48 protein-coding genes are annotated in these 46,143 nt (G+C 43.9%); 21 read left to right on the forward strand and 27 right to left on the reverse strand.

All coding sequences use genetic code 11. From position 1 onward, the window contains the following. On the forward strand, positions 1 to 353 hold a 353-nt coding region (locus PLH26_RS02135), incomplete at its 5' end, for an aminotransferase class I/II-fold pyridoxal phosphate-dependent enzyme (protein ID WP_324584330.1). Between the two features lie 217 nt (positions 354 to 570). After that, entirely contained in the window at positions 571 to 1,023 is a 453-nt protein-coding gene (gene tnpA, locus PLH26_RS02140) for an IS200/IS605 family transposase (RefSeq protein WP_324584331.1), read from the forward strand. 376 nt (positions 1,024 to 1,399) lie between these two features. Here tnpA and PLH26_RS02145 read toward each other — a convergent pair whose 3' ends face one another. The 3 genes from PLH26_RS02145 to bcp all read right to left on the reverse strand — a co-directional run bounded on the left by PLH26_RS02145 (position 1,400) and on the right by bcp (position 2,495). Next, positions 1,400 to 1,624 (reverse strand): glycoside hydrolase family 16 protein, encoded by a 225-nt coding sequence (locus PLH26_RS02145; protein WP_324584332.1) that lies wholly within the window; start codon positions 1,622 to 1,624, stop codon positions 1,400 to 1,402. Positions 1,625 to 1,718: 94 nt separating this feature from the next. Continuing rightward, a complete protein-coding gene (locus PLH26_RS02150; protein WP_324584333.1) occupies positions 1,719 to 2,027 on the reverse strand; it encodes an eCIS core domain-containing protein in 309 nt (102 codons plus the stop codon). Continuing rightward, complete coding sequence (bcp, locus tag PLH26_RS02155) at positions 2,028 to 2,495, reverse strand: thioredoxin-dependent thiol peroxidase (protein WP_324584334.1); 468 nt, start codon at positions 2,493 to 2,495, stop codon at positions 2,028 to 2,030. A 304-nt stretch (positions 2,496 to 2,799) separates the two neighbouring features. On the opposite strand from bcp, the gene PLH26_RS02160 reads away from it, so the two are divergent. After that, positions 2,800 to 3,627, forward strand: coding sequence for a universal stress protein (locus PLH26_RS02160; RefSeq protein WP_324584335.1), 828 nt, complete (start codon positions 2,800 to 2,802; stop codon positions 3,625 to 3,627). A 236-nt stretch (positions 3,628 to 3,863) separates the two neighbouring features. Here the strand turns inward: PLH26_RS02160 and PLH26_RS02165 are convergent, their stop codons facing one another. Continuing rightward, the gene (locus PLH26_RS02165; protein ID WP_324584336.1) at positions 3,864 to 5,711 is read right to left on the reverse strand and encodes a 2-oxoacid:acceptor oxidoreductase subunit alpha; all 1,848 of its coding nucleotides are present in this window, start codon (positions 5,709 to 5,711) and stop codon (positions 3,864 to 3,866) included. A 156-nt stretch (positions 5,712 to 5,867) separates the two neighbouring features. On the opposite strand from PLH26_RS02165, the gene PLH26_RS02170 reads away from it, so the two are divergent. The 5 genes from PLH26_RS02170 to mtgA all read left to right on the forward strand — a co-directional run bounded on the left by PLH26_RS02170 (position 5,868) and on the right by mtgA (position 10,881). Beyond that, complete coding sequence (locus tag PLH26_RS02170; RefSeq protein WP_324584337.1) at positions 5,868 to 7,070, forward strand: glycosyltransferase family 2 protein; 1,203 nt, start codon at positions 5,868 to 5,870, stop codon at positions 7,068 to 7,070. Between the two features lie 113 nt (positions 7,071 to 7,183). Beyond that, positions 7,184 to 8,710 carry a GH3 family acyl-acid amido synthetase gene (locus PLH26_RS02175; RefSeq protein WP_324584338.1) on the forward strand — a complete coding sequence of 509 codons (1,527 nt, stop codon included), beginning with the start codon at positions 7,184 to 7,186 and terminating at the stop codon, positions 8,708 to 8,710. Between the two features lie 97 nt (positions 8,711 to 8,807). Next, a complete protein-coding gene (locus tag PLH26_RS02180; RefSeq protein WP_324584339.1) occupies positions 8,808 to 9,449 on the forward strand; it encodes a LysE family translocator in 642 nt (213 codons plus the stop codon). A 68-nt stretch (positions 9,450 to 9,517) separates the two neighbouring features. After that, entirely contained in the window at positions 9,518 to 10,072 is a 555-nt protein-coding gene (locus tag PLH26_RS02185) for a hypothetical protein (RefSeq protein ID WP_324584340.1), read from the forward strand. 53 nt (positions 10,073 to 10,125) lie between these two features. After that, entirely contained in the window at positions 10,126 to 10,881 is a 756-nt protein-coding gene (gene mtgA, locus PLH26_RS02190) for a monofunctional biosynthetic peptidoglycan transglycosylase (RefSeq protein WP_324584341.1), read from the forward strand. Here the strand turns inward: mtgA and PLH26_RS02195 are convergent. The 4 genes from PLH26_RS02195 to PLH26_RS02210 all read right to left on the reverse strand — a co-directional run bounded on the left by PLH26_RS02195 (position 10,834) and on the right by PLH26_RS02210 (position 13,885). Then, a complete protein-coding gene (locus PLH26_RS02195; RefSeq protein WP_324584342.1) occupies positions 10,834 to 11,883 on the reverse strand; it encodes a 3-oxoacyl-ACP synthase III family protein in 1,050 nt (349 codons plus the stop codon). The two genes, mtgA and PLH26_RS02195, sit on opposite strands and share 48 nt — an antisense overlap. 80 nt (positions 11,884 to 11,963) lie before the next feature. Beyond that, entirely contained in the window at positions 11,964 to 12,611 is a 648-nt protein-coding gene (locus PLH26_RS02200) for a DUF2911 domain-containing protein (RefSeq protein ID WP_324584343.1), read from the reverse strand. Positions 12,612 to 12,628: 17 nt separating this feature from the next. Next, positions 12,629 to 13,189 carry a DUF2911 domain-containing protein gene (locus tag PLH26_RS02205; RefSeq protein WP_324584344.1) on the reverse strand — a complete coding sequence of 187 codons (561 nt, stop codon included), beginning with the start codon at positions 13,187 to 13,189 and terminating at the stop codon, positions 12,629 to 12,631. A 63-nt stretch (positions 13,190 to 13,252) separates the two neighbouring features. Beyond that, on the reverse strand, positions 13,253 to 13,885 hold the full coding sequence (locus PLH26_RS02210) for an acyl carrier protein phosphodiesterase (RefSeq protein ID WP_324584345.1): 633 nt from the start codon (positions 13,883 to 13,885) through the stop codon (positions 13,253 to 13,255). 209 nt (positions 13,886 to 14,094) lie between these two features. On the opposite strand from PLH26_RS02210, the gene PLH26_RS02215 reads away from it, so the two are divergent. Continuing rightward, positions 14,095 to 14,982 (forward strand): cupin-like domain-containing protein, encoded by an 888-nt coding sequence (locus PLH26_RS02215; RefSeq protein ID WP_324584346.1) that lies wholly within the window; start codon positions 14,095 to 14,097, stop codon positions 14,980 to 14,982. Positions 14,983 to 15,568: 586 nt separating this feature from the next. Here the strand turns inward: PLH26_RS02215 and PLH26_RS02220 are convergent. From PLH26_RS02220 to PLH26_RS02230, 3 genes are all read right to left on the reverse strand, one after another. Beyond that, positions 15,569 to 16,606, reverse strand: coding sequence for a 2-oxoacid:ferredoxin oxidoreductase subunit beta (locus tag PLH26_RS02220; protein WP_324584347.1), 1,038 nt, complete (start codon positions 16,604 to 16,606; stop codon positions 15,569 to 15,571). 153 nt (positions 16,607 to 16,759) lie between these two features. Beyond that, on the reverse strand, positions 16,760 to 17,467 hold the full coding sequence (locus PLH26_RS02225) for a DUF4197 domain-containing protein (protein ID WP_324584348.1): 708 nt from the start codon (positions 17,465 to 17,467) through the stop codon (positions 16,760 to 16,762). A gap of 42 nt (positions 17,468 to 17,509) precedes the next feature. After that, positions 17,510 to 18,820 (reverse strand): pyridoxal phosphate-dependent aminotransferase, encoded by a 1,311-nt coding sequence (locus PLH26_RS02230; protein ID WP_324584349.1) that lies wholly within the window; start codon positions 18,818 to 18,820, stop codon positions 17,510 to 17,512. Between the two features lie 239 nt (positions 18,821 to 19,059). Here PLH26_RS02230 and PLH26_RS02235 point away from each other — a divergent pair, with 239 nt between their 5' ends. Then, positions 19,060 to 19,641, forward strand: coding sequence for an adenylate kinase (locus PLH26_RS02235; RefSeq protein ID WP_324584350.1), 582 nt, complete (start codon positions 19,060 to 19,062; stop codon positions 19,639 to 19,641). A gap of 88 nt (positions 19,642 to 19,729) precedes the next feature. Here PLH26_RS02235 and PLH26_RS02240 read toward each other — a convergent pair whose 3' ends face one another. Beyond that, positions 19,730 to 20,188 (reverse strand): hypothetical protein, encoded by a 459-nt coding sequence (locus tag PLH26_RS02240; protein ID WP_324584351.1) that lies wholly within the window; start codon positions 20,186 to 20,188, stop codon positions 19,730 to 19,732. Positions 20,189 to 20,285: 97 nt separating this feature from the next. Here PLH26_RS02240 and PLH26_RS02245 point away from each other — a divergent pair, with 97 nt between their 5' ends. Next, complete coding sequence (locus PLH26_RS02245; protein ID WP_324584352.1) at positions 20,286 to 21,068, forward strand: enoyl-CoA hydratase/isomerase family protein; 783 nt, start codon at positions 20,286 to 20,288, stop codon at positions 21,066 to 21,068. 210 nt (positions 21,069 to 21,278) lie between these two features. Here PLH26_RS02245 and PLH26_RS02250 read toward each other — a convergent pair whose 3' ends face one another. From PLH26_RS02250 to PLH26_RS02260, 3 genes are all read right to left on the reverse strand, one after another. Further along, positions 21,279 to 22,592 (reverse strand): gluconate:H+ symporter, encoded by a 1,314-nt coding sequence (locus tag PLH26_RS02250; protein WP_324584353.1) that lies wholly within the window; start codon positions 22,590 to 22,592, stop codon positions 21,279 to 21,281. 207 nt (positions 22,593 to 22,799) lie between these two features. Then, the gene (locus PLH26_RS02255) at positions 22,800 to 23,267 is read right to left on the reverse strand and encodes a DUF983 domain-containing protein (protein ID WP_324584354.1); all 468 of its coding nucleotides are present in this window, start codon (positions 23,265 to 23,267) and stop codon (positions 22,800 to 22,802) included. Positions 23,268 to 23,343: 76 nt separating this feature from the next. Continuing rightward, positions 23,344 to 24,627, reverse strand: coding sequence for a UDP-N-acetylmuramoyl-tripeptide--D-alanyl-D-alanine ligase (locus PLH26_RS02260; protein ID WP_324584355.1), 1,284 nt, complete (start codon positions 24,625 to 24,627; stop codon positions 23,344 to 23,346). 113 nt (positions 24,628 to 24,740) lie between these two features. Between PLH26_RS02260 and PLH26_RS02265 the strand changes: the two genes are divergently transcribed. Beyond that, positions 24,741 to 25,637, forward strand: coding sequence for an aldo/keto reductase (locus tag PLH26_RS02265; protein WP_324584356.1), 897 nt, complete (start codon positions 24,741 to 24,743; stop codon positions 25,635 to 25,637). A gap of 2 nt (positions 25,638 to 25,639) precedes the next feature. On the opposite strand, the gene PLH26_RS02270 is transcribed toward PLH26_RS02265, so the two are convergent. Further along, positions 25,640 to 25,891 carry a hypothetical protein gene (locus PLH26_RS02270; protein WP_324584357.1) on the reverse strand — a complete coding sequence of 84 codons (252 nt, stop codon included), beginning with the start codon at positions 25,889 to 25,891 and terminating at the stop codon, positions 25,640 to 25,642. Between the two features lie 176 nt (positions 25,892 to 26,067). Next, positions 26,068 to 27,513, reverse strand: coding sequence for an RtcB family protein (locus tag PLH26_RS02275; RefSeq protein WP_324584358.1), 1,446 nt, complete (start codon positions 27,511 to 27,513; stop codon positions 26,068 to 26,070). Positions 27,514 to 28,114: 601 nt separating this feature from the next. Between PLH26_RS02275 and PLH26_RS02280 the strand changes: the two genes are divergently transcribed. Beyond that, entirely contained in the window at positions 28,115 to 30,550 is a 2,436-nt protein-coding gene (locus tag PLH26_RS02280) for a DEAD/DEAH box helicase (protein ID WP_324584359.1), read from the forward strand. A gap of 24 nt (positions 30,551 to 30,574) precedes the next feature. Here PLH26_RS02280 and PLH26_RS02285 read toward each other — a convergent pair whose 3' ends face one another. Both PLH26_RS02285 and PLH26_RS02290 read right to left on the reverse strand, forming a co-directional pair. Further along, complete coding sequence (locus PLH26_RS02285) at positions 30,575 to 31,411, reverse strand: hypothetical protein (RefSeq protein ID WP_324584360.1); 837 nt, start codon at positions 31,409 to 31,411, stop codon at positions 30,575 to 30,577. A gap of 93 nt (positions 31,412 to 31,504) precedes the next feature. Further along, positions 31,505 to 32,278 carry a response regulator gene (locus PLH26_RS02290; protein ID WP_324584361.1) on the reverse strand — a complete coding sequence of 258 codons (774 nt, stop codon included), beginning with the start codon at positions 32,276 to 32,278 and terminating at the stop codon, positions 31,505 to 31,507. 549 nt (positions 32,279 to 32,827) lie between these two features. Here PLH26_RS02290 and rpoN point away from each other — a divergent pair. Together rpoN and PLH26_RS02300 are read left to right on the forward strand one after the other, a co-directional pair. Further along, a complete protein-coding gene (rpoN, locus tag PLH26_RS02295; protein WP_502876358.1) occupies positions 32,828 to 34,246 on the forward strand; it encodes an RNA polymerase factor sigma-54 in 1,419 nt (472 codons plus the stop codon). Continuing rightward, entirely contained in the window at positions 34,243 to 34,902 is a 660-nt protein-coding gene (locus PLH26_RS02300) for a hypothetical protein (protein WP_324584363.1), read from the forward strand. The genes rpoN and PLH26_RS02300 overlap by 4 nt, the downstream gene beginning before the upstream one ends. 35 nt (positions 34,903 to 34,937) lie before the next feature. Here PLH26_RS02300 and PLH26_RS02305 read toward each other — a convergent pair whose 3' ends face one another. The 4 genes from PLH26_RS02305 to PLH26_RS02320 all read right to left on the reverse strand — a co-directional run bounded on the left by PLH26_RS02305 (position 34,938) and on the right by PLH26_RS02320 (position 37,510). Next, positions 34,938 to 35,231: a hypothetical protein gene (locus PLH26_RS02305; protein ID WP_324584364.1), complete on the reverse strand. Its 294-nt coding sequence runs from the start codon at positions 35,229 to 35,231 to the stop codon at positions 34,938 to 34,940. A 168-nt stretch (positions 35,232 to 35,399) separates the two neighbouring features. After that, positions 35,400 to 36,422 carry a Holliday junction branch migration DNA helicase RuvB gene (gene ruvB / locus PLH26_RS02310; protein ID WP_324584365.1) on the reverse strand — a complete coding sequence of 341 codons (1,023 nt, stop codon included), beginning with the start codon at positions 36,420 to 36,422 and terminating at the stop codon, positions 35,400 to 35,402. 18 nt (positions 36,423 to 36,440) lie between these two features. Next, the gene (locus tag PLH26_RS02315) at positions 36,441 to 36,857 is read right to left on the reverse strand and encodes a Fur family transcriptional regulator (protein ID WP_324584366.1); all 417 of its coding nucleotides are present in this window, start codon (positions 36,855 to 36,857) and stop codon (positions 36,441 to 36,443) included. Positions 36,858 to 36,892: 35 nt separating this feature from the next. Continuing rightward, entirely contained in the window at positions 36,893 to 37,510 is a 618-nt protein-coding gene (locus tag PLH26_RS02320) for an SCO family protein (protein WP_324584367.1), read from the reverse strand. A 156-nt stretch (positions 37,511 to 37,666) separates the two neighbouring features. Between PLH26_RS02320 and PLH26_RS02325 the strand changes: the two genes are divergently transcribed. The 3 genes from PLH26_RS02325 to PLH26_RS02335 all read left to right on the forward strand — a co-directional run bounded on the left by PLH26_RS02325 (position 37,667) and on the right by PLH26_RS02335 (position 40,363). Then, positions 37,667 to 38,059 (forward strand): MerC domain-containing protein, encoded by a 393-nt coding sequence (locus tag PLH26_RS02325; protein ID WP_324584368.1) that lies wholly within the window; start codon positions 37,667 to 37,669, stop codon positions 38,057 to 38,059. Positions 38,060 to 38,139: 80 nt separating this feature from the next. Continuing rightward, on the forward strand, positions 38,140 to 38,991 hold the full coding sequence (locus tag PLH26_RS02330) for a sugar phosphate isomerase/epimerase family protein (protein WP_324584369.1): 852 nt from the start codon (positions 38,140 to 38,142) through the stop codon (positions 38,989 to 38,991). A 40-nt stretch (positions 38,992 to 39,031) separates the two neighbouring features. Continuing rightward, positions 39,032 to 40,363, forward strand: coding sequence for a Gfo/Idh/MocA family protein (locus tag PLH26_RS02335; RefSeq protein ID WP_324584370.1), 1,332 nt, complete (start codon positions 39,032 to 39,034; stop codon positions 40,361 to 40,363). 93 nt (positions 40,364 to 40,456) lie between these two features. Here PLH26_RS02335 and rbp read toward each other — a convergent pair whose 3' ends face one another. Next, complete coding sequence (gene rbp, locus PLH26_RS02340; protein WP_324584371.1) at positions 40,457 to 40,765, reverse strand: RNA-binding regulator; 309 nt, start codon at positions 40,763 to 40,765, stop codon at positions 40,457 to 40,459. A 246-nt stretch (positions 40,766 to 41,011) separates the two neighbouring features. On the opposite strand from rbp, the gene PLH26_RS02345 reads away from it, so the two are divergent. The 3 genes from PLH26_RS02345 (at position 41,012) to PLH26_RS02355 (ending at position 43,645) form a co-directional block, all read left to right on the forward strand. Further along, a complete protein-coding gene (locus PLH26_RS02345; RefSeq protein WP_324584372.1) occupies positions 41,012 to 41,686 on the forward strand; it encodes a DsbA family protein in 675 nt (224 codons plus the stop codon). A 47-nt stretch (positions 41,687 to 41,733) separates the two neighbouring features. After that, positions 41,734 to 42,540 carry a hypothetical protein gene (locus tag PLH26_RS02350; protein ID WP_324584373.1) on the forward strand — a complete coding sequence of 269 codons (807 nt, stop codon included), beginning with the start codon at positions 41,734 to 41,736 and terminating at the stop codon, positions 42,538 to 42,540. A 172-nt stretch (positions 42,541 to 42,712) separates the two neighbouring features. Then, entirely contained in the window at positions 42,713 to 43,645 is a 933-nt protein-coding gene (locus PLH26_RS02355) for an EamA family transporter (RefSeq protein WP_324584374.1), read from the forward strand. 40 nt (positions 43,646 to 43,685) lie between these two features. On the opposite strand, the gene PLH26_RS02360 is transcribed toward PLH26_RS02355, so the two are convergent. From PLH26_RS02360 to blaOXA, 3 genes are all read right to left on the reverse strand, one after another. Further along, positions 43,686 to 44,300 carry a tetratricopeptide repeat protein gene (locus PLH26_RS02360; protein ID WP_324584375.1) on the reverse strand — a complete coding sequence of 205 codons (615 nt, stop codon included), beginning with the start codon at positions 44,298 to 44,300 and terminating at the stop codon, positions 43,686 to 43,688. Position 44,301: 1 nt separating this feature from the next. Then, complete coding sequence (locus tag PLH26_RS02365) at positions 44,302 to 45,297, reverse strand: VWA domain-containing protein (RefSeq protein ID WP_324584376.1); 996 nt, start codon at positions 45,295 to 45,297, stop codon at positions 44,302 to 44,304. A 108-nt stretch (positions 45,298 to 45,405) separates the two neighbouring features. After that, on the reverse strand, positions 45,406 to 46,143 hold a 738-nt coding region (gene blaOXA / locus PLH26_RS02370; protein WP_324584377.1), incomplete at its 5' end, for a class D beta-lactamase.

Raw genomic sequence — 46,143 nt, forward strand, 5'->3', positions numbered from 1 at the left:
CGGATACGCCCAAGCAGGTAGCGCTTGCTTCCTTTTTAAAGCAAAAAGACCAGTATGAATTACTGGGCGCTTTCATACAGCAGAAGAGAGATTATTTTTTACGATTGATGAAGGACACCAGATTTGAGATGCACAACTCTTACGGCAGCTATTTTATTTTAGGCAGCTATGGCCATTTCAGCGATGAAACGGAAAAAGATCTGGCTGTTCGAATTACGAAAGATCACGGCGTAGCCACCATACCCGTTTCCGCATTTTACCAAACACCCACCGACAATAAAGTGCTGCGTTTTTGTTTTTGTAAAAAAGAAGAGACGCTGGAAAAAGCGGCGGAAAAGCTGAGAAGGCTGTAATATCGGAGAGGTTGATCCGGGGTTCCGTGAAACAGCTCGGCAAATAACAAATAAAGGGCTGCGTCCGACGATCCGGGGATATCGCCCTTTCAGGGCTGCGGAATTAATCGAAGCATCAAAGTATCCTGCTATCTACTATTGTATTACCGGTAATAATTAATTATATTGGTAGCAGAGATTTCAGACATATTATTTTATCATCGCTAACTTATGGAATATGGGACAGTCACTTGTAAAAAATTACGTTCATCTCGTGTTCAGCACCAAGTACCGGCAGCCGCTTATTTATCCTCCGTATGAAGATGAGCTTCACAGTTACCTCGGGGGCATCTGTAAAAGCCTGGACTGTCAGCCGATAAAAGTCGGGGGTTATACAGATCATGTTCATATTCTTTGCAGGCTGTCAAAAAAAATTGCTTTAATGAAGTTGCTGGAAGAAGTAAAATCACATTCCTCAAAATGGATAAAGACAAAGGACCGGTCGCTAAGTAACTTTTACTGGCAGAGCGGATATGGTGCGTTTTCTGTTAACCCCGCAGAGGCAGACACCGTTATAGCCTATATCGCTAATCAGCATGCCCATCATAGTAAGAAAAACTTCCAGGAGGAATACATAGAATACCTCAATTACTATGAAGTAGATTATGATGAAAGGTATGTGTGGGATTAGTTTTAAGGCTGCACCCCACGACCGGGGGAGATTGATCGGGTAGAAACGAGGGGCTACGCCCCAGGATCCGGAGATATCGCCCTTTCAGGGCTGGTCCGGGTTTAGTTTATATTACAGGCCTATTACTTTTATAGCGATAGACTATACCGCGAAACGGATATCGTTCGGAGAATACACGAAGCTATACCCTTCGAATCGAAGATCTTGCCGGGAATACTGGGAGGCCGCAGCCCCGAAGGGGCGGTATCTCTAAGGAAAGGCAACGTTGTAGGCAAGCCCTGGAGGGGCGTAATATACAGGCAGAGGTAATTACTTTCTTTCCCACACCCTCACATAATCTACCTCCATTCTTTTAGGAAATGCAGTGTGCCGGGGATCACCACCGTTCTGTCCGCCAATTGGAATTGTCTTTACCGCGACAAAGGATGTTTGCTAAAAGTATGCCGCTGTAATACTCCATAATGTCTGTTTCGCCGTTCTCCGGCCACTGTTTTTGTATACCCAGTGTCCACCAGGCAGGCCACATACCCGGATCAGTATCTATACGGGCCCGCATTTCAAAACGGCCATACTGCCAGTTTTGTTTTCCCCTGGTGATCAAACAGGAGGAGGTATATTGTTGAGGTGTGCGGGGTTACATAGAGAAACGAACCGAGCGGATGTATCGTGGCAGAACGGTTTGAACTTTGCGCTCCCTATCCCGTGTCATGTTCCGCCATGCGGGCCTCAATTTCATATTTGTTATTGCGGTACCCTTTTTTTATGGCTTCAATGGTATAGCGGGCTATAAAGGGAATGAATCCGTACCGGCTGAATTGCTCAACGTGCTTCAATTCGTGTTTTACCCAGCGGGTATCGTGCAAAAACTCCTGGGCGGTAGCATTGTACAGGTGAATGGTTTTGCCTAAAGTAAAAGCCACATTATCCACCCCCAGCCACCGGGCAGCGAGCTTCGCTTTCCAGGAACGTTCTCTTATTTTTATATTACTGGTATCTATTTGCATTTATAACTGTTCCCATGCCTTAATAATTTCTTCTGCATGTTGTTTATTCCTGGGACGTAGAAAAATTTTCCTGACCACTCCTTTTTCATCAATAATAAACGTGGTCCTGTGCAATCCCATGTACTTTCTGCCATACAGCTGCTTTTGACCCCAGACCCCGTACTTATCAATAACTTTATGGTTTGGGTCGGCCAGCAAATCAAACGGAAGTGAGTATTTTTCTTCAAATTTCTTATGTGATTTTTCGTCATTGGGACTTACACCCAGTATTTCAAACCCCTTTTGTTTCAATAAAGAAAAATTGTCCCTTAAATTACAGGCTTGTACCGTACAGGCAGGCGTATCATCTTCCGGGTAAAAATACAATACCAGCTTTTTCCCTTTATAGTCCGATAAAGCAATTTTTTCTCCTTTTTGATTCCTGCCGGAAAAGGCGGGAGCTTTATCACCTTCTTTTATTGTAATCATATGAATGTGAAAATATGGGAAATGTGGGAAATGTGAAAATTATAGAGTGGGGGAAATGCTGCTGCAGCACCACAAAAAAATCTGCAGCTGGCGCGGGGGCTGCAAATAAAAATTCAATTCATGTTATTGTTTTAGGCATAAAGGACAATATACCAAACAAACAATAACAACATTACAGCATCCGTTTACAGGGGTTGATAAGGGCTACCTGATAACAATCAACTTATCTTCTCACACAAGTCAGCGGTTGGAAACTGGTATTTCGTATCTTCAAAACCACATTTATCAATAAAACTACATATTCATGAAAAAGATCATTGCCCCGGTAGATTTTTCCGAGCCTGCTGTAAATGCGGCGAAGTACGCCGTTCAGTTAGCGGCAGACCTGCCAGACAGCACTGTTACATTGTACTATGTGTACGAAACAATAATTGCGGGCTCCGATGGCACGCCTTTGCTGATTGACCCGGATGCAAGGAAAAATGTAGCGATCATGGCATTGAACAACCTCAGGAACGAACTCAAAAGCATTTCAACAGTGCCCATTGATGTGGTAGCTGAAGAAGGCCGCCTGGCGCCCTGTCTCGAAAAATATGTAAAGCAGCAGGGAGCCGACCTTATTGTAATGGGTATTACCGGCAGCAGCAAGATCGAACAGTTGATTATCGGCAGCAATACGCTGAATGTGATCAGCAAGGACATTTGTCCGGTGTTTATTATACCAGGGAATGCATCCTATAAAAAAATCGAAAGGGCCATTTTTACTTCCGATCTCAAAAATGTGGAATCAACCACTCCCTTACGGCCGCTAAAGAAAGCTTTGGATATGCTTAAACCGGAATTGTATGTGGTGCATGTAACCACAACCCATGCGGCAGTACCCGAAGCGGAACTGGAAGAAAAAAGGAAATTGGAACCACTGCTGAAGGGTTATAACCCACATTTCTTTTTTGTACTGGAAGAAGATTTTACACCGGCGGTAGATAAGTTTGCAGAGGAGTATAGCGCGGATATTATCATTACTGTTCCACGTAAACACAGCTTCCTGTCGGGTCTTTTCAAAAGCAGCAATACAAAAAAGCTGGCTTACCACAGCAGTGTACCTATACTGGCTTTGCATTCGTGGGAATAAGACTTAAAAGCAGTAAGGAGCAGCGGGGGAAATCCGAAGCCGGAAGTTTGAAATCCGAAGGAATGCATTAAACAAAAAGCCATAGGCTACAGGCCAACTATGAGCAACTCATGGCCCTTAGCTGATGGCTGAAAGCCCCGGCACAGTGTGAGGAGAGAGAAGTAGATGAAGTAGTATTCATTCTGGTAATAACTCACCTGAAGGCTGATCGTTCTCCATATACAAACCGCTGTTGCTTAATTCAGCATTTTCTTCATTGCCTCTGTTAATTCGCTTTTGGTAATAGGTATACCCATGATTTTATTATAGGCTTTAGCATCTACCAGGTACTTGTCGCGGATAATTTTTATGAGCTGTCCGTTGTTGATCTCGGGAATAAGCACCTGGTCGAAGCTTTTAATGATATCCCCAAGATTACGGGGGAAAGGCCTCAGGTAACGGATATGCGCATGGGAAACTTCATGCCCCTGCAGCTGCAGCTCCGCAACGGCGCTTTTTATAACCCCGTAGGTAGAGCCCCAGCCAAGCACCAGCAATTTCCCCTTTTCCGCACCACTGTCTAATTGTTGCTCAGGGATATCATCGGCTATCTTGTCTACCTTCTCTTCCCTGATCTTTACCATCAACTGGTGATTTTCGGGGTCGTAGCTTACATTTCCGGTAATATTTTGCTTTTCAATTCCGCCAATACGGTGCTCAAGCCCGGGTGTTCCCGGTACTGCCCATGAACGAACCAGCTTTTCGTCGCGCAGATAAGGATGGTATTTTTCTTCGCCATGCCCCAGCTCTCTTTTGAAATGAACGGGCACTTCAGGCAGGTCGCTGCTTTGAGGAAAGCGCCAGGGTTCGGCTCCGTTGGCAATATAACCGTCGCTCAAAAAAATAATGGGGGTCATGTGTTGCACCGCAATGCGGCAGGCTTCATATACTGCATCAAAACAATCATGCGGTGAAGAAGCGGCAACCACGGGCATAGGACATTCCCCGTTCCTTCCATAATAGGCCTGCAATAAATCGCTTTGCTCTGTTTTGGTCGGCAAGCCGGTAGAAGGCCCGCCGCGTTGAACATCTACGATAACCAACGGAATTTCAAGCATAACAGCCAGTCCCATTGCCTCTGTTTTTAAGGCCATCCCCGGGCCGGAAGTGGTAGTAATCCCCAGACTGCCTCCGTAGGCCGCACCAATGGCAGCGGAGATCCCTGCAATTTCATCTTCGGCCTGGAAAGTACGTATGCCAAATGACTTGTGGCGGCTTAGCTCATGTAAGATATCCGAAGCCGGCGTAATGGGATAGGATCCCAGGAACATAGGCAGCCTGCTTTTTTGGGAAAAGGCGATCAGCCCGTAAGTGAGCGCCTGGTTGCCCATAATAGAGCGGTAAGTGCCGCTTTCCATACGCGCTTTAGCTACTGCATAAGTAGTACCAAAAGTCTCAGTGGTATCGCCATAATTATACCCGGCCCTGAGCGCTTTTACATTGCTCTCAAAAATTTCAGGTTTCTTCCCAAATTTTTCCCTTATAAACTGAATGGTACTATCCATGCTGCGGTTGTACATCCAGTATAAGAAACCCAGTACGAACATATTTTTCGCCCTATCTTTTTCCTTTGTACCCATGGTGATATCCTTCAAAGCCTCCCTGGTCATTTTGGTAACATCCATTTTGATAACCTCATAGCTGCCAAGGCTCTCGTCTTCCAGGGGATTGATACCATCAGGATAATTGGCCAGCCGGAGGTTTTTTACATCGAACCCGTCTGTGTTGGCAATTATTCTTCCGCCCTTTTTCAGCGACTTCAAATTTACTTTCAATGCTGCGGCATTCATGGCCACCAGCACATCGCATTCATCGCCGGGCGTATACACCATATCACTTGAAAACCGCAACTGGTACCCGCTTACACCGGGCAATGTGCCCTGGGGAGCACGTATCTCGGCCGGGAAATCCGGAAAAGTGGCCAGGTCTATACCTAAAAGTGCGGTGTTATTGGTGAACTGGCTCCCGGTAAGCTGCATACCATCACCGCTGTCTCCTGCAAATTTGATTACTATTTCCTGTAAAACTTCTGTCTTCGTAGCCATTGTTCTTATTTAATTGAAACTTTGCAAAGTTAGTTCAACGTGCATTTGCGCGAGCAAAAATTTAAGTCATGAGTTTGTCTGAATATGCGGCTCACGGATAAGATTTTGCGGACTTCTTTAAAATTTCTTAATTCGTTGCTTTAATCTGATATTGTTGTGCTTTCTGTAATTATTGTTAACTACAATGTAAAATTTTTCCTGGAACAATGTCTTTATGCTGTATACAAGGCAGGGAGGGGCATTGCAATGGAAGTAATTGTAGTTGACAATCATTCTGCCGATGGCAGCCGTGATTACCTGGAAAAAGCTTTCGCAGAGGTTCAGTTTTACTGGCTCAGCGAAAACCTGGGTTTCGCAAAAGCCTGTAACCTGGGCTTAATGCACGCCAGGGGATCATATATTTTATTTTTAAATCCGGATACCATTGTCGGCGAAGATTGCTTTGAACGTTGTATTGATTTCTTGAGAGCACATCCTCAGGCCGGCGCCCTGGGTGTGCGGATGATTGACGAATCGGGTCGTTTTTTAAAAGAAAGCAAAAGAGCTTTCCCTTCACCCGCAGCTTCTTTTTTTAAGCTTACGGGGCTTGCCCGTTTGTTTCCCCGTTCCCCACGCCTTGCAAAATATTATCTTGGCAATTTAAGCGATGACCAAACCCATGAAGTGGATGTGCTGGCCGGCGCTTTTATGATGATAAAGAAAGCTGTACTCAATATTACCGGCGGCTTTGACGAAGCTTTTTTTATGTATGGTGAAGACATTGATCTGAGTTACCGTATTCAAAAGCAGGGATACAAAAATTATTATTATCCCGGAGTGACCATACTTCATTTTAAAGGAAAAAGCACTCCCCGAAAAAATATGCACTATGTGCAAATGTTTTACCGGGCCATGCGCATTTTCGCTGATAAGCATTACGGAAAACGCAAATCCGGTTTATACAATACCTGCATACAAACAGCCATAGGGTTAAGCGCAGCTACTGCAAATTTGCTTTACTGGGCAAGAAATAATGCAAATGCCGTGAAAAAGCAGTTTAATAAGGAAACTTCAATACAGGTGCTTGTTATAGGCGGAGAAGAAAATTATAAAGATGTACGGGCATTGATACAAAATATAAATAACGGGGAGGCCCTGCAAATTGATCTTTTGCCGGTGAAGCAGAATGCCGCAGCGCATCCGGATATAGCAGGCATATTAAAAAATGCCAATATCAAAAACATTATCATGTGTGAGGGGAGATACAGCTTCGGGGAAATAATAAGATTAACGGAGGAACTTGGCAATGCGGGAATACGGGTAGGAATAAATGCTGCCGGCAGCAGAGGCATAGCCGGAGAGTTGTTTATGCGCAGGTAAGGGTATTACGGGATGAAAATAGCGGCGCACAAAAGCTGCAGAATTTAGGCACATACAAACTAGTGTCATACATTTGCCCGTTAGCTAAATATCGTTTAACCCATATCTACTCAATGGGGCTTATTGAAATACCGATTCCTAAAACAATTGCAAGAACACTGAAATTGCATGCGGGGCCGCAACAGCGGCAGCAGAGCCGTGTTTTGAAAAAATTATTAAAAAAGGCAAGATATACAGAGTTTGGTCAGGCCTATCATTTTGATGAAATATTGCTGCACAAATACCCGGAGAAAATGTTTCAGCAACGTGTGCCTCTTTTTGATTATGACAGCATCTACGACCAGTGGTGGCACCGCACATTAGAAGGTATCCCCGACGTATGCTGGCCGGGGAAGATTGAATTCTTTGCCCTCAGTTCAGGCACTTCGGGATCTGCCAGTAAATATATACCTGTTACCAACGATCTGATGCGTGGAAATCGTATCGTAATGATCAAGCAAATGCTTACCCTGCGCAATTATGAAAATATCCCGGTACGGTCTATCCGCAAAGGCTGGCTTATGCTGGGGGGAAGCACAGACCTGCAAAAAGGCCCGGGTTATTATTCAGGCGACCTGAGTGGCATTACAGCAAAAAAAGTTCCCTTTTGGTTTACTCCTTTTTATAAGCCCGGTAAAAAGATTGCGCGTACCAAAGACTGGAAAACCAAACTGGACGAGGTCGTTGAGCAGGCCCCTCATTGGGATATAGGATTTGTAGTAGGTGTGCCGGCATGGATCCAGATGTGCATGGAGATGATCATAGACAGGTACAACCTCAAAAACATACATGAAATATGGCCCAATCTTGCTTTTTATGTTCATGGTGGTGTAGCCTTTAATCCTTATAAAAAAGGGTTTGAAAAATTGCTTGGTAAACCGCTTACCTATATAGAAACATATCTTGCTTCGGAAGGGTTTATCGCTTACCAGGACAGGCAGAACGGGAAGGGCATGAAGCTGAGCACCAATGAGCATATCTTTCTTGAGTTTGTTCCCTTTAACAATCAAAATTTCGACCCCGAAGGAAATATAAAGACAAATGCACAGGCGCTGCTCCTGGATGAAGTGGAAGAAGAAAAGGACTACGCTATTTTACTGAGCACTTCTGCGGGTGCGTGGAGATATCTTATTGGAGACACCGTGAGGTTTACAGATAAAAAAAGGTCGGAAATAATCATTACCGGAAGAACCAGGCATTTCCTGAACCTGGTGGGAGAGCACCTGAGTGTTGATAACATGAATAAAGCCATTCAACTGGCAGGACAGCAAATGAATATTTCCATTCCTGAGTTTACTGTGGCAGGCATTCCTTATGAGTCATTTTTTGCGCATCACTGGTATGTTGCCTGTGATGATGCCGTAGATGCAGAGGGGCTGCGTGCAGCGATAGACAATAACCTGAAAGAATTGAACGATGATTATGCTGTGGAAAGAAAAAGCGCATTGAAAGAGGTATTGCTGACTATTTTATCTGAAAATACCTTTATGGAGTTTATGCAGCAAAAGGGCAAGTTGGGCGGGCAACATAAATTTCCCAGGGTTATGAAGGGGAAAATGCTGGAAGAATGGCAACGATTTATTACTTCTGCTTTTATATAAACGATGCTCCGGTTTTCGTTAACGGTTTTTTACAGAAACAGTTAACCCTGGTTTCTTACATTTATACCTTCAAATTGGTGAATTTAAAAGGTAAATCATGATTGAGGCCCTCTTGAAAGGACTGGCTTTGGGATTAGTTTTAGCCTTATCAGTAGGCCCGGTGATCTTTACTATAATCAAACAAAGTATTTACAATGGACATGAAGGCGGTTTTAGTTTCGTGGCAGGGGTGTGGATAAGTGACATCGTTCTGGTAATCCTGTGCAATGCGTTTACCGAACTGGTAAAGGAACTACTGGAATACAAAAAGCTGATCGGCTATACGGGCAGCTCGTTTTTGATGGCCATGGGCATATATTATCTTTTTTTTAAAAAGATCAGGATCAGGGCAAACGGCGGCGGACTGGAAGTTAAATTGGCCAGGAAGGATCATACCCACATCTTTCTTTCCGGATTCCTGATCAACAGCCTCAATCCAAGTGTTATCATTTTTTGGCTGGTAAATGCCACTGCATTTGCGGTTACTCATACGCTTCAGCAACGCATCGTGATTTTTACCACATGCATATTGTTCAACATGCTGGCAGATGCTGCCAAAGTGCTGCTGGCTGGAAGTTTGCGTAAAAGGCTAACCGTGCAAAATGTTTCACTGATCACAAAAATTTCCGGAGGTATTTTAATCGGGTTCGCTTTTGCGCTTATATATGGAATAGTTTTTTGGAGCGATAAAGTGCATTGAGTGTTGCAGGTTTACAGGTTACAGGTTATTGGGGTGAAAGCCCCTGCTACAAACCATAAATTTATTTCATGTGCAAATTTCTATTGCTGCCGGCGTGTTTTTTCTTCTCTCTTTCTTCCTTCTCACAGCAAAGTGATTTTTTATCCTTCAGGAAAAGAGATCGTACGATCAAAACTTTTTTTAAAGGAATGCCTATTGAATTTGTTCATCTCAACGGGTCGGCTGTAAACGGGATAATCGAAAAGATTTACAACGACACCATATATATTGTACAGTACGATGTTAGAATGTTTCCCACCATGTGGGGAACAAGGGTGCGGGATACCATTGGTTATTATGACCTGCGGTTTCACTATAGAGAAATTGCTGCCATTCCCAAACCGCCAAAAGCATTTGAATTTGTACGCAATGGCACGTTGTTTATGCTAAGTGGCGGGGGTTATGCCTTCCTGCATACTTTTAACGGGCTTACACAAAAAAGAAAGATATATCCTTCAACACTGGTCATTTCTGGCGGTGTGGCAGCATTGGGTTTTACCATGCGCAAGCTGAGGAAATATTATTATCCTGTGGGGAAAAAATATAAAATGGAATATATAAAAATGTCGCCGTTGCAGAAATAACGTGTAAGGCTACTGCAATTGTTTTATTTTGCAGCCTTATTATTTTGCATAATGTGAAAAATTTCTTTGTCCGCGTTTGGCGTTTTTGTAAAAGGCTGTTCCTGATCCTTTTCATTTTACAACTTGTATACATCATTATTTTGAAATGGATCAATCCCCCCATAACGCTTACCCAACTTGGGAGCTTCCTGAGCGGCAACGGGCTTACGAGAGATTATGTTGCTGCCGATAAAATATCTCCGTATGCAGGCTTGGCCGTTATTGCTTCGGAAGACCAGCTTTTTCCTGATCACAACGGGTTTGACTGGAAAAGCATTCAAAAAGCGATTGAAAAGAAGCAGAAAAAAAAGAACAGGATCGTGGGCGCATCCACCATTAGTCAGCAGGTAGCCAAAAATGTTTTTTTATGGCAAGACCGCAGCTGGTTCCGTAAAGGGATGGAAATGTATTTCACCTTTATGATTGAATGGGTTTGGGGAAAAGAACGTATACTCGAAGTTTATCTTAATGTTATTGAAATGGGTAAGGGCATATTTGGCATTGAAGCTGCGGCGCAGCACTATTTTAAAAAATCCGCCGCCAGGCTTGGCCGTAGTGAAGCAGCCATGATCGCATCAGCATTGCCCAACCCTGTTCGGTATACAATAAAGCCATTATCACGCTTTGTATCGGTTCGCTATCCCTGGGTGCTGCTGCAAATGAAAAACCTGGATGGCGATGCAGATATAATAAAAGTTTTACCCGGCAAAAAAACAAAGAAATCACCATCTCAGCAGAGCGCTGCCCCAGGTAAACCCGCTTCCAAATGAGGCCAGACAAACCAGGTCGCCTTTTTTTATTTTCCCTTTTTCCCAGGCTTCGCACCAGGCTATGGGAATAGACGCGGCAGTTGTGTTGCCATACTGCTGGATATTATTGTACACCTGGTCGTCTCTCAATCCCAGTTTTTGCTGAACAAACTGGCTGATACGCAAATTGGCCTGGTGCGGGATCAGCATATCAATATCAGCAGGTGTGAGCTGGTTGGCCGTTAGCGCTTCCATAACTACTTCGGGTATTTTTACAACAGCTTTTTTAAAAACGGATGGTCCGTCCATAAACGGAAAATTTTGTGCATTATCAATCATGTTATGGCTCATGAACATGTTTGCTATTTCAGCATCATCAAAATCCGCCAGTTGCTTTTCTGTCCAGTAATTGGCGTGCGTACCCGGATTATACATGGCCAGCAGTTCGGCATTTTCTCCATCGCTGTGCAGGTGTGTGCTTAATATTCCCTGCTCATTATTTTGTGCAGGTTGCAATACTACCGCGCCCGCACCGTCGCCAAAAATAACGGATACGTTTCGTCCGCGCGTGCTGAAATCCAGGCCAAAAGAATGTTTTTCACTACCTATCACCAGGATGTTTTTATACATACCCGATTTAATGAACTGGTCGCCCACACTCAGCGCATATATAAAACCGCTGCATTGATTGCGTACATCCAGCGCCCCTGTTTCTTTCATTTTCAGTGCCCGCTGAACCAATACGCCGCAGCCCGGGAAATAGTAATCGGGACTCAGTGTAGCAAAAATAATAAAGTCAATATCCTGTGCCGAAGTACCTGCCCTTTCCATTGCCCTTTTTGCGGCCTCCACCCCCATCGTTGCGGTTGTTTCACCGGTGCGTTTTGCATATCTTCTTTCTTTGATGCCGGTGCGTTCCTGTATCCAGGCATCGTTTGTATCCATATATTTTTTCAGATCATCATTGGAAACAACCTGTTCGGGTACATACATTCCTATTCCGGCAATTTTTGTGCGCAACATAGCAGGTATTTTAACGGTGAAAATATCAGACATCAATGGCACGACGAAGATATAGAAAGAAATGAGGGATGTGTATGGTATTATTTTGCCGGCAATTGAACCGGCAAAGAGGCTTTGGTATCATCCCATCCAATCCACAACAGAGCACCGTCAGCTGTTTTCTCGGTTTCCATTGTAAAAGCTTCTATGGCGGGGTTTGCATGAGATACAGGCACTGTGAATTTAAAAATATCTTTCTGATCATCTATTTTCAATCCCCAACTGTACAGATCACTGTTAAGGATAAGCGTCCATTCTGCAGGCTGAGGTATACAGTACAGCATATATCTTCCTTTAGGGATCTTTGTTTCCTGGATGATAACATCCTCAAAGAATTCTATTTCTGTGGCTTCATTCGCACCTAAACGCCAGTGCTCACCATACTTAACCACCGTTCCAAAAACTTTCCTGCCGTTTTTCTGCGGCCTGCTGTACAATATTCTCAATACGGGGCCCGTAGTTATTTTGCCCAGCATCTTGAGCTTGGGATATTCCGGAGGGAAGTATATGATATCCAACGGTGATTTATCCAGCATATAAAAGTTGCTGCCATTTTCCTGGCGGGGTACGGATACGATAGTGGTATCTGCTGCTTTTTTTTGAGATGAGGTGTGAAAATCACAGGCGCAAAGCATCAGGTATAGTAAGGCAGTACCTATGCTGTAAAATTTGCAGGAGGGGTGAGCCATATATGAAGCATGATCTTTTATAGTGTAACGGGCAGTGATACTTTTACATCTTCCCAGGACATCAGCAGATTGGCGCCTGCATCTGTTTTCTTAAACATCATGGTAAAAGATTCAACAGGTTCGGTATTTTTTTCTGTTTTAATATCTGTACGCAAAACATCTTTTTTTTCATCATATGCAAACGAGCCCCACACATCATTGTCTTTGTTGATGATCACTGTCCATTTCTCTTTGTAAGGAATAGCATACATTGTATACCTTCCTTTTTTGATTTTAGTACTGGCGATTTTTACATCCTTAAAAAGATCCAGTTCTGTAGCTTCATTTGCTCCAAGCCGCCACACCGTTCCATATTCTACCAATTCACCGAACACTTTCCGGTTTTTTTTCTGGGGCCGGCTGTAAATGATCTTTATGACAGGCGTTTGCGGAGCCGATTTCCTGATCTTAAGAATAGGGTAGTCAACAGGAAGGTAGATCATATCCATCGGGGAATTGTCTAAAGGCGGCCAATTTTCCTGTGCAGCAGTAGAAATTACAAGCATGAGCCCAAGAGCAAAAGCAAATATTTTTTTCATACGAACAAATGTACAGGTTTGCATGATCATGAAAAAGATAATAATAACCGGTTGACCGCTTTTTCAGGCAGAAAGAAGTGATTGAAAATGCAACCATGCCATTTTTTTTACATCCGGTAAAAAAACATCATAGCATTCACGCAGCTCGCTGTAATGATCTTCAAAAACATCAAAGGCCTTTTTACTTTCTGTTAAATAGGCAGCCCGGTGCACCAGGCCTCCGAAACTATTTTGAATGCCCCACCTGTAGCGGTAGTTGTACAGCCAGTTCTGCTTTTTCATATAGGGAAGCATATTGTTGAAACCTTCCGGCAGATAAGCACTATACTGATCAAGCACTTCATAGGTTTGCTGCGAAAACCCCATTAGCTCGTTACTGCTGAACTCATTGTTGTCATTGGCCAAAAAGTGATCATACACCACATCAACAAAAGCGCCAGAATATAACCGGTAGTGCGGCCTGAAAAATTGTTTTGCGAACATAGTAGCCTCATGTGAATCTGTAAAATTATCAATACTACGGTGGAGCATGATCCCCTTTTTGATGAGACCGGGATAATCATCTTTTTTTTTACCCTTTACAAAATCACTGATCATATTGCCCACTAATATTTGCGGATGCCGGAAAGATAAAAAAGCGTGAGCCAGGTAATTCATAAAACGATATACGGGATTTACAGAATCATTCGTGATCATTGGTGCGATTCATGGAGAGGTATCCAATACATTTACAAAATGTCCGGAATCGTTTTTAGGAAGTCTTTGATGATTCTAAAATTTCCTGCTTCTAAATATAAGATAATGCGGGCAGATGCCGGTTATCTTTATATTTTTCAGATTATCAACCTTTTAACACCTTGCATGCATGGAAGGATTATTTTTGCCGGTACTTAAATATAGCCTATATGCTGTTACAGCCTGTTGAAACAGTAGACACCATTACGCCAGATGTTTTTAAAAAGCAGTATTATGAAGCGGGGAAGCCTGTAGTAATAAAAAGCATGTCCGGGAACTGGCCCGCATATTATAAATGGACATGGGATTATTTTAAGGAAATAGTGGGTGATAAGCGGGTAGGCATTTTTAATAACAATAAAAGTGATGCCTTTACACCCGTGAACAAGGCCGATGAATACACCAGCTTTGGTGAGTACATTGACCTGATCCGGAAAGGTCCGGCAGGCTGGCGTATTTTTTTGTTTAATATTTTTGATCATGCACCCCAACTAACCCACGATTTTGAATGGCCGGATGATCTGATGAACGGGTTTGTTAAACGGTTTCCTATGCTTTTTGCAGGAGGGGCAACTTCCGTTACGCACCTCCATTTTGATATTGATCTTTCGCACATCATGCATACGCAATTCGTAGGTAGAAAAAGAGTATTGCTTTTCCCTTATGAGGAGCAGCATAAGCTGTACAGGAAGCCTTTTGAGGTATTGAGCCTGGCCGACTTTTCCCATTATTATGAGTACAACGGCATGCCCGACTATAGTCGTTTCCCGGCTTTAAAGCTGGCAAAAGGATACGAGGTGATCTTACACCATGGCGACACCCTTTATATGCCCGCCGGATACTGGCATCATATGGAGTATATAGACAGTGGCTTTGCCATGAGCCTGAGAGCACTTCACCAGGGCATTGGCGGAAAAGTGAAAGGCGCCTGGAATTTAATAGGAATGCGCAGTATAGATACCCTTATGAAAAAGACTGTTCCCAAATGGTGGAATAGGCTCAAAGAGGATAAGGCTATGAAAGCTGCTCAAAAGGTGCTGGAAAAAGCTGAAAATTGATAAATCCCGGAAACACATTGAGTTTTTATTTGAAATATTAATGCAATCATTTACTTTCGCGTAAGGTATTACACCGGTTAATACGACTAAATTAATTTCCAATCTTCCTCGACTTTCGTCCAGCCCCGTCTTTTTAAAATCTGATATAAACTAGTAAGCTGTCAACCTTATTCTGCTTTATTTATAAGTCCGTAATTCCCGAATAAAGTTTACCGGGCGGTAACAATCAACTTTATTGGGGTTTTATCAATACGTTGCCGTATCAACTTTTTCTTTTTGTGGTTTCAGAGGTAAGCACAGGCCGGTGATGTCTATCGCCGGCATTCCCTTATCCCCCCTAAGAAGAAGCGGCCCGGAAATATGCCACAAAGACACAAAAACACAAAGTGCTGATCTTCGTGTTTTATTTTTTTGGTGCCTTAGTGCCCTTTCCGAAGGAACAAGCTGTGGCAAAACACATTACTTTTGGACAGATCTCTGTAGCACTTCATCACGACTGCCCCGTATGGGCGGCTTGAGTATGAACGACGCAGTAGCATTGAAACGGTGCACCCTGTATCCTGTAGCCTGAACCAATTCAAACTTCCTAAGCTATTTCCCAAACTTCCCTTCCTCTTAATAGTTTATCCAAATCACCCGGGCCCTTTGTTGCTATAGCCTCTTCAATCTGCATGGCCATAACATCTTCATAGCAGGGTCTTGTTGTTTCATAAAATACGCCAAAGGGACGCGGTAAATGACCTTCTATGGCAGGATCATCAAACATCCTCACCAGTATCTGCGCTTTGTAAAAATCATTCTCATCGTGTATCCAGAGATCACTTTCACTAAACCCGTTCTCCAGTTCCACCACTATGGGCTTAAAGCCGTCCAGCTTTATGCCTTTGTTCTTTGCCGTGCCAAATACCAGCGGCTTGCCCTGCTCTAAAAAGATCGTCTGATCGGGCTTGGAGCTTTTTTCCGTGAACATTGCAAAAGCGCCATCATTGAAAATGTTGCAGTTCTGGTATATTTCTAAAAAGGAAGCGCCTTTATGCCTGTGGCTCCGTACCAGCATTTCCTGCAAATGTTTTGGATCACGGTCCATGCTGCGCGCTACAAATGTGGCATCGGCTCCCATAGCCAGCGCCAGCGGGTTAAAAGGATGGTCTATGCTTCCCAATGGAGTAGACTTGGTTATTTTTTGTTGTTCGGAAGTAGGTGAATATTGCCCCTTGGTTAAACCGTATATCTGGTTATTGAACAACAGCATGTTTACATCAAAGTTGCGCCGCAACAGGTGTATGGTATGATTACCGCCAATGCTCAGGGCGTCTCCGTCGCCAGCCACGATCCATACGCTCAGTTCAGGTCTTGACGCCTTTAAACCAGACGCAATGGCCGTTGCCCTCCCATGTATGGAATGCATGCCATATGTGTTCATATAATAGGGGAACCGGGAGGAACAGCCTATACCTGAAATAATAACTATATTTTCTTTTGGAACGCCTATGCCGGGCATCACTTTTTGTACCTGTGCCAATATGGAATAATCCCCGCAGCCCGGGCACCATCTTACTTCCTGGTCGGTAGCAAAATCTTTGGCGGTTAACGTGGGTTGAGGGGGAATTGCTGTTATGCTCATGGTTATTGAAATAACAGCAAAATTAAGACTATGCCGGCACAAACTACCCCTAAAGGGCTTTCCTTATGGTAACATTCTCCTAAAATCGTAAATGAAAACGAAAGGAGAAATGGCTTCGGCCGGTACATCCGGCTCCATTATATTATTATATTTTTATTGCTGGTTGTTGCCGTTAAACACTTTTTTCAACAGCTCCGTTACTCTTGCAGCAGGATCTTTCCTGATCTTCTGCTCTTCCTGCCCTACCTCATAAAAAATACCCGCCAAAGATCGTTCTGTTACATAACCGGCAAGGTCGGTATTCACGGGTTTTGCAGCGAATTTATTGTATGCGGTAAATGCATCATTCCAGTATTTGGTAGCATCAACTTTGGCTAATGCCTTTTCAATTACGGGGCGAAAGGCGTTGGTTAAGGAAAGCGTGGTTTTGTCTTTAAAGTAATTGGTGGCTGCGTAATCCCCGCCTTTTAATATACCAAGCGCATCGGTTATCGTCATCGTTCTTATAGCATCCACAAAAATGGGGGTAGCAGATCTGGCGGCATCTTCAGCAGCCCTGTTCATAGAAAGCACCGCCTTATCTACCAGGCTGCCCAGTCCTATGCTCCTTAAAGTGCTTTCCACTTTTTTAGCTTCTTCGGGCATCAGTATCTTAATGGCGGCATTGCTGAAAAATCCATCCGCCGCCGCAAGCCTGCCGGTGCTGTTTTGAGTGCCGATACGCAGGGCCTCTTTCAAGCCCGATGCAATTTCTGTAGCGGACAGTGCAGGCGTTCCGGTATTCATGCTGTTTAACACCTGCTGTGTGGTTTCGCAGCCGGTTAGCAAAAAGAAAATGGCGATCGCCAGCAGTATTTTCATAAAGTTGTTTTTGGGTCTTTAAAAGGATTATATGCCGGTTAACTATTTTAACTTACGCAATGCCCCGGACAGTGCTTCTATCATGGCATCAATTTCTTCTTTTTTACAAGCGCCCACACTCAGCCTGTACCAGCTGGAGTCTTTTGACGCCCCAAATGCATAGAAAGGTACTACAGCTATCCCGGCTTCGTTGAGCAGGTAACCGGTCACATCTTTCTGCTCTTCAAGCAGGCGCCCTGCAGCAGTTCTCATACCTGTTGCATTTACTCTTATGGTAAGATAAATGGCAGCCTGCGGGGCAATGGCGTTTACCGGCAAGCCTTCTTTTTTCAAACGCATAAAGCCATCGTATATTTTTCGCAGCCGGAGCGATATTTCGGTTTTAAACTGTTGCAGATAATCGTCTACTGCGTTGTACTGCAATAAAAACCGTGCAACGGCTTTTTGCTCTGCCATAGGCGCCCAGGCGCCCACGTGCGAAAGGATAGCTTTCATTTTGCTCATGATCCGTTCCGGGCCCATAGCCCAACCCACCCTTACGCCTGTGGCGGCAAAACATTTGCTTATGGCATCTATATAAACTGTATAAGCTTTCATTTGAGGGCGGAGCGATACGGGGTCGTAATGCAGAATATCACCATGGGTAAGCTGCCAGTACATCTGGTCGTATAAAACATATAGTTTTTTTTCACCTTCCCCACGGCGGCTGTTTTCTTCCAGCACCATATCGCATATCGCTTCCAGGGCGTCCCTCGTAAAAGTAGTTCCTGTTGGATTTTGCGGCGAGCACAGGGCTAATATCACCGCATCTTTAATATGGGGAGCAATATCGGCTGCTGTTGGCATGAAATTATTTTCGGCACTGGCTTCTACTTCACAATGAATGCCTTCAACAAAATGGGTATAATGATTGTTGTTCCAGGACGGAACGGCATAAATTATTTTATCGTCTTTATCGGCGATCGTTCTAAAAAAAGCATAGATCAGCGGACGTCCGCCGGATGCTACCAATATTTCGGAAGTATTATATTGTAATCCTTCTTTTTGACGCAGGAAAGCAGCAATAGCTTCGCGAAGATCAACATTACCTTCTGCCGCAGGGTAATTGGTAAAATGTTTGCGGTAGGCGTCTATGATTTCGTTTTCCAGTTCTTTTGGGATTGGAAAAATTTCGGGGTCAAAATCGCCAATCGTAAAATTGTATATCTTTTCTCCCTGTTTTATTTTCTCCCGTATTTCACCCCCCAGCTTAACGATTTCCGATCCGATCAACGTTTCGGCAAGCCGGGAGAAGTGTTCCTGCAACTTAATATTCTCGGGCGCCAGTTCCTGCTGATGTAATTTGTTTTCCATATCAGGCAAAATTACCCTCTGTTATGGGAGGAGCCAAGATTATTTTAGTGGTAAGCAATAAGTGGTAAGGGGTAAGCATTAAGGAGTAAATAGCTTACAGCCACCGGAGCGTCTTTACCGGGCATTTTAAATGCACAAATGGCTAAAAAATTGATTTGTTTGGAACGATTACGGCAATTGTTAAGAGAATTTTAAAGCCGTTCCTTTATATTTGCCGTTCACCCAAGGCTGATAAATACATGTTTAATTTGATTTTATTCGGTCCTCCCGGAAGCGGTAAAGGCACACAATCCGAAAAACTGATCTCAAAATACGGGTTAAAGCACCTCTCTACCGGCGATTTGCTGCGCAGCGAAATTGCCGGTCAAACACCCCTGGGACTGGAAGCGAAGAATTTTATGGACAAGGGTCAACTGGTTCCTGATGAAGTGGTGATTGGCATGATCAGTTCTGCCTTAGATGCTAACCCCGAAGCTGCAGGTTTTTTGTTTGATGGATTTCCCCGTACAGAAGCGCAGGCTGAAGCTTTGGATAAACTGCTTAAATTAAAAAAAACGGGTATACATCTTATGCTGGCACTCGATGTAAGCGAGGAAGAACTGGTATCGCGCTTACTTAAAAGAGGTAAAACTTCCGGGCGCAGCGACGACAACAATGAAACGGTTATCCGTGCCCGGATCGCGGAATACCATAAAAAAACATCAGCTGTTGCGGATTATTATAAGAAGTTTGATAAAGTAAAGCATGTAGAAGGAGAAGGCAGTATCGACGAAATTTTTGAAGCGCTTTGCAAAGAGGTGGATAAGAAGAGTGGTAAGTAGTAAGGATAACGAAATTGCTGATTTTTGATTTGCTGATCGCTGATTTGAAAATCAGAAATCAAAAAATCGGTAAAGTACTAACTTGAATTTACTCATTCACCAGCTGTTTTGCCATTTCAATACTTTTAAAGATATATGCATTAACAGTATCTATCTTTTCTTTTTCATTCCGGTAATAATCAACCTTTTCCGCTTCGGTATTACCGGCTTTATCGGGATCAAAGTCCTGCATCCACCGGTTCATCAGCTCTTCTGCATGAGTAAGCCCCTGTAATGCCGAATCCAATGGCGGCTGAAGCGTCGCTTTGTTTTTGAGATCCGCAACCGAATCTGTTTTCTGTTTTACCAGTTTCCGGTAACGGGCAATTTCACCCATTTTTGCCATTCCTATATCATGCCCTTCCATTGCCGTTTTGTACAGGCTGTCGGAAAGCGTTCTGGGAACAGATGAATTGTTTTGTTGTTCTTCACTACCGGAAGCACCCCTGTTGCCGTTACACGACATGATCATTATAGTTACAATAACCGGAACAAATATTTTCATCATACGTCAATGCATAAAGATTACCGCAAAGGTAAAGGGTTAAGCGGAAGATACTATGCTTCTTTAATTTTAGTAATTTGTGTTACAATTCAATAACAATATGATACGTGAAATACAGGAAGGGTATGTAAAGGTTGAGCATCAAAAAGAAATAACTGTCATTGAATTTTTTCATCCGCAAAGCAATTCCTTACCTGTAGCCATCTTAAATGATCTTGGCCAGGAAATACACAGCGCCGGGCTTGAAAAAGATACAAAAGTCATTGTTTTACGATCCGCAGGCGCCAGGGCATTTTGTGCCGGAGCTTCGCTTAAGGAATTGCTGGCTATCGGGACTGCTGAAGAGGGAAAAAGGTTTTTCAGTGGGTTTGCCAATGTGATCAATGCCATGCGCCGCTGCCCCAAATTAATTATAGCGCGTATCCAGGGCAAATGTGTAGGCGGCGGAGTGGGGCTTGCCGCGGCGGCCGACTATGCCATTGCTTCAGAAGGGGCCGATGTAAAGCTGAGTGAATTGTCAATAGGACTTGGTCCTTTTGTAGTAGGACCGGCAATAGAAAGGAAAATAGGGATAAGCGCTTTCAGCCACCTGGCCATTGACGCCGGCATGTGGCGCCCCGCGGACTGGGCGAGGAGGCATGGCTTATATGCCGAACTGCACCCTGCTGTGGAAGATATGGATGAATCCATCCAACGCCTGGCCAATGAACTGGCCCATGCCAATCCTGAAGCCCTGATCGAATTGAAAAAGATCCTGTGGGAAGGAACCGGCGATTGGGACACTATATTACACCAACGGGCTGCGGTCAGCGGCAAACTGGCAACGAGCTCCTTTACAAAAACGGCTCTCGAAAAATTAAAGAAAAAGGATCAGGATCGGTAGTCAGAATAACTGCTGACAATTTATGGCGGAAGCCCGAAGCCTGAATTTTGAAATGCGAAGGAATACAACTATAAACAAAAAACTAAAAACCATAAACTCCCGGAATCCGCAGGCTGTCAGTCTCTCGGCAATTAGCAATCAGCTAAAGCAGTATAGAAAAGGAATATTCATCCTATCGTTAGTAATTATCCACTGATAGCCAATACCTCACTACACAAACACACTCAGCAGCATTACCCCGGCAAGTCCTACTATAGCAACGATCGTTTCCATCAGCGACCACGAACGGATCGTATCTTTTACACTCAGGTTAAAATATTCTTTAAACAGCCAGAACCCTCCGTCGTTTACATGCGAAAACATAAGGCTGCCGGCACCGATAGATAAAACCATCAGGTTGGGATTTACAGCGCCCTGCGCAACAATAGGGGCAACGATGCCTGCAGTGGTAAGCCCTGCTACAGTGGCCGAGCCAATGCACACCCGTATGATGGCTGCAATGATCCAGGCAAGGAATAACGGATGCAGTGTCCAATGCTGCAACGCCTCCGCTATATCATTGCTTACACCGCTTGCCGTGAGTACTTCCTTAAAGGCGCCGGCTCCCGCAATGATCAGCAATATCATGGCTACATCTTTTACCGCGCTTTCATATACGCTCATTATTTTTTTTATTGGCATGCCTGTTGACACGCCCAGGGAAAAAGTAGCAACGATCAGGGCTATAAGCATAACGATCATGGCATTGCCAAAAAAAGCCGATGCATTGTTCAGCAATGCCGATGAAGGAAAAAGAAAAGGTATAACCGTTGTGGCAATAAGCAATACAACGGGTAATAAAGAAGACAGGAGGCTATTGGCAAGTCCCGGTAGTTTTTCTTCGGGAAGTACAACAGGCTTAAACGTTTGTAAGGGAACAGAAACAATCTTTTTTAGCGTTTTGGCATAAAAAGGGCCCGCAATAATGATGGCAGGAATAGCAACCGCCAGGCCATACAAAAGCGTCAATCCCATACTTGCGTTGAACTGGCTTACCAGTGCCGCAGGCGCCGGGTGCGGAGGCAGGTAACCGTGGGTAACCGATAAGGAGGCCAGCATAGGCAGACCGATATATACGGCAGGCAGCTTAAACTGATAGGCAACAGAAAAAATAAGCGGAACCATCAATACAAAGCCCACATTATAAAACAGGGGTATGCCTATTACAAAACCGGTGATCATTAAAGCCCACTGAATATACTTTACGCCAAAAACCTTCATTAGGGAAGAAGCAATTTGCTGTGCAGCGCCGCTTTCGGCAACCAGTTTCCCAAGCATGGCGCCCATCATAATTACGCCGGCCAGCGCCCCTAAAGTATCGCCCATTCCTTTTTCTACCGCTACAGCCAGCTTGTTCAGCGGAATGCCCAGCAGCCCCCCTGCAAGTAGTGATACGATCAAAAAAGCAAGGAAAGCATTGGTTTTACCCCAGGTAATAAGCAATACAAGCAGCAGGATACAGCCGGCGATAATAAGCAGTGTCATATTTAAATGAGATTTTTGAATTTGATTACATCACCACCTGCTGCTACACAATCGTTTATAATTTTGCTAATATAAGAAATGGAAATTAAGTATGCAGCTGTTATATCTCTGCAACAGCAAGTATCCTGCACGCGGCGTTTGCGATTAATGTAGCCCGCGCCGAAAAAAAGGATTTTATCATTTACCGTCAGCAACCGGCACCAAACTTTACCAGTTGTTCATTTGCTCCGGAACAATGCGCTCAGTGCTTTCTAAGGGAATATCGTTAACTTTCCAGTCGGAGTCATATTTCACAAACCACGAAAGCCAGAGGCTTCGCGACAGGCGCATGAATATGGGCTGAAGCACGATCAGTAAAACGGCATTGGTGATGCCCCACCATAACAAGCGAAAATCACCCGGCTGAACGGAAAAGCCGATGAGCAACCACCAGGCGATAAAGGTGAATACGCTAAAACCTACGGTGAGCCCGTAGCTTACATAAGCAGTGCCGTAATAGAAACCCACTTCAATTTCGGTAGGCTGCCCGCAAACCAGGCAATTGGGGTGCATTTTAAGGGCCGTTTTTAGTTTGTATGGGTTGCTGCTTTTAAAAATCCCACCCCTGCGGCAACGCGGGCAACGATTATCCAGTACCGACAAAAAATAGCCGGGTTTCCTTTCTTCTGTGCTCATTCAGGAATTTTTGCAAATGTCTTAATTCTTCACCAAATATCAGAGATAAAAATCTCCCTGAATGCTGTAACAAAACTCACAACACATCTGCAATGGTTTCCATTTGCATGCTGCGCGATCCTTTTACAAGGAACACGCTGTTTTCGGAAGGATGTTGCAACAGCCACTCCCTTGCTTCCTGTGTAGTATTAAAAAACCTGAAAGGATGTACGAGGTGTGCAAAGTCGCCGCCAACCAGTATTACATCTTTCCACAAATAATGCTTAAGCAGTTCTACAAGATCTTCATGTTCCCTTGCGCTTTCTTTCCCCAATTCCATCATAGCGCCTAAAATAAGGATCTTATTGCTGCCTGCTGTTCCCGCAAAGTTTTCTATAGCTGCCTTCATGCTGCTGGGGTTAGCATTATAAGCGTCTAAAATAATTTTATTGCTCCCTTTATCTATCAGTTGCGACCTGCTGTTGGATGGATGATATGCTTCAATAGCTGCTTTTATTTTATCGTCCTTAACATTAAAATACCTGCCTGTGGCTACGGCAGCAAGTATATTGGGAAGATTATAATCTCCAACCAGCGCAGAATGAATGACAGATCTTCCCTTCTTTGTCATCAAAGCCACTTCCAAAAAAGGATCTGCTTTATGAATATTTCCTGCTACTTCGGTTCCTAAAGTCCCGTAGGTAACAATGTGGGGTATGCCTTTACTCATCTCTTTCAGGTAATCATAGTCCCACATTACAAATGCTGTACCATCGTGAAGCTTCAGGTAATCGTACAGTTCGCCTTTTGCTTTTCTAACGCCTTCCACGCTTCCAAAACCTTCAAGGTGGGCTTTGCCGCAGTTGGTAATAATGCCATGCGTAGGTTCGGTGTACCTGCAGTAACCTTCAATTTCTTTAAGATGGTTGGCCCCCATTTCAATGATAGCCATTTCTGCATCAGGCTCAATATTCAAAATGGTAAGCGGTATTCCTATATGGTTGTTCAGGTTTCCCTGTGTGGTATATGTTTTATAGGTGGATGAAAGCACTGCGTGAACCAGTTCTTTGGTTGTGGTTTTGCCGTTGCTTCCTGTAATGGCAACAAAAGGTATGGCAAACTGCCTGCGGTGATAGCCCGCCAGTTGCTGCAGCGCCGTCAGCACATCATCGGTAAGGATGATCCTTGAATCTTCAAAGCCGGGCGGTTCATCGGCTATTACGTAAGCCGCTCCTTTTTTAAGCGCCTGCTTTGCAAAAAGATTACCATTAAAATTCGGGCCCTTCAATGCAAAAAAGATATCGTCTTTCTTCAGCTTCCTGGTATCCGTTTGAACCGAAGGATATTGAAGGAACAATTGGTAGAGTTTGTCAATTTGCATACCGGCAAAGGTAAATACAATCGTTTCAAAACAATAACAAGCCGGCGCCACTGCAGAATTCGGTTTGGCCTTGTGGCCAGGAATCTGAACTTTGTATAAACAAAAGAACGGATATGAATTACCATCTTTTAGGAAAATCGTCGTTAACCATAAGTGAGATCGGCTTTGGCTGCATGTCTTTGGGTGATAACGATACAGATAATGCGCGGCTTATTCACAGTGCAATTGAGGGTGGCTTAAATTATTTTGATACGGCCGATATGTACCAGAAAGGACAGAACGAAACAACCGTTGGTAAAGCCCTGCAGGGAAAAAGAGACAAAGTTATTTTGGCCACCAAGGTAGGCAACAAATGGCGGCCTGATGGAAGCGGATGGGAATGGAATCCTTATAAGCACTATATTATTTCGGCCGTGGAACAAAGTTTAAAAAGGTTAAATACGGATTATATAGACCTTTACCAGTTGCACGGAGGTACCATTGGCGACCCCATAGATGAGACCATTGAAGCATTTGAAAACCTGCAGGCAGCAGGTAAAATACGTTATTATAGCATTTCGTCTATACGACCCAATGTGATCCGGGAATACGTACAGCGGTCGCATATAGCAAGTGTAATGATGCAATACAGTTTACTGGACCGGCGCGCCGAAGAAACCTGTTTTCCGCTCCTGCAGCTGAATGATATAGCTGTGCTGGCAAGGGGAAGCCTGGCCGGCGGGCTGCTGGTAAATAAGCCGGCAAAAACATACCTAAATTACACGGAAGATGAAGTATATAAAGCACAGTCTGCCCTACACGCCATTTCCGGCATGAACCGCAATGCTTCTCAAACTGCTATCCGTTTTGTTCTGCAGCAACAGCCTGTTACCGCTGCCATTGTTGGCATAAGAACAATAGAACAGTTGAACGACATCATTGCGGCTACGCGTACGCCACTGCTTACCGATAATGAAATGATTTACTTGCGTGCCTCCATACCGGTAAATTATTATGAGCAGCACCGGTAGGTTTATTGCTGTTCGGTGGGATTTAAAAACCGCATTTCATCTAAAAGGCAATTGTAATTGAAACGTTGCTTTACGGAAGCGCCTGATCTTAAAAATGCTGTTCCCTCTGTAAATGCGGGCAATATATATTTTGCTTCACCGGGTATTACTGCATCGGGTGATTCGCCGGATTTTCCGATATATCTTTTTTGCGTCTGCGCCGCGCAGTTGTTGTTATACCACAAGCGTGCCATTACAATCAAAAGTACGCGCATTATACCTGGCTGAGACTGTAATTTACTTTTATTTTTCGTTTGAATCAGGGAGGCACAGCGATACACAGCACTTGTTTTTAACACCATACAGCTTACGCCCTACTATATTTCTCTTACCTTCTTTCCCCATGCTTTATGCTTCGCACCGTCGCCGTCCCTGCCTGCTGTTCAGCAGTTCAGGGAGGCGTACCGGCACGCCAGCCCGACGAGTTCATTCTGGCGGGGGCAGACATTTTAACGATTTTTGGGGTGAATTTCCCTACTACGTCTACGAGTTGCCGCTGGCTTTGCATCACTGTATGTATGTCCTTATATGCAAAAGGCGCTTCATCCAATCCGCCGCCGATCAACTTTACACCATGCTTTTTCAGCTCCTGCTGCAATGCATTTACTGTAATTGACTGCATGGCCCTGGTGCGGCTCATCAACCGCCCCGCGCCATGTGAAGCCGAGTTAACAGCCGCCGGTTCGCCTTTCCCTTTTACAATAAATCCATCCGCGGTCATAGAGCCCGGAATGATGCCCAATACACCTTTTTCTGCGGGGGTGGCGCCTTTGCGGTGTACGATCACTTCCTTCCCTTCCCATTGTTCCTTCCATGCAAAGTTGTGGTGATTTTCAACCATCTTAACCGGTTTACGCCCCAATTGCTTTGCTATTTTTTCATGGATGATGTGGTGACAGGCGGAGGCGTAATCACCTGCAAGGTTCATTGCCGTCCAGTATTCCATGCCCGCCTCTTCATCCATATCCAGCCATGCAAGATTTTTTGCATCCTGTGGTAAACGCCTTTTGCTGATGGCAATTTTAGTATAATGATTTGCAATATTAGCACCCAATGCCCTTGAGCCGGAATGCGATAACAATCCCACACAATTACCGGGTTCAATACCCAAAACATCATCCTTTACGGCTATCGTTACTTCACCGAATTCCACGAAATGATTGCCGCTTCCGGAAGATCCCAATTGTTTCCATGCACGACCGTGCAGACTTTTCAGCAAAGGCATTTCATAAAATGCCGAATGCTCCATCACTTCATGATCCGATGCACGGTCAAACTGTGCACCGCTTCCAAAAAGGGTTGCTTCATTTAATGTTCTTGTAAAAAAAGCTTCCCGCTGCACAAGCTCTTCCGGATCAATATCGAATACACTCAGGCACATGCGGCAACCAATATCCACGCCCACACCATAGGGTATTACGGCGTTATCCGTTGCCAGAACGCCGCCTATCGGTAAGCCGTAACCGCTGTGTGCATCAGGCATCAATGCACCTGCTACCGCCACCGGCAATTTAGCCGCGGTATACATCTGGTGTATGGCACCTTCTTCAATATGCTCCTGTCCGAATATATTGAATGGTATGCCCTGGTTGTTCAATGAAACCGTTGCACCCTCTTTTGGTGCTTTGGGCGATAATTTCTCCGTTATCAATGCCAATACGGGGTCATCTTTATATTGTACCGGGCTTTCCAGTACAAGCTTCAATAGTTCCATCACTTCTTCTTTTGAGTGATGCTTGTAATTTTTCTGCATCACATTCATTGCCACGCTGATCACGGGGCCCTGCGGGTATCCGATAGCACGTAACTCTTTTCCTGTTATTTTTAATTTGTTCATTGTTTTGTTTTTGAACCACGGAGGCACGAAGACACAGGGTAATACAAAGGGCTGTTTTGTGAACCTGGAGTTTTTGTGACTTTATGATTTTTTGTACCAGCTTTTGAGCACTGGTGGTGCTTTTGTTGCGACGCTCCTTTCAGGGTTCATTTCTTATTCAGCTCTTTTAAAAGAAAATTTTGCATTGCTTTTTCCCTTAAGCCGTTTATGTTCTAAAGACTTCAACATTTTTATTTTATAAATATTCACTTAAAATAAAAACCCCGCAATTTCTTGCGGGGCGTATATTTGATCAAGTTCGTTATTCAACCTATTCATCAGCATTACATGTCCCGCAACCGGTATCATAGTCTGGATGACTAAACCCGTTTGATTTTTTAATTTGTTGTTCTGTCTGGCGCATGTAATATTGTTTATAATTTTGTTTTGCGGTGCAAAGGTTGATATAATTTTTTGATAGTGCAAATTTTTTTAAAATCATGTTCAAACAACCGGAAAGAAGTGGAAGAATTGTTAATTAATGGCTGCCGCCAGGCGTTTTATCCATGGTAATTTCACTCTTTTATATTTACATTTTATCATTGCCCTTTTTATAATTCACATGCAAAAAGCTACCACAAAAAAGAAACCTGCAAAAGCAAGGATATCCCATACCCGAAAGCCCGACAACCTGACGAATCCGGAATGGCAGGCTGCCCTGCGGAAACAAATAGCAGAAGAAGAAAAATTCACCATAAAGAAATCAGATGAGGGCCTGGTGTACGGAGATTATACGGTATACAGCGCTCATTCTAAAAACACGTACAAGGTGGCTTTACGAAGCGCCGGCAACAGTTTGAATTTTTGCACCTGTCCCGATTTTAAGACCAACCAGTTGGGCACCTGCAAACATATAGAAGCGGTGCTGCTGAAGATCAATGCCAGGCCCGTGTTGCGCCGGGCATTGCAGCAGGCGTATGCCCCGGCCTATACTTCTGTATATCTTGATTACCGCGGCCAGAGGAGTGTTAAGCTGCGGATAGGCACAGAGGAAAGCAAAAAATTCGCATTGCTCTCCCGCCCGTACTTTAACGAAGAAGGTGTATTGAAGCCGGAGGCGTTGATGCATATTGAACAGTTCCTGATAAAGGCTTCAAAGTTGAACAACGGCTTCCGCTGTTATGATGATGCGCTGGAATTTATCCTGCAGGAACGGGGTTTTATGCAACGCAGGCAACTGATACAAAAAGAAGGTATACGACTGTTGAGTGATATAAGTAAAGTGAAGCTGTTCCCTTATCAGCAAACCGGCATATTATTCGGCGTAGCCGCCGGCCGTTGTATACTTGCCGATGATATGGGGCTGGGTAAAACCCTGCAGGCCATATCGGCTACCGAAGTCATGCGGCACGAATATAAGATCGCCAAAGCCATTATCGTTTGTCCCACATCGTTGAAATATCAATGGAAAAGCGAAATTGAAAAATTCACGGAGAATAAAAAAATATGCGTGGTAGAGGGGAACCTCATGATGCGGATGAAGCTCTATGCAAACGAGGCGTACGATTATTTTATAGTAAGCTATAATGTGGCGGCTAACGATTACAGCTACCTGAATGAAATGCAGGCCGACATGCTGATACTGGATGAGGCGCAACGCATAAAGAACTGGCGGGCAAAAACGTCCGCTAAGATCAAACGTATTAAAACGCCCCATGCTTTGGTGCTTACCGGCACACCGGTGGAAAATAATATTGAAGAGCTGTATTCCCTGATGCAGATCGTAAATCCTTATTTGCTGGGTTCGCTTCATCATTTTTTGCAGCAGCACCAGATAACCGATGAAACGGGGAAGGTTACGGGATACAAAGATCTTAATAAAATTGGTGAACTGCTGAAAGATGTAATGCTGCGGCGCACTAAAAAAGAAGTGCTGAAAGAACTGCCCTCCCGCATGGATAAAAACCTGCTCATTCCCTTAACAGATGAGCAGATGCAAATGCATGATGAGTTCAGGGAGATCGTGGCCAAACTGGTGCATAAGTGGAAAAGAATGAAGTTCCTGAGAGAAGAAGACAGGCAGCGGTTGCTCAATAACCTGAACATGATGCGCATGGTTTGCGACAGCACCTATATCATTGACCAGGAAACCAATTACCAAACCAAGTTAGACGAACTGGAAAATATGCTGGATGAGATCATTGGTATGAAGGAAGAAAAGGTAGTGGTGTTCAGCCAGTGGGAGCGGATGACAAGGCTGGTATCGCAAATGCTTACGGCCAAAGGGATCGGCTATCAGTATCTTCATGGGGGAATACCCTCCAAAAGCCGGCAGGCTTTGTTTACACAATTCAATAACGATCCTGCCTGTAAGGTGTTCCTTTCAACCGATGCCGGCGGGGTAGGCTTAAACCTGCAGGCTGCTTCCTGTATAATCAATCTGGATATTCCGTGGAATCCGGCCATACTGGAGCAACGCATCGGCCGTATCTATCGTTTGGGGCAAAAGAAAAATGTAAGCGTCATCAACCTCGTGGCCAAAGGGACCATTGAAGAAAAAATGCTGGAAGTGCTGAAATTTAAAAAAGGAGTGGCTGCAGGCATACTGGATGACGGCGATAATAATATTTTCCTGGGCGGACAAAAATTCAACCGGTTTATGCAATCGGTGGAATCGGTTACCGGCGACATACCCGGCGCAGCGGAACTATCCGTGTCAGAAACTGCGGAAAGGAATGCAGAGAAGGAAATGACTACCGCTCCCGCACAACCGGAATTGTTTGACGGTGAAATAACAGGCGGTATCCATGAGCCCGAAGAGGAAAAGATAAAAGCCATGCCTGCTGAAGACCGGGTTATCCAGACAGGGGTGTCCTTTTTTGAGCAACTGGCAAAATCGCTCAGTAGCCCGGAAAGTACAAAACAACTGGTTAACAAGCTAACGGAGAAGGATAAGGTTTCAGGACAAACCTATTTAAAAATACCGGTGGGCAATGAGCAGGTAATAGAAAATGCATTGCAACTGATCGGTGGTTTGCTGAGAGGGCTGAAGCATTAATTACAACAAAACAACAGTAACATGTCAAAAATGGATACCGTCTATTTGTACATTCCAAATGTACCAGTAGCCTGATTGTTCATCCAGCTCAAAATATACTTCCCAGTCGCCATTTAAATTTACCGCATCATTTTGTACGGTTGCAGTTAATGCATAGCTGCCTTTTACCACACATGCTTTATCGTTGATGGTGCACAATCCATCGCTGACCTCAATATCCTCCATTGTATCATATGCTTCTTTGAACCGGTTCACCAGTAATTTAAAGGCATCTTCCGAAAGCGGGTAGTGATCATTCAACCGGAGGTCCTCTTTCCTGAAGCAGGGCATATAGTCAAAAGGTATTTTTTTAAGAATATATGCTATGCAATCTTCAACAGCGTATCTTGTATTATCGTACTGATGATCGGGGTAAAACTCATCGTAAATAAATCCATGCGTCATACCGGGTATATCCATATCCCCCATTTCCTGCTCAAATAATTCTTCGGTAGTAAAACGATACAGCTCACGAACAGAAATATTCGGGCTGCATACATCCAGGTTGATCCGGTACCGGTTCAGATATTCCTGCAGCGTTTCCCAGGCCGCTTTTATTTTATCGTCAGGTATTTCAGATACCGGCTTAAAATGCGATGGCCGGCCTATCTTATCAAAAACCTTTATGTATCTGGGGTTCTGAGACTGGCGCTCAAATGCCTGGATATAATTGAGGAATTCATTTTCTACCTGCGGGGACAGAGCAGCGTCATCTTCCGATTTCTCAAACCGGGCGCCGTTTTCCAGCATAAGCTTCATCTTCAGAAATTCGTTCTCTGCTTTCAGGCGTTCTTCATCATTGAGGTTATCAAACTCGTTCATTATAAATGAATGTTTAATAAATATAATGAAAAGAATGCAATAATGAAATTATTGGGGCGCATTTCAATTTTTCGCTGAAAAAGAAGAGATTGTTTACCGCAGCACGTTTACTTTTAATTCCCTCACTACCTGCTGGATGGTAGCATCCAGGTTTACAATGAGATTTTTAAGCAGAGGGCCATTCTTTTTTTGTTCGGCATACCATTCAATTTCCCTGATACTGTCTTTTAATGAAGTGATATTCAGGTTATCTATATCAGGCTTTATCCGATGTGCAATAGCATGCATTTCACCGAAGCTATGATTGTTGTATGCAATTTTAAGCTGATTTACTGCCAAAGGCACCTGTTCGGTAAACACAAGAATCATTTGTTGTAATATACCGTTGTTGCCTTTGCTTATATCTTCAAGGAAGGACAGGCTGTAAAGGGCAGATGAGGGATCAGCAGCTGTTGTTGAGATCGCTTTATCAGCTATACCATTTTTAAATGGGATGCAGGTAGCAATTTTATCAAGCAGGTCCTTTTCGGTGTAAGGCTTTGAAATGAATGCATTCATTCCGGCTTCAATACACCTTTCTTCTTCTCCATTAACTACATTAGCAGTTATGGCAATTATAGGAATGGTTCCGGAAATATTCTTTCTGATGAACCTGGTTGTTTCAAATCCATCCATAACAGGCAGGTGCAGATCCATCAATACAAGGTCGAAAGTCCGGTTTCGCAAAAGCTGAACGGCATCCATGCCATTATCGGCTTCGGTAACCTTTGCCCCGGTTCCTTGTATTATAGCTGAAGCCAAAAGTGTGTTCATTTCGTTGTCTTCAACCAGCAGTATAGATATGTTTGTAAGTGGCCTCAGGTTCATAATCTGTTATTTGCAGCATCGGGTTAACACGTTAGAAATAATGCCAGGCTGATCCATAATAATTTCTCCGCTAATGTAATGTTTTGTTCAAAACTAAAAGAACCGTTGATAAGTGTACACCAAAATAGAGATCAATTATAAAATCCCTGTTGTTTAAATAACGGTAGAAGAAGGAATTTAGTGTTAAGCCGGGCTATATGCTTGTTTGAATGCCGGATGTGGAAAATTATTTTTGCCGCATGCTCACTCAGGCTTCTTTTTCCTTATTGCTCATCGTTCTCCCTCTGATAAACTACACCAGCCGGGCTGCAAGGGAATAATGTCTCCGCTCAAATAAGAAAGAATTGTTAACATCCCAATAAAACATTGCAGGTAAGGATGATGTTAACGCGTTTTGTGCTTAAATTTACGGCCTGATTTTTGTGGAGGCGCGTTCCTTTTTTTCGGTTTATTTTACCAGATTCCAATAATTATTATTTGACTATGGCCCTGAGTCAGAGTTTACAACAAAAGCTGTTACAAAAACTATCACCACAGCAAATTCAACTCATGAAATTGCTGCAGGTGCCTACGGCCAATTTGGAAGAAAGGATTAAAGAGGAGATGGAAGAGAATCCTGCACTTGAGGCAGCCGAAGAAGATCATGATGCCGGCGAGGGAGAACTCGTTGATGAATTTGAAAGTGATAAGGAAGAAGATTTTGAAGCAGAGGGCAGCGAAGATGAATATGATAATATCGACATAAGCGATTACCTGGGTGAAGATGATGATGTAGCTGACTACAGGTTAAAAGACGAGAACTATCCGGAAATTGACGAGAAACAAACACTGCCTTTTAAAATTGAAAGCACCTTTCATGAATCTTTGCTGGAACAGCTCAGCATGCTCAATTTAGACGAAAAGCAAAGAAAAGTTGCTGAGCATATTGTGGGGAGCATAGATGACGATGGATACCTGAGAAGGGATTATGGCGCCATTGCTGATGACCTTGCTTTCCGGCAAAATATTATTGCCACAGAAGAGGAAATAGCGTTGCTGGTAAAAAAAATACAGCATTTTGATCCGCCCGGAATATGTGCCGGGGATCTGAGAGAATGTCTGTTGCTGCAATTGGAGCGAAAAAAAGAAGAAGGGCAGGAGGTGGACATCACCATTAGCATACTTTCGGACTATTTTGATGAGTTTACCAAAAAACATTACGAAAAGATACAAAGAGGTCTGAACCTCACCGATGAAGACCTGAAGCTTGCTATCAACCAGATCATCCGGCTTAACCCAAAACCCGGCGGAAATGTAGGCGATACCAATAAAGGAGAAAGCTATATCATTCCCGACTTCTTTATTCACAACAATAACAATAAGCTGGAGCTCACGCTCAATTCAAAGAATGCACCCGACCTGCGCATCAGCGAGGGATACAGGGATATGCTTAAAGAATATGACCGGGGAAGCAAAAAGGATAAGCGCCAGAAGGAAGCGGTTATCTTTATTAAACAGAAAATTGACGCGGCCAAGTGGTTTATTGATGCCATTAAGCAAAGGCAAAATACGCTGCTTACTACCATGCATGCCATAATGGATTACCAGTATGAGTTTTTTCTTACAGGTGATGAAACCACATTAAAGCCCATGATCTTAAAAGATATTGCTGAACGTACAGGCCTGGATATTTCCACGGTAAGCCGGGTAGCCAACAGCAAGTTTGTACAAACCGAATTTGGTACCTACAGGCTTAAATTCTTTTTCAGTGAATCTTTAAGCACAGACAGTGGTGAAGAGGTTTCTACACGCGAAGTAAAAAAAATACTGAGTGACATGGTAGAAGGAGAAAGCAAGAAGAAACCACTGAGCGATGAACGGCTTACGGAACTGCTGCAACAGAAAGGCTATAATATAGCCCGGAGAACAGTTGCCAAATACCGGGAACAAATGAATATTCCGGTAGCACGTTTAAGAAAACAATTATGAATGGTTCCATTGTTTCTGATGCTGCTGCGGCATTGCCTGCCGTAAGAAAAGGCGCCTATTTTTTTTCCTGGCTTTTTCATCCCCTGCTGGTTGGATTGTATATGGCCGTGTACCTTATTTACATTGATCCTGAATATTTTATCGGGATGAATACATTGGGAAAAACACAGGTACTGTTTATTTACATCATCAATAGTATCTTTTTCCCTCTGCTATCTGTGCTTTTATGCAAAGCGCTGGGGTTTGTTCAGTCTGTTTATCTCAAAACACAAAAGGAAAGGATCATACTCTATGCCATAAGCATGATATTCTTTTTCTGGACTTTTTATGTATTCAGGAATAAACCCGGGATCCCTGTAATTATGGCTCAAATGAGCCTCGGTATTTTTCTGGCTGTGATCATTGATTTTATTGCAAATATCTTTTTTAAAATAAGCATGCATGCTACCGGAGCGGGTGGCTTAATGGGATTGTTTACTGTTCTGCTGCTTACCTCTTCGGGCTTTGTAAATATTCCCCTGGCAATCGCTATTTTCATTGCGGGCATAACCTGTACCTCACGCCTTATTGTTTCCGATCACCGGATGGGAGATATTGTGATTGGATTGATCGCAGGTTTTCTGAGCCAATGGATGGCATATTGGTTTTTAGGATAAAAATAGCGCTTCAAACAAATTGAAGCGCTTTAGCTTTATATGGGTTGGATTGATTTGATTTGCTGTTTTTTGCCAAAGTATTTTATGAGCCACATTATGGTAAAGCTGGGGATAAAATCAAGACCGGGGAACAGTTCTTCCACGAAATTCAGGAACCCGCCTGCCGCACCTTTCCATCCGCCAAATAGCTTATAAAAGATCAGCCCCGATACAGGAGCCCAAAGCATATCTCCAAACTCACCCCAAAAAGGCAGGGCATAGCTTGCATACCCAAGCAGGTCCATTACAATACAGATCAATAATGATGGTTGCCTTTTTGTTGTGCTCATTTCTGCTGTTGAAAAAGTGAACATACTATTGACGATTATTGTTGCAAAAGGTTGCAAGCTAAAAACGATACGATTTATTAAGATGGTGTCGGGAACCGGTTTGGCGCTTAAGATATCCCTTCTTTTGCAAATGTCGTACCATTTACAATGAACGCAACCGGCAGTATTCTAAAATAAAAGATTCTTCCCCGAAAAAATTTTCCCCAGGTGCTCATACGCTTTGGGGGTTGCCTCCCTGCCTCTTGAAGTACGCATAATAAAGCCCTGCTGGATCAAAAAAGGTTCATACACTTCTTCTAAAGTGCCCTGTTCTTCGCCAACGGCTGTGGCGATGGTAGTAATGCCTACAGGGCCGCCCTTGAACTTTTCAATAATAGTGGAAAGGATCCGGTTATCCATTTCATCCAGCCCGTAGGTGTCCACATTTAAGGCCTTCAGCGCGTGCAGTGTTATGCCTTCATCTATGATACCGTCATTTAATACCTGCGCAAAATCCCTCACCCGTCTCAGCAATCCATTGGCAATTCTCGGTGTACCCCTGCTTCGCCCCGCAATTTCTGTTGCCGCCGCTTCAGATATGCCTATCTGCAATATCCCGGCAGACCTCGTAATTATTTTTTCTAACACAACAGCATCATAATATTCAAGCCTGGATTTAATGGCAAAGCGGGAAAGAAGCGGCGCTGTCAGTAATCCGCTCCTGGTGGTTGCTCCGATCAGCGTAAAGGGACTGAGGTTGATTTGTATACTGCGGGCATTGGGACCGGTATCTATCATTATGTCAATGCGGTAATCTTCCATAGCCGAATAAAGATATTCTTCTACCACTGTACTCAGGCGGTGTATTTCATCTATGAACAATACATCATTGGGTTGAAGATTGGTAAGCAGGCCGGCAAGGTCGGCAGGCTTTTCAATTACAGGTCCGGAAGTTTCTTTAATATGTACCCCTAATTCATTAGCCACTATACGGCTCAATGTAGTTTTACCCAGTCCGGGTGGCCCGTGAAAAAGAATATGATCCAGGGCCTCACCTCTTATCTTCGCTGCTTTGATAAAAATTTTGATGTTTTCAATAACCTTATCCTGTCCGCTGAAATCTGCTATTTCATTAGGGCGTATATTATTTTCAAATTCTTTTTCAACCGGGGTCAGCGCTGCTTTATCAGTATTTAAATTGGGGTTCTGCATATTGATTTTTCAATTTGTTCAACTGCATGCTTTGCACAAACCGCTCACAACAACTTCGGTTTGACGGGTCTTGTATCCGCGGGGCAGCTTAATTTCGGGTACATGCACGTCTTCAAGGCAGGTAGTAATACCGCATTTGGTACACATAAAATGTACATGATCGTCGTGGTGATGACCCTCTTCACAATTGTCTTTGCACAAAGCATACTTAATGGAATTATCCGGGGTGGGAATGGTATGAATGATCCCCTTTTCCATAAATGTCTGCAAAGTTCGGTATACCGTCACTCTGTCGTATTTTTCTTCTGTTTTTGATTCTATATCATGGTGTGCCAGTGCGCTGCCGCTTTGTAAAAAAAGTTCCAGTATGTTTCTTCTGCTGGCTGTTATACTTAACTGGTTCTTTCTTAATAAATCTGCAATATGTGGTTCCATACCTGTTTTATTTAGAAGAATAGCATTATATGACATTATCCGGCCGGCTTCTCATTTAACAGATCCTTAATATCGGTGATCAGTTTTTCTATTTCATCTTTTTTTAAACCGTCATAAATTCCCCTTACCTGGCCGATCCTGTCAACCAATGCAAAAAATTGTGTATGTATAAATTGCTCGTCAATGTTGGTAGCATTGTTATTGGGATCATCTAAAATATAACTTTCTCTGGCAGCTTTATACAGGCTGTCTTTGCTTCCTGTTAAGAACCACCAGCTTTTTGTATCTGCCCCCAGTGAATCGGCATACAATTTTAACCTTGCCACGCTATCGGTTTCCGGATCAACGGTGTGCGAAAGGATCAGGAAATCTTTTTCATCCCTGAACTGATCGGATACCTTTTTCATATTTCTGTTCATTTTAGGGCAAATACCTTCGCAGGTTGTGAAAAAGAATTCTGCAGCATATACTTTGCCGGCCACATCCCTGCCGGTTATGTGCCGGCCATCCTGCCTTTCGAACGAAAAGGGCCTGACGATATTCAATACAGGCAAACGCGACTTTGAGGAGTCTATGGTAGCAGATAAAAAAACATAGAACCCACCGAAAAGCAAAACAAAAAAAGACAGATAGAGCCACGTTTTTCGCTTCATACAATAAGCATTTTATACTTCGCAAAGTTACAACTGTAAGTGGTATGTTCCTTCTTATAATAAAATGCCTGACCCGTTGCGTGTTTTGCTGCAATTATTTAAATGCAACAAAGTTGCATAATTTTTATATATTTGCTGCCATTTTTAATTATACCTATGTTCAGGATCAATTACGATGCCCTTGGTATTACTGCTTCTTTAGCCTGTGCCATTCATTGTGCCATATTACCGCTGATGCTCACCAGTTTACCCGTTTTCGGGATCAATATTATTCACAATTATTTCTTCGAATATTGTATGATCGGGCTGGCCTTTGTTGTTGGTATGTATGCTTTGTACCACGGTTATAAAAAGCATCATCACAAAACCCTGCCCGTAGTTTTTTTTAGCGGCGGAATTTCCTTTCTCCTGCTGAAAGAGCTGTTTCACAGCTATCACATATGGCTTCTGATCCCTGCAGTTGTTTTGATCATTGCCGCACATTACCTCAATTACCGTTTATGCCGCAAGGCAGATCATTGTCACGAAAGTGATTGTACCCATGCCTGATGAATGCAGCCGTAAGTAAATGGATTTAATGAAAAGGGCTGGATTTTTCGTTAATTTCATTTTCTTAAACCATCCATGCCATGACCACCCGAAGAGCATTTATCAAACAAACCGGCTTATTCTCCGTTGCGGCTTTGGTAAGCCCTTCTTCTTTGCTTAAAGTAAACCGGCAAATAGGAGTACAGCTTTATACGCTTCGCGGCGATATATCAAAGGACCCGAAAACCGTTATTGAAAAAGTGGCCGCTATAGGCTATAAGGAAGTGGAATCGTTCGGCTATAATTCGGGGAAGTATTTTGGAATGTCGCCTAAGGAATTTTCCGCCTTGCTAAAAGCAAACGGGCTTGCTCATCCCAGTAGCCATTATATGCTGGCGGGCCTGTCGGAAAACTGGCAAAAAGCAATTGAAGACGCAGCAACTGCAGGACAAAAATACATGGTGGTGGCATACCTGTTGGATACAGAAAGAAAATCAATAGACGACTATAAGAAAATTGCTGCACAGTTCAATGTGGCTGCAGAAGCGTGCAAAAAGGCAGGGATACAATTCGGCTATCATAACCATGATTTCGAGTTTGCTGATATGAACGGACAGCAGGGCTTTGATATACTGTTAAAAGAAACTGATCCGGAGCTGGTAAAATTTGAGATCGATCTGTATTGGGCCAGCTTTGCCGGTAAAGATCCCGTTGAAATGTTTAAGCAACATCCCGGCCGTTTTCCACTCTGGCATGTAAAAGATATGGATAACACCGGTAAGAGATTTTTTACAGAAGTGGGTAACGGCGTTATAGATTTTAAAAAAATATTCGCTCATGCCAAAGAAGCCGGAATGCAGCATTATTTCGTAGAACAGGATGTTTGCCCCGGACCCCCTTTGGAAAGCATTAAAAAAAGCTATCAATACATCAGCAAAAACCTTGTCGGCTGATTCCAACTTTTTATTTAATCAATTTTTAAACCCATAGATCATGTCCAGCAGACGAAAATTTTTAATTAACGGTTCACGCATAGCGGCCGGCGGCCTTATATTGTCGGCGTTTTCTCCTGATGTGTTTGCTTTTCACAGAAAAGGAGCAGGGTCTGCCGACCAGATCAATATCGGCGCCATAGGCATTAACGGAATGGGCTGGTCGGATACAAAAGCCGCCTTAAAAGTGCCGGGTGTAAACCTCGTGGCCTTGTGCGACGTGGATAAAAATGTGCTGGATAAACGCTTAAAAGAGCTGGCTGCCCTGAATGTGGATGCCGCTAAAGTAAAAGTTTACGGGGATTACCGCAAACTGCTGGATAACAGGGATGTTGACGCCGTGATTATAGGTACGCCCGACCACTGGCATTGTTTGCAAATGGTAGAAGCCTGCCAGTCGGGCAAACATGTATATGTTGAAAAGCCCATCGGCAACTCTGTTACCGAATGCAATGTGATGGTGGCTGCACAAAAGAAATACAACAGGGTTGTTCAGGTGGGTCAGTGGCAAAGAAGCCAGCAGCATTTCAGGGATGCTATTGAATTCGTACATTCCGGTAAGCTGGGTAATATCAGAACAGCTAAAGTTTGGTGCTATCAGGGATGGATGAAGCCCGATATCGTTCGCCCCAATACCGCCCCGCCGGCGGGAGTGGATTATGCCGGGTGGCTGGGACCTGCGCCCAAAAAACCATTCAATGCCAGTCGTTTTCATTTTAATTTTCGCTGGTTCTGGGACTATGCAGGAGGATTAATGACAGACTGGGGCGTACACCTCATAGACTATGCGCTCTTTGGCATGAAGGCCGATGTGCCTAAAACAGTTATGGCTTTGGGAGGAAGGTTTGCTTATCCCGAGCTGGCCGAAGAAACGCCTGATACCCTTACCACCCTGTATGAGTTTGAAAACTTTAATATGGTTTGGGATCATGCCATGGGTATCGATAACGGACAATATGGACGCGACCACGGTATTGCATTTGTAGGCAACAACGGTACACTGGTGCTCGACAGGGGAGGCTGGGAAGTGATGGAAGAAAAAAATTCGAAGCAAAAAGTGAGCAAACCACATGTAAACCCCTCCGAGAACGGGCTCAACAAACATATGCAGAATTTCATGTCGGTAATACGTTCAGGGAAAATGGATGAATTAACGGCCCCGATACAGATAGGCGCTGATGTGGCTATTGTAGCACAGATGGGTAACATAGCCTTTCGCAGCGGAAAGCGCCTGGCCTGGGATAAGGCTGCGGGAAGATTTACAGATGATGCCGTAAATAAAGAATACCTGGCAAAGGCCTATCACAACGGATACAGCATTCCACGGGTGTAAAATAATAAAGGAGAACATGTTGTTGTACAACGATTGTTCTCCCTTTAAAAGACATTCTCCCGGCGTTGTTAAACAGCCCTGGAAGATAACATCTTAGTAGCGACCGCCGCGATTGCTGTTTGCAAATGAACGCCTGTAACCGCCATCATTGCTGCGTTCTTCACGCGGCTTGGCTTCTGTAACAGTGATCGGCCTGCCTTCAACAACACCTTTGTCTAATTCGCTGATGGCTTTTTTAGCTTCTTCATCATTAGGCATTTCAACAAAACCAAATCCACGGCTGCGGCCGGTAAATTTGTCGGTGATAACCCTGGCAGAAGATACTTCTCCGTATTCTTCAAAAAAAGCTTTTAAGTCCTCGTCTACGACGTTGAAACTTAAATTGGAAACATAAATGTTCATACTAAGTGATTAAGTTTTACAAATGTAAATCTGAGAAAACAGGGAAGTAAGGACGACTGAACTATTAGCAGAAGATGCGTAGCAGATTGAATCATTTCATTACCGGAACTGTACAAACTCAAATTTTGACGCGCAAAGGTAAAGATTATTTTATTACGCAACAAAACTATTTTATAGTCTGTGGCTAACCGCCGGCTTTTTTGTTTTTGCCCCTTAATGATGCAGCTTTGCATTAAAGAATTAAGGATGATTCCCCTGCTTATTTATTGTTATGATGCCTATTGCGGATGGTGCTATGGTTTTAGCCCGGTTATACAAAAAACAGAAAAGCATTATCGCAATGTCCTTGACTTTGAAGTATTGTCGGGCGGGATGATCCTCCCGGAGAAACCCCGGCACATCAGCGCAATAGCAAAACATATCAGTGAATCATATCAAACAGTTGAAGAACATACGGGCATACGGTTCGGCAAAGATTATCTGTGGCACATCAATAACCCCGGCAACAGCGACTGGTTCCCGCATTCGGAAAAGCCGGCTATCGCCTTGTGTGTGATCAAAGCCGGGCATCCCCGGCTTGCCGTTCCCTTCGCATCCGCTCTTCAGTATGCCCTGCATTTTGAAGGCCGGGATCTGTGCGATGATGAAGCGTACCGTCATTTGCTGGATGAATATCAGATACCCGCAGGTGCATTTTATGAAAAGCTGCATAGTGCAGAATACAAAGAAAAAGCATATTACGAGTTTGCGCTGTGCAAACAGCTTAAGGTAACCGGCTTCCCCGCTGTGTTTTTGCAGGTGACCGACAACCGGTTCTATGTTGTAGCCAAAGGATATACAGATTACAATACATTGAAAAGCAGGATTGAAAATGTGTTGAGGGAAGCGGGGGATCCGAAATCCGAAGGTGCAACGTTATAAGTGACAGCAATGTCAATAAAGTGTTTTAAATATAAGAGGCACTGTTTATGAAAAGACAATTCTATATACCCGCCCTGGTTCTCCTTATTTTTAGCTGTACAAAAGACGGGGAGATCCGGCGTGACGTTTCAGGCGCGAAGCTGCAATTTGTAAAAGTGAACGGGGGAGATATTATACAGGAGGAAAACATTTACAATGAAAGCGGAAACATCAAAACCCGCATCAGCTATAAAGATTATGCAGCAGGGCTGATATTTTCCAAAACAACATACACGTATGAAAGGGACGAATTGATTCAAACTGATGACCAGGTGGATTTTTCAAGCAGCACATTTTCCACCCAGTACCAATACAGCCGTTCCCGCTTTGAATACAGCGGAAACCGGATCATACAAAGAAATCATTACCTGAAAACAGGCGACGATTATGAGCTGAGATCTTTTACGGTTTTTTCATATGATGATCCGGGGCGCCCTGTTAAGCAGACCCGGTATTCGGCCGACGGGGAATTGCTCGGATATACGATCTACACGTACAAAGGCAACAATGTAGCGCAGAGTGAGGCGTATAGCATAAACCAGTCTAATGCAGAACCGGTGCCTGCCTTTAAATACAGTTATAAGTACGATAACAAAAAAAACCCGTACAGGGAGGTTTATCACAGCATAGAAAATATTCCATTCTCGGTAAATGAGAACAATATCACAGAAACGATCTCTGTTAATTACAATATTTATCCTTTGTCTGCACAGGGCGTAAGCAGTACTTCCCAAACCACCTATGTGTATAATAGTTTAGGTTACCCCTCATTGATGAATGAAAACGGCAATGAATTTATACTGGAGTATAAATAATTTGCAGGGAAAGATATAAACTTACCCAACCGTTTCTATAATAATGAATATTTTCATATAGGTTTGCCACTCAAATACCCCGGGATTTCCTTTCCGGTGGGAACAGCACGTTAACACACCAATGATCGCTTGCGGCAATGAAGTATGCCTATCAATTAAAAGACCAGGGAGAATGGAAGAGAGCTCAGCACCGCCAATTTCTGCAGCAAAAATAATAGCTGCTTTTGCAGTTATTTATATTGTGTGGGGATCCACCTATTTTTTTATTCAAATGGCCATACAGGATATGCCGGTAACAGTGATGGGAACATTTCGTTTCCTTACAGCCGGTTTGCTTATGACAGGCTGGTGCCTGGCCAACGGCGAAAAGCTGTTTATATGGAAAGATATACTATTCGCTTTTTTTATCGGGTTCCTCTTACTTTTTATAGGAAATGGCGCTGTAGCCTGGTCGGAACAGTTTTTAGCCAGTTCCGTGGTAGCGGTTTTCCTTGCATCGGCGCCTATCTGGTTCGTGCTGCTCGACTACGGCAGGTGGAGGGCTAACTTTACCAGCCCGAGTATTATAGCCGGACTGGTAACGGGGTTCACCGGCATCATTTTTTTGTTCAAAGAAAATATGGGCGATGCACTGTCGGGGAATGGCGATAAATGGGAAGTAATTTCTATAGGCGTATTGGTTATTGGCTCTGTTTCCTGGGTGGCCGGTTCTTTATATTCCAAATACAAGCCTGTTACATTCACAGGTGCAGTTAATTCCGGCTGGCAAATGATGGGGGCAGGATTGGCATATGCTGTTACCGGTAGCATACGGGGCGATTGGAATGACTTTAACTGGCACGAAGTTTCAACTTCAGCCTGGCTGGCGGTTTTATACCTTATCACTATGGGCTCTTTGCTGGGGTACAGTGCTTATGTATGGCTGTTAAAAGTTCGTCCGGCCACGCAGGTAAGCACGCATGCTTATGTAAACCCTGTTGTAGCTGTACTGCTGGGTGTTTTTTTTGCCGGTGAAAAAATTTCGGCCCTGCAAATTACGGGGCTTGTTGTTATACTGGCCGGTGTGCTGCTGGTAAGCCTGGCCAGGTACCGGAAACAACAATAATCCTGTTCGGGACGATTGCCTGGCGGTATCCTTTATCATATTACCAGTCTTTGTCGGGTTGTCCGGGAGCCGGGGCTTTTTTCATCATTTTATCGTGTAATTTTCTTTCCTGCTCTTCCAGTGCTTTAAGCAATTGTTCCACCTGCTGCTTATTGAGCTTATTGGGCCGGGGCTTTGGCTGGTTTTCTCTTTTTTCTTTTTGCTCCTTTTGATTTTGCCGCTGCTGTTGTTGCTTCTGCTCGTTTATTGCTCTTTGCAGATTTTCACGGGCAAGTGTATCGGAGGTATTGATGCGGAGGGTTTGCTTATAAGCTGCTATGCTTTCCTCCAGTTTTTTTTGCTGTGTTAAAGCCACTCCTTTATTGTACAGGAGCTGCGATTGCAGCTTTTTATCGGTAGCATACCGGGCAGCTTTATCAAAAACAATAGCTGCTTCTTCATATTTTTTATTTTTAAAGAGGGCGTTGCCCATATTATACGAAGCGATCACGTTGTGGGGATCTGTTTTCAATGCTTCCTCATAAGCCGCCACGGCTTTTTCGTATTGCCGGAGGCGGTAAGCTTCGTTGCCTTTTCCGATCAGCCGGTTTATATGCTGCGAAAAAGCCTGAGCGCAGGATACAAGCATTATTACATGCAACAGGACCAGCTTCATACTAAGGGGTTTTCTTTTTTTCGCTGATGAACAATTCGCCGGCAAGCCCCGCAAAGGCCAGTACCAGGAACCACTGGAAAAAGCTGCGGTAGTTCAGCAAACGGTTATCCCGGATCGTTTTTTGCTCCATGCCTGCAAACTGTTCCGTTATTTTATCTACCACCGTTTCTATATCATTCAATTGCTGGTAAATGCCGCTGCCTTCATGTGCGATATCTATCAGTTCCTGTTCATTGAGCCTGGATATTATGATATTGCCGTGCAGGTCGCGCTTGCTTTCGGCCGTAATGGGGTTCAAAATGGGAGACCCCTGGGTTGTGCCCACCCCTACCGTTTGTATTACCACCCCGTTTTGAGCCAACTGCTTTGCCGTTTTAACAGCCTCTTCGTCATGGTCTTCGCCATCCGTTATCAACACTACTGCTTTGTATTTTTTATCTTTTGCATTAAACCCGCTGTTGCATACTTGTAATGCGTCGCCTATAACCGTACCCTGGGTGGGTACTGCATCAGGGCCGGCATTGCTTACATACAATCCTGCAGCCGTATGATCGGAGCTAAGCGGCATCTGCATGTATGCCCTGCCCGCAAAAATGACCAGTCCAACCCGGTCATTTTCCAGCTTATTCATCAGCTTGCTTATAAATTGTCTGGACTTTTCCAACCGGCTGGGTTTAATGTCTTCTGCAAGCATGCTCCTGCTTACATCCAGGGCGATCATAACATCTATTCCCCGGCGGTTTATCTCTTGGGTCCGAGTTGCAGACTGGAGGTTGGCTGCCGCAATAATGATGCAGCTAAAGGACAGCAGTACAATAATGAACCTGGCCAGGTACCTGCGGGGCGAAAAACCATAAATGAGTTGTTTTACCAGCCTTTCATCGCCGATTTTTTTTATGGTTGATTTCTTCCAGCGAAGCACTGACCTGAACAGCAATGCCAGTACCGGGATCAGCAACAGCAACAACAAATGTTCGGTATGTTCAAAACGTATCAACGGAAAAAATATTAACGGTAGCTTTGAGCCCTCAGCTTTCAGCTAAAACATACTAACAATGAGCAGATTATTTATTGCACAAACATTCACAATTCACGTCTCACCTTTCTACATCTTCCCCTCAAAAAATCCCTTCTGCTTAAGTATACCCTTGAGGATATTGAGACGGATTGCCGGGATATCGGCTTCGGGGTCTGCAGTTTCGATGTTCAGCACAAAAAAATAGGGGTGCCGGTTCTCCTCTATCCATCCCACTACCCATCCTACAGCATGATCTTCATTGTTGAACCCCCATCCTGTTTTATAGCTTATTGTATAGTTGCTGTTGTCTTCCTGTAACATCATGTCCCTCACTGCTTTCTGCACCCCTTTTCTAAAAGGGAGCTGGTCGAAATATAGCTTTTTAACCAATCCCAGTTCTTCGTCGGGGGATATCAGAAGCGAGTTATCCAGCCAGAAAGAATCAATTGCCGGGCCAATTTTCATATTGCCGTATTTAAGGCTGTCTATCCATTTCTGCATCGTATCTCTTCCTATACGCCGGGCTATCTCCTGGAAATGCGGAACGGAAGAGTAGCGGAAAGCCTGTGCCAGACTTAAATCCTGGTTCCAGTTGCTTATGTTTCTTTGTACACCATCCCACTTAATAATGGTGCTGTCTGTTGTTACCACGCCGGTTTGCAGGGCAACAAGGGCATTTACTATTTTAAACGTAGACGCGGGCAGCATACGGGTGGTATCCCTTTTAAGGTTGTAGATCACGAACTTTCCCCTGCCGTTATCAAAAAGGGCAAAACTTCCGTTTACCTTATTTTCATCAAAATATTTTTTAAAAGAATCATCCTG

This window comes from Agriterribacter sp. (genome assembly GCF_035444585.1).
Taxonomy (GTDB): Bacteria; Bacteroidota; Bacteroidia; order Chitinophagales; family Chitinophagaceae; genus Agriterribacter.

Coding starts and splice junctions, on each gene's coding strand:
- tnpA (WP_324584331.1), top strand. CDS start 571: ATGGGACAGTCACTTGTAAAAAATTACGTTCATCTCGTGTTCAGCACC.
- PLH26_RS02150 (WP_324584333.1), bottom strand. CDS start 2,027: ATGCAAATAGATACCAGTAATATAAAAATAAGAGAACGTTCCTGGAAA.
- bcp (WP_324584334.1), bottom strand. CDS start 2,495: ATGATTACAATAAAAGAAGGTGATAAAGCTCCCGCCTTTTCCGGCAGG.
- PLH26_RS02160 (WP_324584335.1), top strand. CDS start 2,800: ATGAAAAAGATCATTGCCCCGGTAGATTTTTCCGAGCCTGCTGTAAAT.
- PLH26_RS02165 (WP_324584336.1), bottom strand. CDS start 5,711: ATGGCTACGAAGACAGAAGTTTTACAGGAAATAGTAATCAAATTTGCA.
- PLH26_RS02175 (WP_324584338.1), top strand. CDS start 7,184: ATGGGGCTTATTGAAATACCGATTCCTAAAACAATTGCAAGAACACTG.
- PLH26_RS02180 (WP_324584339.1), top strand. CDS start 8,808: ATGATTGAGGCCCTCTTGAAAGGACTGGCTTTGGGATTAGTTTTAGCC.
- PLH26_RS02185 (WP_324584340.1), top strand. CDS start 9,518: ATGTGCAAATTTCTATTGCTGCCGGCGTGTTTTTTCTTCTCTCTTTCT.
- PLH26_RS02195 (WP_324584342.1), bottom strand. CDS start 11,883: ATGTTGCGCACAAAAATTGCCGGAATAGGAATGTATGTACCCGAACAG.
- PLH26_RS02200 (WP_324584343.1), bottom strand. CDS start 12,611: ATGGCTCACCCCTCCTGCAAATTTTACAGCATAGGTACTGCCTTACTA.
- PLH26_RS02205 (WP_324584344.1), bottom strand. CDS start 13,189: ATGAAAAAAATATTTGCTTTTGCTCTTGGGCTCATGCTTGTAATTTCT.
- PLH26_RS02210 (WP_324584345.1), bottom strand. CDS start 13,885: ATGATCACGAATGATTCTGTAAATCCCGTATATCGTTTTATGAATTAC.
- PLH26_RS02215 (WP_324584346.1), top strand. CDS start 14,095: ATGCTGTTACAGCCTGTTGAAACAGTAGACACCATTACGCCAGATGTT.
- PLH26_RS02220 (WP_324584347.1), bottom strand. CDS start 16,606: ATGAGCATAACAGCAATTCCCCCTCAACCCACGTTAACCGCCAAAGAT.
- PLH26_RS02225 (WP_324584348.1), bottom strand. CDS start 17,467: ATGAAAATACTGCTGGCGATCGCCATTTTCTTTTTGCTAACCGGCTGC.
- PLH26_RS02230 (WP_324584349.1), bottom strand. CDS start 18,820: ATGGAAAACAAATTACATCAGCAGGAACTGGCGCCCGAGAATATTAAG.
- PLH26_RS02235 (WP_324584350.1), top strand. CDS start 19,060: ATGTTTAATTTGATTTTATTCGGTCCTCCCGGAAGCGGTAAAGGCACA.
- PLH26_RS02240 (WP_324584351.1), bottom strand. CDS start 20,188: ATGATGAAAATATTTGTTCCGGTTATTGTAACTATAATGATCATGTCG.
- PLH26_RS02245 (WP_324584352.1), top strand. CDS start 20,286: ATGATACGTGAAATACAGGAAGGGTATGTAAAGGTTGAGCATCAAAAA.
- PLH26_RS02250 (WP_324584353.1), bottom strand. CDS start 22,592: ATGACACTGCTTATTATCGCCGGCTGTATCCTGCTGCTTGTATTGCTT.
- PLH26_RS02255 (WP_324584354.1), bottom strand. CDS start 23,267: ATGAGCACAGAAGAAAGGAAACCCGGCTATTTTTTGTCGGTACTGGAT.
- PLH26_RS02260 (WP_324584355.1), bottom strand. CDS start 24,627: ATGCAAATTGACAAACTCTACCAATTGTTCCTTCAATATCCTTCGGTT.
- PLH26_RS02265 (WP_324584356.1), top strand. CDS start 24,741: ATGAATTACCATCTTTTAGGAAAATCGTCGTTAACCATAAGTGAGATC.
- PLH26_RS02270 (WP_324584357.1), bottom strand. CDS start 25,891: ATGCGCGTACTTTTGATTGTAATGGCACGCTTGTGGTATAACAACAAC.
- PLH26_RS02275 (WP_324584358.1), bottom strand. CDS start 27,513: ATGAACAAATTAAAAATAACAGGAAAAGAGTTACGTGCTATCGGATAC.
- PLH26_RS02280 (WP_324584359.1), top strand. CDS start 28,115: ATGCAAAAAGCTACCACAAAAAAGAAACCTGCAAAAGCAAGGATATCC.
- PLH26_RS02285 (WP_324584360.1), bottom strand. CDS start 31,411: ATGAACGAGTTTGATAACCTCAATGATGAAGAACGCCTGAAAGCAGAG.
- PLH26_RS02290 (WP_324584361.1), bottom strand. CDS start 32,278: ATGAACCTGAGGCCACTTACAAACATATCTATACTGCTGGTTGAAGAC.
- rpoN (WP_502876358.1), top strand. CDS start 32,828: ATGAAATTGCTGCAGGTGCCTACGGCCAATTTGGAAGAAAGGATTAAA.
- PLH26_RS02300 (WP_324584363.1), top strand. CDS start 34,243: ATGAATGGTTCCATTGTTTCTGATGCTGCTGCGGCATTGCCTGCCGTA.
- PLH26_RS02305 (WP_324584364.1), bottom strand. CDS start 35,231: ATGAGCACAACAAAAAGGCAACCATCATTATTGATCTGTATTGTAATG.
- ruvB (WP_324584365.1), bottom strand. CDS start 36,422: ATGCAGAACCCCAATTTAAATACTGATAAAGCAGCGCTGACCCCGGTT.
- PLH26_RS02315 (WP_324584366.1), bottom strand. CDS start 36,857: ATGGAACCACATATTGCAGATTTATTAAGAAAGAACCAGTTAAGTATA.
- PLH26_RS02320 (WP_324584367.1), bottom strand. CDS start 37,510: ATGAAGCGAAAAACGTGGCTCTATCTGTCTTTTTTTGTTTTGCTTTTC.
- PLH26_RS02325 (WP_324584368.1), top strand. CDS start 37,667: ATGTTCAGGATCAATTACGATGCCCTTGGTATTACTGCTTCTTTAGCC.
- PLH26_RS02330 (WP_324584369.1), top strand. CDS start 38,140: ATGACCACCCGAAGAGCATTTATCAAACAAACCGGCTTATTCTCCGTT.
- PLH26_RS02335 (WP_324584370.1), top strand. CDS start 39,032: ATGTCCAGCAGACGAAAATTTTTAATTAACGGTTCACGCATAGCGGCC.
- rbp (WP_324584371.1), bottom strand. CDS start 40,765: ATGAACATTTATGTTTCCAATTTAAGTTTCAACGTCGTAGACGAGGAC.
- PLH26_RS02345 (WP_324584372.1), top strand. CDS start 41,012: ATGATTCCCCTGCTTATTTATTGTTATGATGCCTATTGCGGATGGTGC.
- PLH26_RS02350 (WP_324584373.1), top strand. CDS start 41,734: ATGAAAAGACAATTCTATATACCCGCCCTGGTTCTCCTTATTTTTAGC.
- PLH26_RS02355 (WP_324584374.1), top strand. CDS start 42,713: ATGGAAGAGAGCTCAGCACCGCCAATTTCTGCAGCAAAAATAATAGCT.
- PLH26_RS02360 (WP_324584375.1), bottom strand. CDS start 44,300: ATGAAGCTGGTCCTGTTGCATGTAATAATGCTTGTATCCTGCGCTCAG.